General features: G+C 48.5%; 52 protein-coding genes and 1 pseudogene (2 of these 53 only partly in view). 18 read left to right on the top strand and 35 right to left on the bottom strand.

The features are described from left to right. The 17 genes from K300_RS0111065 to fliR form a co-directional block, all read right to left on the bottom strand. Positions 1 to 1,214: the 5' portion of a SpoIIE family protein phosphatase gene (locus K300_RS0111065; RefSeq protein WP_022851740.1), read on the bottom strand. It extends 361 nt beyond the left edge of the window; only the first 1,214 of its 1,575 coding nucleotides appear in the window; its start codon is at positions 1,212 to 1,214; the stop codon falls past the left edge of the window. Between the two features lie 186 nt (positions 1,215 to 1,400). Beyond that, positions 1,401 to 2,372 (bottom strand): hypothetical protein, encoded by a 972-nt coding sequence (locus K300_RS0111060; protein ID WP_022851739.1) that lies wholly within the window; start codon positions 2,370 to 2,372, stop codon positions 1,401 to 1,403. Further along, positions 2,359 to 3,072 carry an OmpA family protein gene (locus tag K300_RS0111055; RefSeq protein ID WP_022851738.1) on the bottom strand — a complete coding sequence of 238 codons (714 nt, stop codon included), beginning with the start codon at positions 3,070 to 3,072 and terminating at the stop codon, positions 2,359 to 2,361. The genes K300_RS0111060 and K300_RS0111055 overlap by 14 nt, the downstream gene beginning before the upstream one ends. Then, positions 3,023 to 3,349: a hypothetical protein gene (locus tag K300_RS0111050; protein ID WP_022851737.1), complete on the bottom strand. Its 327-nt coding sequence runs from the start codon at positions 3,347 to 3,349 to the stop codon at positions 3,023 to 3,025. Before K300_RS0111050 ends, K300_RS0111055 begins: the two co-directional genes overlap by 50 nt. Then, entirely contained in the window at positions 3,327 to 5,477 is a 2,151-nt protein-coding gene (locus K300_RS0111045) for a hybrid sensor histidine kinase/response regulator (RefSeq protein WP_026836428.1), read from the bottom strand. Before K300_RS0111045 ends, K300_RS0111050 begins: the two co-directional genes overlap by 23 nt. Positions 5,478 to 5,665: 188 nt before the next feature. Then, positions 5,666 to 6,298, bottom strand: coding sequence for a protein phosphatase CheZ (locus K300_RS0111040; RefSeq protein ID WP_026836427.1), 633 nt, complete (start codon positions 6,296 to 6,298; stop codon positions 5,666 to 5,668). Between the two features lie 2 nt (positions 6,299 to 6,300). Further along, entirely contained in the window at positions 6,301 to 6,678 is a 378-nt protein-coding gene (locus tag K300_RS0111035; protein ID WP_022851734.1) for a response regulator, read from the bottom strand. Positions 6,679 to 6,734: 56 nt separating this feature from the next. Further along, complete coding sequence (fliN, locus tag K300_RS16305; RefSeq protein ID WP_022851733.1) at positions 6,735 to 7,652, bottom strand: flagellar motor switch protein FliN; 918 nt, start codon at positions 7,650 to 7,652, stop codon at positions 6,735 to 6,737. Continuing rightward, positions 7,627 to 8,643 carry a flagellar motor switch protein FliM gene (gene fliM, locus K300_RS0111025; protein WP_022851732.1) on the bottom strand — a complete coding sequence of 339 codons (1,017 nt, stop codon included), beginning with the start codon at positions 8,641 to 8,643 and terminating at the stop codon, positions 7,627 to 7,629. Before fliM ends, fliN begins: the two co-directional genes overlap by 26 nt. 22 nt (positions 8,644 to 8,665) lie before the next feature. Continuing rightward, positions 8,666 to 9,754, bottom strand: a complete 1,089-nt coding sequence (locus tag K300_RS0111020) for a protein-glutamate methylesterase/protein-glutamine glutaminase (protein ID WP_022851731.1) — start codon at positions 9,752 to 9,754, stop codon at positions 8,666 to 8,668. Then, complete coding sequence (locus tag K300_RS0111015) at positions 9,747 to 10,481, bottom strand: sigma-70 family RNA polymerase sigma factor (protein ID WP_022851730.1); 735 nt, start codon at positions 10,479 to 10,481, stop codon at positions 9,747 to 9,749. The genes K300_RS0111020 and K300_RS0111015 overlap by 8 nt, the downstream gene beginning before the upstream one ends. Beyond that, a complete protein-coding gene (locus K300_RS0111010) occupies positions 10,481 to 10,684 on the bottom strand; it encodes a hypothetical protein (protein ID WP_022851729.1) in 204 nt (67 codons plus the stop codon). Before K300_RS0111010 ends, K300_RS0111015 begins: the two co-directional genes overlap by 1 nt. After that, complete coding sequence (locus K300_RS0111005; protein ID WP_022851728.1) at positions 10,681 to 11,523, bottom strand: MinD/ParA family protein; 843 nt, start codon at positions 11,521 to 11,523, stop codon at positions 10,681 to 10,683. Before K300_RS0111005 ends, K300_RS0111010 begins: the two co-directional genes overlap by 4 nt. After that, complete coding sequence (flhF, locus tag K300_RS0111000; RefSeq protein WP_022851727.1) at positions 11,520 to 12,863, bottom strand: flagellar biosynthesis GTPase FlhF; 1,344 nt, start codon at positions 12,861 to 12,863, stop codon at positions 11,520 to 11,522. The genes K300_RS0111005 and flhF overlap by 4 nt, the downstream gene beginning before the upstream one ends. After that, positions 12,860 to 14,947: a flagellar biosynthesis protein FlhA gene (flhA, locus tag K300_RS0110995; RefSeq protein WP_022851726.1), complete on the bottom strand. Its 2,088-nt coding sequence runs from the start codon at positions 14,945 to 14,947 to the stop codon at positions 12,860 to 12,862. Before flhA ends, flhF begins: the two co-directional genes overlap by 4 nt. A 20-nt stretch (positions 14,948 to 14,967) precedes the next feature. Continuing rightward, positions 14,968 to 16,026 (bottom strand): flagellar biosynthesis protein FlhB, encoded by a 1,059-nt coding sequence (flhB, locus tag K300_RS0110990; RefSeq protein ID WP_022851725.1) that lies wholly within the window; start codon positions 16,024 to 16,026, stop codon positions 14,968 to 14,970. Further along, complete coding sequence (gene fliR, locus K300_RS0110985; RefSeq protein WP_022851724.1) at positions 16,027 to 16,809, bottom strand: flagellar biosynthetic protein FliR; 783 nt, start codon at positions 16,807 to 16,809, stop codon at positions 16,027 to 16,029. 163 nt (positions 16,810 to 16,972) lie between these two features. Between fliR and mqnC the strand changes: the two genes are divergently transcribed. The 12 genes from mqnC to K300_RS0110930 all read left to right on the top strand — a co-directional run bounded on the left by mqnC (position 16,973) and on the right by K300_RS0110930 (position 33,084). Further along, positions 16,973 to 18,013 (top strand): cyclic dehypoxanthinyl futalosine synthase, encoded by a 1,041-nt coding sequence (gene mqnC, locus K300_RS0110980; RefSeq protein ID WP_040463118.1) that lies wholly within the window; start codon positions 16,973 to 16,975, stop codon positions 18,011 to 18,013. Between the two features lie 24 nt (positions 18,014 to 18,037). Beyond that, complete coding sequence (locus K300_RS0110975) at positions 18,038 to 19,177, top strand: GAF domain-containing sensor histidine kinase (protein WP_022851722.1); 1,140 nt, start codon at positions 18,038 to 18,040, stop codon at positions 19,175 to 19,177. Next, positions 19,152 to 20,693, top strand: coding sequence for a flagellar assembly protein A (locus K300_RS0110970; RefSeq protein ID WP_022851721.1), 1,542 nt, complete (start codon positions 19,152 to 19,154; stop codon positions 20,691 to 20,693). Before K300_RS0110975 ends, K300_RS0110970 begins: the two co-directional genes overlap by 26 nt. Continuing rightward, positions 20,686 to 23,490, top strand: a complete 2,805-nt coding sequence (gene uvrA / locus K300_RS0110965; protein WP_022851720.1) for an excinuclease ABC subunit UvrA — start codon at positions 20,686 to 20,688, stop codon at positions 23,488 to 23,490. The genes K300_RS0110970 and uvrA overlap by 8 nt, the downstream gene beginning before the upstream one ends. A 1-nt stretch (position 23,491) precedes the next feature. Beyond that, positions 23,492 to 25,273: an N-acetylmuramoyl-L-alanine amidase gene (locus K300_RS0110960; RefSeq protein ID WP_022851719.1), complete on the top strand. Its 1,782-nt coding sequence runs from the start codon at positions 23,492 to 23,494 to the stop codon at positions 25,271 to 25,273. Positions 25,274 to 25,515: 242 nt separating this feature from the next. Continuing rightward, positions 25,516 to 25,806, top strand: coding sequence for a co-chaperone GroES (gene groES, locus K300_RS0110955; protein ID WP_022851718.1), 291 nt, complete (start codon positions 25,516 to 25,518; stop codon positions 25,804 to 25,806). A 22-nt stretch (positions 25,807 to 25,828) separates the two neighbouring features. Next, positions 25,829 to 27,484 carry a chaperonin GroEL gene (gene groL / locus K300_RS0110950; RefSeq protein WP_022851717.1) on the top strand — a complete coding sequence of 552 codons (1,656 nt, stop codon included), beginning with the start codon at positions 25,829 to 25,831 and terminating at the stop codon, positions 27,482 to 27,484. A gap of 162 nt (positions 27,485 to 27,646) precedes the next feature. After that, on the top strand, positions 27,647 to 27,877 hold the full coding sequence (locus K300_RS17135) for an AlpA family phage regulatory protein (protein ID WP_081646966.1): 231 nt from the start codon (positions 27,647 to 27,649) through the stop codon (positions 27,875 to 27,877). Positions 27,878 to 27,954: 77 nt separating this feature from the next. Then, a complete protein-coding gene (locus K300_RS15445; RefSeq protein ID WP_022851716.1) occupies positions 27,955 to 29,805 on the top strand; it encodes an AAA family ATPase in 1,851 nt (616 codons plus the stop codon). 574 nt (positions 29,806 to 30,379) lie between these two features. Then, positions 30,380 to 31,147: an SAM-dependent methyltransferase gene (locus tag K300_RS0110940; RefSeq protein ID WP_022851715.1), complete on the top strand. Its 768-nt coding sequence runs from the start codon at positions 30,380 to 30,382 to the stop codon at positions 31,145 to 31,147. A 363-nt stretch (positions 31,148 to 31,510) separates the two neighbouring features. Continuing rightward, positions 31,511 to 32,701, top strand: coding sequence for an ATP-grasp domain-containing protein (locus K300_RS0110935; protein ID WP_022851714.1), 1,191 nt, complete (start codon positions 31,511 to 31,513; stop codon positions 32,699 to 32,701). After that, entirely contained in the window at positions 32,698 to 33,084 is a 387-nt protein-coding gene (locus K300_RS0110930; RefSeq protein ID WP_022851713.1) for a nuclear transport factor 2 family protein, read from the top strand. The genes K300_RS0110935 and K300_RS0110930 overlap by 4 nt, the downstream gene beginning before the upstream one ends. Positions 33,085 to 33,132: 48 nt before the next feature. On the opposite strand, the gene K300_RS0110925 is transcribed toward K300_RS0110930, so the two are convergent. Then, positions 33,133 to 33,984 (bottom strand): DUF7537 family lipoprotein, encoded by an 852-nt coding sequence (locus K300_RS0110925; protein ID WP_022851712.1) that lies wholly within the window; start codon positions 33,982 to 33,984, stop codon positions 33,133 to 33,135. 554 nt (positions 33,985 to 34,538) lie between these two features. Between K300_RS0110925 and K300_RS0110920 the strand changes: the two genes are divergently transcribed. The 3 genes from K300_RS0110920 to K300_RS0110910 are packed head-to-tail and all read left to right on the top strand — an operon-like array spanning position 34,539 to position 36,237. Then, positions 34,539 to 35,033, top strand: a complete 495-nt coding sequence (locus tag K300_RS0110920) for a hypothetical protein (RefSeq protein WP_022851711.1) — start codon at positions 34,539 to 34,541, stop codon at positions 35,031 to 35,033. Positions 35,034 to 35,072: 39 nt separating this feature from the next. Then, positions 35,073 to 35,720, top strand: a complete 648-nt coding sequence (locus K300_RS0110915; RefSeq protein WP_022851710.1) for a DNA-3-methyladenine glycosylase — start codon at positions 35,073 to 35,075, stop codon at positions 35,718 to 35,720. A 37-nt stretch (positions 35,721 to 35,757) separates the two neighbouring features. Continuing rightward, a complete protein-coding gene (locus K300_RS0110910) occupies positions 35,758 to 36,237 on the top strand; it encodes a DsrE family protein (RefSeq protein ID WP_022851709.1) in 480 nt (159 codons plus the stop codon). A 465-nt stretch (positions 36,238 to 36,702) separates the two neighbouring features. Here the strand turns inward: K300_RS0110910 and K300_RS0110905 are convergent, their stop codons facing one another. The 10 genes from K300_RS0110905 to rpe form a co-directional block, all read right to left on the bottom strand. Next, positions 36,703 to 37,215 carry a ferritin gene (locus K300_RS0110905; RefSeq protein ID WP_022851708.1) on the bottom strand — a complete coding sequence of 171 codons (513 nt, stop codon included), beginning with the start codon at positions 37,213 to 37,215 and terminating at the stop codon, positions 36,703 to 36,705. A 26-nt stretch (positions 37,216 to 37,241) separates the two neighbouring features. Continuing rightward, the gene (locus K300_RS0110900; RefSeq protein WP_022851707.1) at positions 37,242 to 38,819 is read right to left on the bottom strand and encodes a glycoside hydrolase family 57 protein; all 1,578 of its coding nucleotides are present in this window, start codon (positions 38,817 to 38,819) and stop codon (positions 37,242 to 37,244) included. Beyond that, complete coding sequence (locus K300_RS0110895; RefSeq protein ID WP_022851706.1) at positions 38,819 to 39,574, bottom strand: DUF4912 domain-containing protein; 756 nt, start codon at positions 39,572 to 39,574, stop codon at positions 38,819 to 38,821. The genes K300_RS0110900 and K300_RS0110895 overlap by 1 nt, the downstream gene beginning before the upstream one ends. Next, positions 39,571 to 40,992 carry a glycogen synthase gene (locus K300_RS0110890; protein WP_022851705.1) on the bottom strand — a complete coding sequence of 474 codons (1,422 nt, stop codon included), beginning with the start codon at positions 40,990 to 40,992 and terminating at the stop codon, positions 39,571 to 39,573. The genes K300_RS0110895 and K300_RS0110890 overlap by 4 nt, the downstream gene beginning before the upstream one ends. Then, the gene (locus K300_RS0110885) at positions 40,989 to 42,029 is read right to left on the bottom strand and encodes a galactose-1-phosphate uridylyltransferase (RefSeq protein WP_022851704.1); all 1,041 of its coding nucleotides are present in this window, start codon (positions 42,027 to 42,029) and stop codon (positions 40,989 to 40,991) included. Before K300_RS0110885 ends, K300_RS0110890 begins: the two co-directional genes overlap by 4 nt. Positions 42,030 to 42,043: 14 nt before the next feature. Next, positions 42,044 to 44,092, bottom strand: coding sequence for an alpha-amylase/4-alpha-glucanotransferase domain-containing protein (locus K300_RS0110880; RefSeq protein ID WP_022851703.1), 2,049 nt, complete (start codon positions 44,090 to 44,092; stop codon positions 42,044 to 42,046). 10 nt (positions 44,093 to 44,102) lie between these two features. Beyond that, positions 44,103 to 46,205, bottom strand: a complete 2,103-nt coding sequence (locus K300_RS0110875; RefSeq protein ID WP_022851702.1) for a glycoside hydrolase family 57 protein — start codon at positions 46,203 to 46,205, stop codon at positions 44,103 to 44,105. Positions 46,206 to 46,207: 2 nt separating this feature from the next. Next, positions 46,208 to 48,706 (bottom strand): sugar phosphate nucleotidyltransferase, encoded by a 2,499-nt coding sequence (locus tag K300_RS0110870; RefSeq protein ID WP_022851701.1) that lies wholly within the window; start codon positions 48,704 to 48,706, stop codon positions 46,208 to 46,210. Positions 48,707 to 48,731: 25 nt separating this feature from the next. After that, entirely contained in the window at positions 48,732 to 49,097 is a 366-nt protein-coding gene (locus K300_RS0110865) for a response regulator (protein WP_022851700.1), read from the bottom strand. Positions 49,098 to 49,374: 277 nt separating this feature from the next. Then, the gene (gene rpe / locus K300_RS0110860) at positions 49,375 to 50,016 is read right to left on the bottom strand and encodes a ribulose-phosphate 3-epimerase (protein WP_040463785.1); all 642 of its coding nucleotides are present in this window, start codon (positions 50,014 to 50,016) and stop codon (positions 49,375 to 49,377) included. Between the two features lie 121 nt (positions 50,017 to 50,137). Between rpe and mltB the strand changes: the two genes are divergently transcribed. Next, positions 50,138 to 51,118 carry a lytic murein transglycosylase B gene (gene mltB, locus K300_RS0110855; RefSeq protein WP_022851698.1) on the top strand — a complete coding sequence of 327 codons (981 nt, stop codon included), beginning with the start codon at positions 50,138 to 50,140 and terminating at the stop codon, positions 51,116 to 51,118. 177 nt (positions 51,119 to 51,295) lie between these two features. Here mltB and K300_RS0110850 read toward each other — a convergent pair whose 3' ends face one another. The 4 genes from K300_RS0110850 to K300_RS16900 all read right to left on the bottom strand — a co-directional run bounded on the left by K300_RS0110850 (position 51,296) and on the right by K300_RS16900 (position 54,054). Then, entirely contained in the window at positions 51,296 to 52,021 is a 726-nt protein-coding gene (locus tag K300_RS0110850) for an amino acid ABC transporter ATP-binding protein (protein ID WP_026836422.1), read from the bottom strand. 10 nt (positions 52,022 to 52,031) lie between these two features. After that, complete coding sequence (locus K300_RS0110845; protein ID WP_022851696.1) at positions 52,032 to 52,976, bottom strand: amino acid ABC transporter permease; 945 nt, start codon at positions 52,974 to 52,976, stop codon at positions 52,032 to 52,034. A gap of 90 nt (positions 52,977 to 53,066) precedes the next feature. Then, on the bottom strand, positions 53,067 to 53,876 hold the full coding sequence (locus K300_RS0110840; RefSeq protein WP_022851695.1) for a transporter substrate-binding domain-containing protein: 810 nt from the start codon (positions 53,874 to 53,876) through the stop codon (positions 53,067 to 53,069). A 13-nt stretch (positions 53,877 to 53,889) separates the two neighbouring features. Then, a complete protein-coding gene (locus K300_RS16900; protein ID WP_022851694.1) occupies positions 53,890 to 54,054 on the bottom strand; it encodes a hypothetical protein in 165 nt (54 codons plus the stop codon). A gap of 134 nt (positions 54,055 to 54,188) precedes the next feature. Between K300_RS16900 and K300_RS15440 the strand changes: the two genes are divergently transcribed. Then, a complete protein-coding gene (locus K300_RS15440; protein ID WP_022851693.1) occupies positions 54,189 to 54,863 on the top strand; it encodes a tetratricopeptide repeat protein in 675 nt (224 codons plus the stop codon). Here K300_RS15440 and K300_RS16605 read toward each other — a convergent pair. From K300_RS16605 to dnaA, 3 genes and pseudogenes are all read right to left on the bottom strand, one after another. Further along, positions 54,860 to 55,039 (bottom strand): annotated as a pseudogene (locus tag K300_RS16605) (Rdx family protein); the annotation flags it as partial. The gene K300_RS15440 and the pseudogene K300_RS16605 sit on opposite strands and share 4 nt — an antisense overlap. A gap of 53 nt (positions 55,040 to 55,092) precedes the next feature. Then, positions 55,093 to 55,443, bottom strand: coding sequence for an ArsR/SmtB family transcription factor (locus K300_RS0110820; protein WP_022851691.1), 351 nt, complete (start codon positions 55,441 to 55,443; stop codon positions 55,093 to 55,095). 55 nt (positions 55,444 to 55,498) lie between these two features. Continuing rightward, a complete protein-coding gene (dnaA, locus tag K300_RS0110815; protein WP_022851690.1) occupies positions 55,499 to 56,839 on the bottom strand; it encodes a chromosomal replication initiator protein DnaA in 1,341 nt (446 codons plus the stop codon). 228 nt (positions 56,840 to 57,067) lie between these two features. Between dnaA and K300_RS15435 the strand changes: the two genes are divergently transcribed. Continuing rightward, on the top strand, positions 57,068 to 57,671 hold the 5' portion of the coding sequence (locus K300_RS15435; protein WP_022851689.1) for a substrate-binding periplasmic protein. Its footprint extends 95 nt past the window's final position; only the first 604 of its 699 coding nucleotides appear in the window; the start codon lies at positions 57,068 to 57,070; its stop codon lies off the right edge, out of view.

Here is a 57,671-nt window from a genome sequence, read left to right as displayed (position 1 = left end):
TTGCCTGTGGCGGAATCGAGCACCAGATAGAACATGGTGACGAAGTCGTTCGTATGTATATTGTCACAGAGGATCTCGTTCACCATGGCAAGTGCCTCCGAGGAGGCTATGATGTCATAGGTGTATGAACGCATGATCGCCCTTGTTATTGCCATTATAACAGATGCAGGGATGCCGTGCCCCGAAACATCGGCAACGCCCAGTCCCCAGTAGCCGTTGCTCATCTCGATACAGTCGTAGTAATCCCCCCCTGCGTGCTCAGCGGGGATGTAGTATGAGCCAAAATCGTAACCCTCTATCTCTGGTAGCTTTTCCGGGAGAAGACTGGACTGGATCTGCCCCACCTGTGTAAGCTCTTCATCGATAATCCTATGGGCATCCTTAAGTTTTTCATTCATTCTGAGAAGATCCTTGTTAAGCAGAGACATCTGCCGCTGTTTCTCCTCAAGAACCTTTTGCTGACTCTTTATCTCTTCAATGAGCTTAAGCTCTTTCGTGGTGTCTCTTATACTTTCAACTATATACTGATCGAACCTGTTGAATCCCACAGTAAGCTTCTTTCCGTTCGACTCACGAAAGGACTTGGCGACCGTTCTGTCCTTGTAGGGGCATTCGGCACACTGCTCGGTGTAGCCGTATATCTCCCAGCATTTACCCTTCTTTACCTCACTGCTTCGAAGGCCGCACATCTCTAAAAGACCCGTATTAGCAATATTTACAGAGAAATCAGGATTAACAACCATAACTCCTTCTGAGAGTGAGTTGACGGTGTTCATGATAAATTTGTGTTCCTTCTCTGTCTCTTTGCGGCGGAGATTAAGGATAACATTGGAGGCCTTGAGTTCTTTTGTATGGTGGGTAAGTTTATCGATGAGCTTCTTGGTGCTGGTTCTGTCTTCAATAATCTCGGCGAACATGCCGTTTTCCAGCTGCTGAAACCGGGCTGAAAGAAGTTTTCTGAAGCCCCTGTGTGTTATAGTATCATGCTCAATATCAATGGGGATTCTGTTCTTCTTGATAGTCTCAAGCTGGCAGTTGTCGCAGGGCTCCATCCTGTTGAAGATGCTCAGGTGACATTTCTTCCCCACCAGCTTCTCAGGCTTTTTCCCTGTGAGAGTTTTTATTGCATTGCTGCAATACTGTATTCTGTAATTTTCATCGACTACAAAAACTACCTCGTTTATGTAGTTAAGAATCTCTTCGCTAAACTCCATATAGCACGGAACCTTCCGTCGTAACCTGAAAACTGATGCATAAAAAAATAAAGTCCTGTTTCATCACTATTTCAGGTGATTTTTTAGTAGTCTGAATCTAAACAAGCATAACATATTAATCAAGAAAAAATACATTTTATCCTTAACTTCTTAGAAGTTACGGACATTTTTATAAACAAAATATAATCAATTTCTTGTTAATGAAAAAAGGAGAACGCCCATGGCAATGCCGGATATTATCACTGAGATCCCAATCAAACGCCATGCAAGGGTCTGGGATTTGCTCATCTGTTCATGCTTGAACACATCTACATCATCCTTAAGTTCCTGTAGCCTCCGGAGATCCTCATCGACCTGATCCCGAAACCGCTTCATATCATCCTCGCTCTCAAACTCTATGACTGCGCCGATGTACATAACAAGATACTGCATAACAGAGAACAGACGCTCACGCACCTCTGAGAAATGATCGATAAACCTGTAGGATGAAACCTTTATGGATTCGGGGAGATAATCGTGCTGAACGTTCTTGAACCGCTCTTTGATGTCGGGTGTAATGTTGTCGATATCTTCTATTTTATCAATATCATCGAGTGTTTTTCGAACCATCCCCGTATATTTATCCACAAGGGCGGGTATCGTGCTTGTTTTAACAAAGACCGAAGCCTTGCGCTCCTCTTTCCCCTTCAGGTAGTTCTTGATCATCATATAGCCGCTGGGAACACTCTTTGACTTACGCTTCTTTTTAAAGCGGGAGGCCTTCTTCATATCAAGGGCGGAGACTGTCTCCATGATATCTGTGGGGGTGAATATGTAGTGGTCACGCCCGTCCAGAATATCCTTTTCATCAATGCTTAGACTCCCGTTGGTAAAGAAGAAGAGCTTGGTGACGTTCTCATCGTTCATGGTGCGAAGCACATCGGTTCCGATATACTTGTCGATTGCCTCGTCCTCTTTGACTATCTCTATCCATACGAGAGCATCATCGGTATCATCCCTTGATGCCCGCCATATCTCCAGCCTTCTCCTGTTCTCATCCTGGATGCCTCTGTGGAACGCAAAGTGGAAATCGTGCATGATCTCCGTTACGATCTCATAGAAGTTCTTTATGGAGATATTATAAAAGTCTTCGTATTTCAGGCTTCTATCTTCGTTCATAAAGCTCCGCTCTGCGGTTCAGCCTCTGCCCTTCAGGGGTGTTTTCTGCATCGGGGCGGAGGGTACCAAGGCCTATGGTTGAGATATTCATGGACGAGATCCCCCTCTGAACAAGGAGAGATTTAAGAAAGTCCGCACGGCGGCGGGATAGAGAGAAGTTTGTATCGTATCCGTTATTTCCTATAACAGCCAGGCTGTCTGTATGGCCGAGGATAACGTAGTCTTTCTCAGCATCGAGCTTATCAAGTTCGGCGGAGACTTCGGCGGGGATTTCGGCGGTGAATTCGCCTATATTGAAATAGAGGGTTGTAATCTCGGTAAGGTTATCCTCATCTATTGCAGGCATCTGAGATACCGTATCGCCGGTGCCGTTATCTGCCGGTGCCAAAGGCTCAAGCCCCTCCATATCATTGGAGGAGTCCTTACTCTCCTGCATCTGCTCTGGTTTGTTCAGTTTGAACCTGTCATCAAGGAAAGGACCTGGAGGGGGTTCAGCCTCTTCAACCTTGAGAATGACCCAACCGTTCAAAGAGGCCTGGTCGCGGGCGTCCTCTGTGCTGTACGCCCTGAATTTCAGTGCTGTTACAACCTTGCTCCCATCTTTGGTTACATGAACCTTATAGGTTTTACGCCCGTCATCCCGGGCAGCATCAGCGCCACCAGATGAAACGATCACTGCCAGGAGCAGCAGGAGGAGCATTACGGGGAGCCAGTTCCTTAAAATTGGAATCACCAAGCTTGAAATCCTCCATAGCCTTACTTAGATCATCCCCTTTATATGCGCTGACAACGGTTAGAGAGCGTATGATATCCCTTCCGCCGTGGTAGTATAAAAACGCCTTGGGGGCGAGGCGGGAGGCTGTCTGAAACCTGCGGTTCTCAGTTACCACCTCGTAGACATATACCCTGGCCGATACCTCACCAGCTACAAGAATGAGAAAAAGGAGAAGGAGACTAGCTGTCAGCCTTCTGGGCATAAAGTTCATCAATCTTGTCCAGCAGAGTCTGGAGGTTAACAGGCTTAAGTATGAATGCGTTTATTCCAGCGGCGCTCACCTTCTTCCTGTCGGTTATCTCGGATCTGCCGGATACTGCGATGATCGGGTTATCGAAGCCCTTCTCACGTATCATTCTAGCAAGCTCATAACCGTCTATCTCGGGCATCATGATGTCCGTAATGATAATATCGGGCTCGTTGGAATCAAGATACCTCAGCGCATCCTTACCGGAGGATACCTCGGTTACTCCCACCCAGCCGGTGGAATCGAGGAGTCTGTGCATAATCTTTCTGTCCGTGGCGGAATCATCCACAACGAGAACGTTTACACTCTTGTCCGACTTCTTCTCCGCCTTGGAGGCCTTCTTCTTTCTGGAGCGGCGGGGCATCTTGCCGGCTATCTCTATAACTCCGGCAACATCGATAATAAGCCTCACACGGCCATCGCCCATAATTGTGGCTCCGGCGATTCCGGCGTTTCCGCCGAGATATTCGCCGAGGGATTTGATAACGATCTCCTCCTGGCCAACCAGCTTGTCCACTATGAAGCCGAGTCTCTTCTCCGCAAGGCCCACCACGACAACATAGATATCATCGTTGTAGGTTCCCTCCAGCTCATATATCTCATCGAGCCTGAGCAGGCTGAGAACAGAATCACGAAGCTTGAGAACCTCCCTTCCTTCGAAGTTATGGATCTCCTTTTCGTTTATGCGCACCGTCTCCACAACGGAAACGAGGGGTATTGCAAATATCTCTCCGCTAACCTCAACAAGGAGCGCCTGTATGATGGCGAGAGTGAGAGGCAGCTTAAGACGGAAGCGGGAGCCCTGCCCGTATTCGGACTCTATATTAATAATACCGTTGAGTTTTTCTATATTTGTCTTAACAACGTCCATACCAACGCCACGGCCTGATATGTTCGTTATTTTCTCTGCAGTGGAGAAGCCGGGCTTGAAGATAAGATTGTAAGCACCCTCCTCGTCAAGATTCTTGGCCTCGTCGGGCGTTATAACTCCCTTCTCAATAGCCTTTCCCTTAAGAGCCTCTGCGTCCATACCCTTTCCATCGTCTTTGATCTCGATTACGATGTGGTTCCCCTCATGGTATGCAGAGAGGTGAACCTCACCCTTTGCGGGCTTTCCGGCACGTTTTCTGGTTTCAGGATCCTCAACGCCGTGGTCAACGGAGTTTCTGATCATGTGGATAAGTGGGTCACCGATCTCTTCAACTACGGATTTGTCAAGCTCCGTCTCTTCACCGGTGATTATAAGCTCAACCTCTTTACCCTTCTCACGGGAGAGGTCACGAACCATTCTGGGGAATTTATTAAATACCTTACCGATGGGTACCATTCTGGTCTTCATAACGGCAAGCTGAAGCTCTGTGGTAATAAGGCCTATCTGGGATGTGGTTTCCAGAAGCTGCTCGATGAGATACTCACCCTCGAACTTCTTCTCAAGGTCGGAGGAGATCTGGCCTATACGGTTTCTGCTGAGAACAAGCTCACCCACAAGGTTCATGAGTGAATCGAGCCTGGATACATCAACACGGATCGTCTGCTCAATGGAGAGTGCGGCCTTTTTAACCTGGGAAACGTCCCCACCACCTTCGGGTTTGCCACGTGCAGGTGCAGGTGCTCCACCGCTCTCTCCACCGCCGGAGGCGGGTTTTGAAGCAGGCTCTTCGGAGGATTCATTGGGCTTTCTTGCCCCTTCTATCTGATCGAACTTGCCGTCGTTAGCAAGCTTAAGCTTCTCCATTATGGAATCTACCTTCACAGTATCCGTGCCCTCTTTGATATCGGCAAGGATCTGCTTAGTTACGTCAACGAATTCAAGGAGGATATCCATGATCGTGGCGTTCATCTGCATTTCATTCTTTCTCAGCTTGTTGAGAATCTCTTCTGCGTGGTGGGTTACACCGCTCATCTTATCGAAGCCGAGGAAGGAGGACGCCCCCTTCATGGTATGAGCTGCACGGAAGATCTTGTTCAGAAGATCCAGGTCGCTCTTCTTACCTTCTAGCTCCACCAAGTCCTGATCAAGGCTCTCTATAATTTCATCTGTTTCCAGAATAAAATCCTGTACAAGATCCTGCATATCGTTCATGCCGTCCATTAGGGACCTCCTCTCATAAAAAGGCAGCTGCTTATCGCGGCTTTACCGAGAAATATCGGTTTATATACTTTAAAAAACAATCTTGGCCTGGCGAGAGAGCCGAGCCCGCAAAAACCAGAGCCTGGAAACGCCTAATCTGCCCAACCGGGGGGAAATGACGAAAGCCCGCCTATGCGGGGTTAAACTCCAAACTCGTTGAGAAGCTCGTCCACAAGGTTCTGGTTTTCCACAACCCCGTCCTTCTCTTTAAGCTTCTCCAGTGTTTCAACATCTATCTTCTTCTCTTTTATACCAAGCATCAGCACAAGGTGTGTCAATCTTTCTTGAAGGTCGTATATTATCTTAATAAGCTTATCAATCTTTTGCTTTGTAATATCCTGAAACTCAAGGGAGGCTATGATGTCGAAGCTGACATCCTGTCCGGCAACCCCTTTATCACGGAGCCTGTCGATAACTCCACTCATCTTATTGAAATCGCCCGCTTCGGCGTACTTTCTTAATAAAGTAATGTTTTCTTTTATATCATCAATATTGAAATTAATCTTATCAACGCACTCCAGAACACTTTCGGATGCTTCCTTTGATTCATCAATAACGCTGTTTAGTATTCCACTGAAGCCGGGGAGGTCCTCATAGGCATCTTCGATAGCACTTGATACGGTTCTGAGTTTTTTGACAGCCTGGCTGAAATAATCCGCAATATGGTACAGTTCGCTCTCGGGTGTTACATCAACATCAACGACATCGTAGTTACCTTCATTGATACTTCTTGCAATATCAAGAAGCTCGTTAACATCCCTGAACTCTGCCATAATCAAAGTCCCAGAAGTTTGTATATCTTCTCTTTGAGAGTATCCGGGGTGAAAGGTTTAACTACATAGTTGTTAACACCGCTCTTAAGGGCAGTAAGAATATCTTCCTTTGCGGCCTCTGTGGTAACCATAAGGATAGGGAGTTCCTTGTATTCTTCCTTGGATCTGAGTGTTTTCACAAAAGTAAGGCCGTCCATCTCGGGCATGTTCCAGTCGGTAACAACAACATCAACATCATTCTTAGCCATGACGTCAAGAGCTTCTACACCGTTAGCCGCTTCGAGTATGTTAGAAAAACCTATCTTCTGGAGTGTATTTTTAATGATCCGCCTCATCGTGGAAGAGTCGTCCACAGTAATTACCACGTGATCAAACGCCATGAAATCCTCCGCTTGAGATGTCTTATATTAATATTATTTCTAATCTTATCTCAATGTCAATCTTTTAATTTTTTGAGTCTTTCAGCCCTGCTTACAATTTCCTTGATCCTGAAACCAAAGTAACCGTCGACAATAACTACTTCGCCTCTTGCTATGACTTTATTGTTTACCACAAGCTCAACCGCCTCATCGGCGGATTCGTCCAGTTCGATAACATTACCAGACCCTAATGTTAGTATATCCTTAAGAAACATCTTGGTCGACCCCATTTTAACACTAACGGGAACATCGATGTCCAAAAGCATATCCATATTCTGTCCGCCCGGCATGGAGTCGCCGCCACCCCCGCCGAAGTCGGGCATTCCGCCGTCATCATCGTCATCGGGGAAGGTGAACTGTTCACCAAAATCGGGCTCGTCCGCAGCACCAGCATCTCCGCCGGAATCGAACATATCAAGCAGGGCCTCGTCCATGAAGAAACGCATGGTTGATTCACGCTCACCCACGGTAAGGCTCATATCCGCACAGAAATAGCTCTCCGACTGAAAAAGTGCGGAGTTCTCGTTCTTCATAACATCGTCAACTTTGAAGGCAACCTTAGTGCCGAGCTTCTCATCCAGCGGAACGGTAACCGAGGCAAGCATCTGTGAACAAAGCTCCTTCACAGCATCCTTGTCGTCATCCTCAAGCTCTTCGCTCCCCTCGGACTCCATCATGAGCATAAGGGAGGCCATCATGGTTATATCCTTTGTCTTAAAGAATATTCCTGCATCAAATCCGGATTTTTCCTCGGTTGCAAGAACAACAACCTGCTCCTCATATCCGGACATGATCTCATCCGCATCCCCGGCAAAAGCCTCACTCAGCGAAACGGCGGCATCAGCCTCAAACATGCTGTCCAAAGTGGTACCGAACATCTCGGTGATTACACCGGTGAATGCTGTGTACTTACTCGCTTCCAGATTCTTCTTCATCAACACTTTCCACTATTATATCAGTAATTTTAACGGCCTTTTTAACACCCAGGGTGCCCATCTGGCCGTTGAATTTTTTATCGTTATTAACGAACACGTCCACAGGGAGGTTGCTCTTCATATCAAGCATAACAAGTTCCCCCTGCTTAAGGTTCAGTATATCTTCAATTGTGAGCCTTGTCCCGCCGAGGTTTGTTCTCATCTCAATAGGGATCGCCTCAAGCATCTCAAGTATATGCTCCTCGTTGTCGCCGAATTTACCTTTCTTTGCTCCGATAAGCCAGTCCTGGGAGCTTATCTTACCGAGGACAGGTTCAAGGACGATGGCGGGTATGCACAGGTTCATCATACCAGTGGCTTCTCCGAATTTCACCTCGAATACCACAAGAACCACAACCTCGTTCTGGGCAACGATCTGGATAATATGGGGGCTGTTCTCGCTGAGCTCCTTCTTGAGACGGACGTTGGGAACGATCTGCCTCCAAACCTCTTCAAGATCCTTGAGGATAAGGGAGAGGATCCCTTCAATAATGTGCTGTTCAAGGTTGGTAAGCTCTCTGGACTGGAAGAGGGGCTGTCCCTGCCCGCCGAGGAGCTTGTCGACTATGGGAAAGATGAGCGAGGGGTTTATCTCAAGGACACTGTTCCCCTCCATCGGTATCATACTGAGAATATTAAAGCTTGTGGGATCGGGGAGAGACATGAGGAACTCGCCGTATGTCATCTGGTCAACACTCACAAGAGTAATGTCGGTAATGGTTCTCAGAAAGTTGGAAAGTGAGGAGGAGAAGTTTCTGGCGAATTTATCATGGAGGTTGCGGATTGAGCGCAGCTGTTCCTTCGAGACCCTGTCTGGTCTCCGGAAGTCGTAAACCGAGATCTTCTTCGGTACGAAATCAAGCTGTTGGAGCGAATCGTCTGAGAGGTCCTCTTCCGTCGACACCGTCGACAGCAAAGCATCAATTTCCTCCTGACTAAGGATATCCGCCATCTGCTACACCCCGAATAGTTGTTTATTTACAGTGGAATATGATCCTGTTGAATATATCGTCAAGGGGAACAATCTCATCGGATATACCCGCCTCAATAACGGCTCTGGGCATACCGTAGACGATACAGCTCTCTTCGTCCTGAGCTATAACATTCCCCCCTCTCTGCTTAAGCATCTGAAGTCCTTTGCGTCCGTCACTCCCCATACCTGTCATGATAACGCCCAGGGTATCGGTTCCTGCAACGTTTGCAATGGATTCCACGGTTACATCCACACTGGGCACATGGAGGCTTCCCTCGGGTTCCGAAGATATACCCGTAAGCAGGCCGGAGCCGGCCCTCTTAAGCTTAAGGTGGTTACCACCCTTTGCTATGTAAACAGTACCAGGCTCCAGCTTCTCATTCCCCTGAGCTTCGATGACCTTCAGCTTGCTGAGGGAATCGAGCCTTGTGGCGAGTGATTTTGTGAAGTTCGGCGGCATATGCTGAACTATGACGATAGGACAGGGAAAGTTTGCAGGGATACGGGGTATAACCTTCTGGAGCGACTGCGGTCCCCCCGTAGAGGTGCCGATAACCACCAGCTTCTTGCCGAAACCACGGCTGACGGTCTTTGTCGCCTCGGGCTTTGAGGGAGCCTGGGGCTGTCTCTGGGCCGCCGGAGCGGAGGGGCGCATCGGTTTTCGAACGGGCATCCTGCGTATAATACCCTTTCTGCGGGCGAAGCTTTTTATCTTGTTGCGAAGCTCATCCTCTATCTTCATTACGCCGAAGCTGGCAAAGGACTTATCCTTGGATATGAAGTCCACTGCACCGTATTCCAGCGCCTTTATAGTTGCATCGGCACCTTCCGTTGTAAGGGAACTAACCATGATAACGGGGAGAGGATTCTCCTCCATTATCTTCTGCAACGCTGTAAGCCCGTCCATACGGGGCATCTCTATATCAAGGGTCATAACATCGGGTCTTAGCTTTTTAGCCATATCAACGGCCTCAAAGCCGTTTCTCGCCTGCCCGACGATCTCAATATCAGGGTCCTTGGCGATCATAGATTCGATCGCCTTTCTCATGAAAGCGGAATCATCAACAACTACCACTCTAACCTTACTCATAGAAATCCTTAAGCCTCCTTTTCAGCTTTGAAACGGCGGCGGAATGAATCTGGGAAACCCTTGATTCCGTAATCCTCAGAACCTCGGCGATCTCCTTCATAGTAAGCTCCTCGTGGTAATAGAGGGTAATAACATATTTCTCTTTCTCGGAAAGAGAGTCTATCTCACCACCCAGCCGCTCAATAAGTTTTGACTTTATCGTCTCATCCTCCGGGGTAAGCCCTTTGGCTTTGATAAAGTCAATGAGGTTTGTATCCCCTTCTGTACCCACAGTTTCGTCAAGGCTCAAAAGCTTGTCGTTGTCCTGTAGATCCAGGAGGCGGTACACCTCTGCATGGGTAAAATCCGTCTGCTCAACTATCTGATCCACCGAGGGCTTGCTCCCAAGCTCACGATAGGTTTTCTCCACAAAGGCCTCCAGCTGCTTGAGCCTTGTCCTTACATTTCTGGGAAGAAAATCCAGGCTTCGCAGTGTATCAAGGATAGAGCCCTTGATCCTTCTTTCTGCATACGTATAGAAGTTTACGTTCCTGTCCTTATCGAATCGATCCATACTTTCTATGAGCCCGAGGCATGCCGAGGAATATAGGTCATCGACCTCTACGGTATCGGGAAGGGTGCTGCACATACGGATAACCCAGGACTTTATTCTGGGCATAAACTCCTTAAGGATCGCTTCCCGTTCCTCATCTGTAAACCTGTTGACAGCCCCTGTGTCATAGTGCATCAAAGTATCTTCCTGTAATTAATAATTATTTTGTCGATAAGGAGGAATAATTTTTCGGCAACAAAATATATAACGAAAAACATTATAAAGTCCCTGGCGACATAAGTCAATTTTACCTCAAGCAGAAACACCTTGTAAACAAAGGAAGCCATAAACGCACCGGAGGCGAGAAAGAGAGCAAATTCCTTATGCAGAAAATTCATTTAAAGACCCCCTTAAGTATACCGTAGAGCCCCGGCTTCTCCTTTTCTTTGGGGAGGCCGACGATCTTTCGGGCGATATTGTAGATATCCCGGGAGTAACTACCGTTGGGGCTTACTTCTGAAACAGGTTTCTGCTGACGCACAGCGCTTATCAACTGCTTATCCTCACGCAGGTGACCCAGAAGCTCAAGGTCTATGTTGAGAAACTTCATCGCAACGTTCTTCATGCTCATGTAAATACTCTTAACACCGGGAACATCCTCCACCCGGTTCAGAACAAACTGAACCTTATCAACCCCGTGCTCAAAGTGCACAACCTTCATGAATGCATAGGCATCGGTTATAGCTGTAGGTTCGGGCTGGGTCATAACGATTACGTTATCCGCAATGGCGGCGAAACGGGTCACGGTATCGGAGATGCCTGCACCGGTATCGAAGAGGATATAGTCGTACATTGTGTCCATGCTTACAAAGATCTCCACCAGCTTCTCAAACTCTTCATCATCCAGTTTTGTAAGCTCGGCGAAACCGCTGGCCGCCGGAACGACATCGAAGCCGTAAACATCCTTCTTAAGCAGGTCTTCCATCTCAGCCTCACCACGAAGATATTTCCGTATGGAGGACTTAACGGTGAGGTTCAGCAGGATATCAATGTTCGCCAAACCCAGATCTGCATCAAATACAAGCACTTTTTTTCCCATCTTCGCCAGCCAGTAGGCAAGGTTTACCACGAAGTTGGTTTTACCCACTCCACCCTTGCCGCTGGAAACGGAGATATAAGACGCCCGCCTCTTTTTCTCCCAAGCTTTTTTCCTTAAATTGTAGGCCTGATCGGTCATTTCTCACTCCAGAAGCCCGGAATTTCTCTGAGGATAGCATTAGCAATCCTTCTGCCATCCGGCACTTCCATGTCATCCGGAACGTTCTGTCCGGTGGAGAGCAGCAGAACGGGGGTCTTCTTCCTTATGGGAAGATTTATAAGCGGGCCGAAGTATTTAGTCTCGTCAAGCTTGGTAAAGACGAGGTACTCCGGCTTCAGCTTTGAGTAGTTCTCAAAGGTATCCGCCATCTCCTGATGGTTGCTACTCATTGAGAGAACAAGGGCGACGCTGATATCCTTACCGCTCTGTATAAAACTTAAGATATCCCCTATCTGCTCCGTGTCAAACTGACTTCTTCCCATGGAGTCCACAAATACGTAATCGTAGTTTTCCGAGTTGCGGAGTATCTCATCCAACTCTTCGGGGCTGGAGGCCACCTGAAGGGGGATATCCACAATCTCCGCATAGGTTTTAAGCTGCTCCACTGCACCGATACGGAAGTTATCTATCGTTATAAGGCTCACCCTCTTCTTGAGCTTGAGGGAGAGCTCTGCGGCGATCTTTGCCACTGTGGTGGTTTTGCCGACTCCGGTCGGGCCCACAAAGGCGACCACCTTACTGTTCAGAGTGGAGAAGTAATTCTTCTCCAGAGGAATCAGGTCCGCAAGAAGCTGTACGATGAGGTTGCGTACCTGATTGCGGGTGAGTCCCGCTGTGGCACGCTTCTCTATTCTCTTCAGAAACTTGTATGCGATAACGTCATCAACCCCGTTCTTCACCATAAGGGCGTAAAACTCTTTGAGCACAGGGGGGAGATCCACAACAATGTTCTCGCTGAGGGCGGACTTCATCTCAAGCATCTGTTTCTTTATATCCGCCACATCCTCCATAAGCCCTTCGAAGCGGTTGAGACCGAGGGTGTTTATCAGCTCGGTGAGCTTGCCCAGATCCCCTCCGGCTTCCTTCTTCTGGGAGGCTTTTCTAGCCGATTCCTCCTCCTGCTTACGGAGTATGTCCGGATTAAGCTCCACAAACTCACGTTCTTCGTTCTCGGAGGATTCGGCATGCCTGCCGTAGCTGTTATAGGTTCCCCCTGCTGTAACGGAGGGATAGCTCTCGGGGGTGTAACCCTCATTGCTGCGCTTCGGCTTAACCCGCTGAACCTTCTTCTCCTCCTGGATACGTTCATCCATATCCACGGCGGCGGTAACCTCTATGACGGGTTTGGAAAAGAGTCCGAAACCGCTGTTTTTGACCACTTTTCTCGTGTTGAGGATTATAGCTTCCGAGCCCAGCTCCGCCTTTATCATCCTCATGGCTTCGGCCATGTCGTAAGCTTCGTACTTCTTTATCCTCATAGCTTAATCTCCAGCATTCCCAGACTCTCGATCCGGACGTTATCGCTTATCTCATTATGTGATATTACGTTAATATTATTAATAAATTTCTCAACAAACTTTCTCATGGAATACCTGAGCGGCGGAGAAACAACAAGTACGGGGCTGTAACCCTTTTCCGCCACCTCATCACTCTTTTTCATTATCTCAGAGAGTATCTTCTGGGCCACGGAGGGGTCAATGAGTATCTCCTTGCCGTCATCCCCCTGCTGGAGGTTCTGCGCAATGAACTGCTCCACATTGGAGGGGAGTGTGAAGACGTAAAGGGTTCCATCCGGTGCAAGGAGTGATTCGGTTATCTGCCTGCGCAGGGCGTAGCGCACCTTCTCGACGAGGGAGGGGACATCCTTGTTCTGTACCCCGTAGGAGGCGAGCACCTCAAGGATACTCTGCAGGTTCCTTATGGAGACACGCTCACGCAGAAGATTCTGAAGAACCCTGTTAACAGTTCCTAAATCGAGAATATTCGGGACAAGATCCTCCACAAGCTTCGGATACTTCTCCCTGAGCCTGTCCAGAAGTTCCTGTGTCTCCTGTCTGCCGAGGAGCTCGTAGGAGTTGCTCTTAATAACCTCAGTGAGGTGTGTGGCAACAACGGTTGCGGGATCCACTATGGTGTAGCCCTGCAGCTCCGCCTTCTCCTTCTGCGCCTCATCCACCCACTTCGCCTCAAGGCCAAAGGCGGGTTCCTTGGTGGGTATTCCATCAATATCGCTCAGCTCCCCTTCGGGGTTCATCACCATAAACCTGTCCGGCATGATGGTTCCCGAGGCGACCTTAACACCTTTGAGCAGAACAACATATCCCGTTCCATCCAGCTGGAGGTTGTCACGTATCCTCACCGGAGGAACGATAATACCCATCTCAAGGGCGATCTGCTTTCTGATCGCCTTGATCCTAGTGAGCAGGGTTCCCCCCTGGGAGGAGTCAACAAGGGGGATAAGGCTAAATCCGATCTCTAGCTCCATGGTATCCATATCAAGCAGTTCACGCACCTCTTCCTTCTCATCCCGCTCTTCGTCCGGTTCCTCTTCATCATCCTCAGCCTTCTCATCAATGGGTGCAACCGCCTTCCTTGTTGCATAAACAATACCGAAGAGCATCGCCGCAATTACCATGAAGGAGAGCTTGGGAAGACCGGGAATCAGGGAGAAGAAGAGGAGGATCCCACCGGTCATGGAGAGTACCTTGGTGCTTGTGAAAAGCTGATTAACAAGCTGGCCGGAGAGGTCGCTCTCACCACCCGCACGGGAAACGATAATACCCGCCGCCGTGGAAACTATGAGCGATGGTATCTGTGTAACGAGGCCGTCACCGATGGTAAGGATTGTGAAAATCCCAGCCGATTCCTGTAGGGGCAAGCCCTGCTGCAGGCTTCCTATGAGCAGGCCGCCGATGATATTTATCGCAGTAACGATAAGACCCGCAACGGCATCCCCTCGAACAAACTTACTCGCACCATCCATTGCTCCGTAGTAGTCCGCTTCCTTCTGTATGGTCTCACGCTTCTTCTTCGCCGTGATCTCATCAATGATGCCTGCGTTGAGATCCGCATCGATACTCATCTGCTTACCCGGCATCGCATCAAGGGTGAACCTTGCGGCAACCTCGGCGATACGGGTTGAACCCTTCGTGATAACCATGAAGTTGATCAAGACAAGGATGAGGAAGATAATTATACCAACGATATAATTACCCCCCACAACGAACTGCCCGAAGGCCTGGATAACGTTACCCGCAGCCCCCTCTCCGCTCGCTCCGTAAAGCAGAATCCGCCTGGTAGTTGCGACGTTTAGCGCAAGCCGGAACAGGGTAATAACCAGCAGAACCGATGGAAAGGTGGAGAACTGCAAAGGCTCATCGGCGTATATGGCAACCATAAGGATGATAACGGAAAAAGTAATGCTGACTGTAAGAAGCAGGTCCAACAAAAAAGCGGGGAGCGGGAGGATCATTACGATAATGATACTTATAAAGAAAGACGCAAACATGATGTCGTTCTGCTTGAATATACGAGTAAGTACACCCTGGATAGTGGCGGCCATTTATGCTTCTCCGAAAGACATCAGTTTGCGGTTCTGTATTTATCTACAAGTGAAAGGATTTCCGCTACAGCTTTATAAAGATTTTCAGGTATTTCATCACCTATGTCAACCGTTTTGAAAAGCGTTCTTGCGAGGGGAGGATCCTCATGAACAAGCACTCCGTTCTCCCTCGCCATTTCACGTATACGAAGGGCTATAAGCCTTTGTCCCTTTGCAAGAACCACAGGCGCCCTGTCCTCCCCCGGCGTATAACGCAGGGCTACGGCGTAATGGGTGGGATTTGTAACAACAACATCGGATTTAGGCACATCCTCCATCATCCGTTTCCTCGCCATCTCCTTCTGGAGTGAGCGTATTTTCTGTTTAACCAGCGGGTCCCCCTCCATCTGCTTATGCTCCTCCTTAACCTCGGTTTTGGTCATCTTAAGGTCCTCTTTGTTCTGCCATTTCTGGTAGAAAAGATCCGCAATGGCCATAAGGAGAACAAGGATACCCACTTTAAGAAAGAGCTCAAATATGAGCAGGAGGAAAAAGATAACCGTATCCATCGGGTCCGAATCGGAGAGACGCAGAATCGTCGGGATCTTTCCGTTAACGATAGTATAGGCGACAAAACCGATGACGAATATCTTAAAGAGCGACTTAAAGAGCTCCACAAGGCTCTTCTTGGAAAAAAGCTTCCCGAGCCCCTTTACAGGGTCAAGCCTCTCCCATTTTATAGCCAGCGCCTTGGGGGTAAACAGGAAGCCGAACTGGAGGTTGTTTGAAACAATTGAAATAACGAGCAGGAGAAACATTATCGGCGCAAGGAGTTTACCCATAAAGAAGAGGGAGAATATGAGGAGCTCAACGGTACTCTGGATGTCTAAACCGTAATCAAGTGAGCGCATAGCCTCGCGCATGTAGCGCATAAGCTCAACACCCATTTTGGGCAGGTAGGAATACATAAACATCGCCATGGCGAGGAACATAATTGCCGAGCTCAGCTCCCTTGTCTTGGGAACGTTCCCCTCCTCCCTTGCCTGCCTTATTCGCCGGCTCGTCGGGTCTTCGGTCTTTTCGCTGTCGTTATCCGCCATTTATCCACCTAAGATGCTGAAAAGTGTTGCTATCTCTTTAAAATAATTGTGCAGAAGTTTTTCAAACACAATATAGAAGTAGTTAAGACTGAGGGAAAGCAGGGTGAGCCCCGTGGCGATCTGCAGGGGGAAGCCCACAATCATCAGGTTCAGCTGGGGAACCAGTCTCCCCATTATACCCATAACCGTGTGCAGGGTCAGCAGTGTTACAAAGATAGGCGCAACAATCTGAATCGCCGTAGAGAAAGCAAGGCTCATAAGCTGAACCACAAAGAGGAACCCCTCGCTCTGGAAAACAAAGGTCCCCACCGGAACCACATCGAAGGATTCGCTGATCGCACCGATAACCATATGATGACCATCCAGCGCAACGAAGAAAAGGAGCATCGCAATATTCTTGAACTGGGCGATGATGGAGAGCTGGGTGTTTGTCATCGGGTCGAATACGTTTACCACACCGAAGCCCATCTGGAAACCGATTATCTGCCCCCCTATCTGAACCCCCACAAGCAGAAGATAACCGAGCAGACCTATGGCTATCCCAAGCAGAAGCTCCTTTGCAATAACAAGAACGAGAAGAACAAAGTCTATATTTTCCAGTTGGATAGGTTCTATCAGGGGCGCTATGAGAACAGTGAGCAAAAGGGCAAGGGCAACCTTGATGTTAATGGGTATCATCCGGCTTCCGTACATTGGTGCGCTGAAAAGTATGCCTGCGATCCTGAACCCCGCCAGTATAAATGTCATCAGGGTATCGGTCTGATAGAGATATTCAAATGACATTGATGAATTTTAATCCTTTTGCACAGGGAAAGCAAGGGGAGGCTTTGGGGTGCTGTGAAACCTGCGAATCCAGTATTTTAAGTGAATTTTACTGTTCCAATTCAGTCCGCTTTGTGCGATATTACCGGATACAAAACCAATAAACGGATGGTCATAAATAGCTATGTTGTCAAACAGGATCACCCGGGTGAGCGACGGCGAGGCTGTCGATCTTCTCAAAAACTCAGACCTGCTGGAACTCGGCAGAAAAGCCGATGAGATGAGGCAGGCTCTGCACCCCGACGGCGCAGTCACCTTCGTCATAGACCGAAACATAAACTACACCAATGTCTGCACATGCAGATGCTCCTTCTGCGGGTTCTACCGCAGCGTGGGTGATAAAGACGCATACGTCCTCGACAAGGAAACCCTCGCCTCCAAGATCAACGAAACCAAAGAGCTGGACGGAACACAGATACTTCTCCAGGGGGGGCTTCATCCGGATCTAAAGATAGACTTCTACGAGGATCTCCTCCGCTACATGAAGAGCTTCAATATATGGGTCCACGGCTTTTCCCCTCCAGAGATTCACCACATAGCCTCCCTCAGCGGGCTGAGCATCACTGAAACACTAAAGAAACTCATGGATGCGGGGCTCGATTCCATGCCCGGTGGCGGGGCTGAGCTCCTTGTGGACTCGGAACGGATGCGCATTAGCCCGAATAAGATAAACTCTGCAAAATGGCTCGGCGTAATGGAGGAGGCCCACAAGCTGGGCATGAAAACCACCGCAACCATGATGTTCAAGCAGGAGGATGAACCGGAAAAGATAGTGGAGCACCTCGCAAAGGTTCGCAAGCTGCAGGACAGAACAGGCGGGTTCACAGCCTTCATACCGTGGCCCTTCCAGCCGGACAACACAGAGCTCGGCGGTGCGAAAACAAGCCCTGTGCAGTATCTCAGGGTGCTTGCCCTGTGCAGACTGTACCTCGACAACATGCCCAATATTCAGGTGAGCTGGGTTACACAGGGGCCCGAGATAGGGCAAACCGCCCTCCGTTTCGGCGGTAACGATTTCGGCAGCTTGATGATCGAGGAGAACGTTGTTGCCTCCTGCGGTGCAACTTACAGTATAAGTGTGCGGGAAATAGTGCATAATATAAACAGAGCCGGCTTTAAAGCTTGCCAGAGAGACATGCAGTACAACAGGATAAGGAGCCTTTAACTGAAAGCGGATCTTCTGGAGATTATGCTTGAGATCTCCGAAAAGATGAATACTGTCTTTGAGATAAACACCCTGCTCCCCTCCATCATAGGCATCGCAAAGGAGTACCTCGGCGTAAAGAGGGTCTCTCTGATGCTCAAGGAGGAGGAAACACTGAAGATCTGCGCCCATACCGGCTTCGACATCGATCCGGATAACACAACGGTCAAGCTGGGGCAGGGAATTGCAGGAAAGGTTGCCGAGTCCGGCGAGGAAACCGTTGTTAACCTTGCGGAAGATACGAGAGAGGAGATGGGCTACAGGGCGTCCTCCTTCATGTCCGTCCCGCTCACAGCAAACGACCGTGTCATAGGCGTCTTAAACCTTACGGACAAAGAACAGGACTACTTCACAGAGGATGATGTGAAGATAGCACGCTACATCGCCTCCCAATGCGCCCTTGGCGTTGAGCGTTTTAATATGGTGAAGGATATGCGCAAGAGTGAAAACCTGCGCATAATCGGCATGCTTAACAGCTCCATAGCCCACGATATCAAGAATCTTCTTAACATAGTCCAGTCGTATCTGGATCTCATAAACCTCTCTGAACTTGACGATGAAATGACAGATTACATCGACAGTATCTACACCGAAGTAAAAAGAATCCACGGCCTCACGCTTGATCTGCTGGACTTTTCAAGACAAAAGGTTACAATAAACGTATCAAAATTTTATGTTTCGGAAATCTTTGAAGATTTGAAGAAACATGTTTACATTTTGACAAGAGACACCGATATTGTTGTTGAAATTGAAAATATAGACAACCCGGAGCTCAAGCTTGACCGGGAGAAGATGTTCAGGGTTCTCTTCAACCTTATGGGCAACTCCATAGATGCCCTCGGGGAAAGCGGACTTATAAAGCTGAGCGCCGAAGTATGCGACGATGAATGCATTTTTAAGATACACGACAACGGCAAAGGAATAGCCGAAGAAAGCCGGCAAAGGATATTCGACCCCTTCTTCACATCGGGGAAGGTTAAAGGGACTGGTCTCGGGCTTGCCATTGTCAGAATGATAATAGAAGCACACAATGGATCTATAAGTGTTACCTCCGAAGAGGGGGTTTTCACTGAATTTACTGTAAAGGTGCCGTTAAGACATGAACCTTCTCAGGAATCACTCTAACCGTACAGAGAATGAATTTAAAAAACTGCTCGTTGAAAGGTACGGCTTAAGCCAGTCCGATTTTGTTCTCAAGAGAGAAGAGGGGACCATCCTCGCAAAGATCGTAACCGAAGAGGTGGTGGATTCCTCCCTTGAGATCGATGTATCCCCGGACGGGCTGAAGGCGCATCTGTCACTATACCCCCCTATCAACGGCGGAGAGATGTTCGATTACGACCAACTCCTTCGTATTATTGAGGAAAACGGTGTAACGGTTAACCTTAAAACAGAAAAGATCAAGAATGCCTACGAACTCTATTCGGACTTCGGCATTGTAGAAAAGATCCTTTTTGCAGAAGGTATCGAGCCCATATCAGGGGCTGACGCTAACCTTGAGCTTAAGTTTGATCCCGCCCAAAGCCGCCCCAAGGTTCGTGAGGACGGCAGTGTGGACTATAAGAATATTGACAACATCCGCCTTGTGAGAAAGGGTGATCTTCTTCTCACTAAAAAGCCCGCCACCGCTGGTGTAAAAGGGCTCACTGTACAGAACGAGGAGATCTCCCCCGAGGAAGGAAAGGATCTCACCATACACATAGAAGACGGGGTAAGCACCGATGAGGAGGAGAAGGAGTACTACGCAACCTGTGACGGGTGCGTAACCTTCCACAGAAACCGCCTTGCTGTCAGCCCCATATATACAGTTCCAGGAAACCTTGACTATTCCATCGGCAACATTATATTCAACGGGGTTGTGCATGTTAAGTCCGATGTCCTCAGTGGGTTTGCCATAAAGGCAGAAAAGGATATTATCGTTGAGGGTATCGTTCAGGATGCAAACCTTATAGCCGGAGGAAATATAACCATCAAAACCGGCATTAAGGGTGACTTTAAAAACAGGATAGCAGCCGGGGGAGACGTTATAATCGGCTATGCCGAGAAGGCCAACGTTGAGGCAAAAGGTAACGTGGAGCTGCTGAAATACTCATATAACAGCAACATAAAATCCGGCGGACTTGTTACAGCCGTCGGCGAACCGGGGATCATCGCCGGAGGGCGCGTTATGGCCTTCTCCGAGATCGTCATCAATCAGGCCGGAACAACGGGGAATACAAACTTCGCCATGGCCGTGGGCACGAAATATTTCTTCGAAGAAGAACTGAACAAGCTTAAAGATACAAAGGATAAATACGAAAAAAACCTTGAAAAGGTAGAGGAATTCCTTGGCAAGCTGGACACCACAAACAAGGAGATCCTCAAAAACCCCAAGGTTAAGCAGCTGCTTATTCTGCGCAAGCAGATTCTGGAAAACATCAAGAAGACCGATGAACAGATCCAGAAGCTGATACGCAGTGCACACCACTCAAGACCGAGGATCAAGGTTATGAAAACCATGTACGAAGGCCTTGAGGTTCAGTTCTTCAGAGAAAAGCTCACCATGAGGGAGAAGGATTCCAAGGTCCTCTTCTTCTACGACGATAAATACGAAAGGATCGCCTGGGTCAGCATGGAGGACAAAGAATCCCAGTATGACTGATAAGATTATCGTTAAAGGTGCACGTCAGCATAATCTGAAAGATATTCATCTCGAAATCCCGAAAAACAAGCTGGTGGTAATCACCGGAGTAAGCGGTTCAGGTAAATCCACCCTCGCCTTCGACACCCTCTACGCAGAAGGGCAGAGGCGTTATGTGGAATCACTCTCCGCATATGCGAGGCAGTTCCTGGAGCTCATGGAGAAACCGGACGTAGATTCCATCGAGTACCTCGCACCCGCAATCAGCATCGAACAGAAATCCATAAGCCGAAACCCCCGCTCCACAGTTGGAACCATAACCGAGATATACGACTACATGCGCCTGCTCTTCGCCCGTGTGGGGGATGTACACTGCCCCTCATGCGGCAAAGTAGTTGAGAGCTATTCGGTTCAGCAGATCGTGGATCATATCCTTGAGAACCCCGATGGAAGCAGGGTTGAGATCCTCTCACCCATAGTCAGGGGGAAGAAGGGGGAGTTCAGAAAGCTCTTCGAAGGCCTGCTTAAGGACGGCTACGTACGTGTATGGGTGGATGGCGAGCAGAGAAGGCTTGAAGAGGAGATCATCCTCGAAAAGAATGTAAAACACAATATAAGCGTAAGTATAGACAGGGTTAAACTCAAAGAGGGGATAGACCGCAGGCTTGCCGATTCGGTAGAGACCGCTCTACGCCTCTCCGAAGGGTTGGCGGAGATCTCCGTGGATGGTGATAGCCGCCTCTTCTCCGAAAAGTTCTCCTGTGCAGAATGCAATATAAGCATCCCCGAGATCGAACCGAGGAGCTTCTCATTCAACAACCCCTTCGGCGCATGCCCCGAATGCGAAGGGCTCGGTGAGAAGCAGATCTTCGATGAAAAGGCGATCGTCCCCAACGATAACCTCAGCGTGCGTGAGGGAGCCATAAAGCCGTGGGAGCATTTCGACAACTTCCATCACTACAACACACTCGTGGCCATAAGCGAGCAGCAGGGGATCGATATGAACATCCCCTACAAGAAGTTAAGCGAAGAGGCGAAGGATTATCTGCTCAACGGAAGCGACGAACCCCTCAAGCTCTTCACCTTTAAAGGGGAGAAGAAGGTTTTCTACGAAAAGAAATTCACCGGCGTCCTGGGTTGGCTCAGGGAAAAGCTATATACAGGAACGCCCAACGAACGTGACAACGCCAAAAGATACATGTCATCCATGGACTGCCCCGAATGCGAGGGGGCAAGGCTTCAGAAGACCAGCCTTTCCGTATTTGTGGGGGATAAGAACATACACGAAGTCTCCGCCATGGATATCCAGATCGCTCTGGATTTCTTCGAGAACCTTAACTTCACAGGCTTCCGCAGGGAGGTTGCAGACAGGATCGTGGCAGAGATCGTCCGCAGGCTCGCCTTCCTCCGTGATGTGGGGCTGGATTACATAACCCTTGAACGAAAGGCCTCCACACTCTCTGGAGGAGAGGCACAGAGGATACGCCTTGCCACCCAGATAGGCTCCGGGCTCACCGGCGTGCTTTACGTGCTGGACGAACCCTCCATAGGCCTCCATCAGCGTGATAACGATATGCTCATCGCCACGCTCAAGAACCTGCGTGATATAGGAAACACAGTTATCGTTGTTGAGCATGATGAGGATACGATCCTCGATGCGGACCACGTAATCGATATGGGCCCCTACGCAGGGCGCAAGGGTGGAGAGATCGTCTACGAAGGCGTACCCGAAGGGCTGAGCGATTGCGAAAACTGCCTTACAGGCGCATACCTCAGCGGAAGGATGGAGATCGAGATCCCGAAAGAGCGCAACCAGCCCTGTGAAAGATGGCTTAAGCTGACAGGCGCTTCGGAGCACAACCTCAAGAACGTTAAGCTTGAACTCCCCCTCGGGATGATGGTCTGCGTTACAGGAGTGAGCGGTTCGGGTAAATCCACCCTTATCATGGATACGATGTACCCCGCCCTTGTCCGCAAGCTGCAGGGAACGGCCATAAAAGCCGGCGAATATAAAAGTATTGAAGGTTTTGAGCATATCGACAAGGTTATCGATATCGACCAGAGCCCCATAGGCAGAACACCCCGCTCGAATCCTTCGACATATACGGGTGTTCTCACCGATGTAAGGGAGCTTTTCGCCATGACCCCCGAGGCTAAGAAACGTGGGTACAAGGCGGGCAGGTTCAGCTTCAACGTCCGCTACGGCAGATGCGAAACGTGCCAGGGTGAAGGGTACATTAAGATCGAGATGCATTTCCTCCCCGATATGTATGTAAGATGCGATGCCTGCGGAGGGAAAAGGTACAACAGGGATACCCTTGATATACGCTACAGCGGGAAGAATATAGCCGATGTACTGGACATGACGGTAAATCAGGCATTTGAGTTTTTCGAAAATATACCGAAATTAAAGAATAAGCTGAAGGTTCTCGTTGATGTGGGCCTTGGCTACATAAAGCTCGGCCAGCCCGCAACCACCCTCTCCGGCGGCGAGGCGCAGAGGGTTAAGCTGGCAAAGGAGCTGATGAAGCGTCCCACGGGTAAAACTCTTTATATATTTGACGAACCCACAACGGGGCTTCATTTTGATGATATCAACAAACTGGTTAAGATTTTCCGCGCTTTGACCGAATCAGGGAACACGGTTGTGATCATCGAGCACAATCTGGATGTTATTAAATGCTCCGATTACATCATCGACCTCGGCCCTGAGGGTGGCGGAGGCGGAGGGGAGATAATCTTCTCCGGAACACCTGAGAAATGTGCTAAAAGCAGGAAATCATACACAGGAAAATACCTTAAACGAAAGCTGGGGTAACATGAAAAAGAAAGCACTTCTGATCCTTCTGGTAATTGCAACGGCTGTCTACGCCTTTGCAGGAGACTACGATAAGTACCAGACCGCAAAAAAGGATCTGGCCTTTATCGAGAAATCCTCCAAGGTGAGCAGGAAGTCATACGAGAATGTGGCCTCCCAGTTTTACAGCATATACAGCTCCGCACCCCAGTCGTCCCTGGCTGATGATGCCCTGCACTACACAGCCCAGACCTATTACCGAAGCTACAAGCGGTTCAACAACCGTGACGATCTTCTTAAAACACTAAAATATCTTAAACTTCTAGCTGTAAACTACGAGACAAGGCTCGCCTCCCTTGCCTATCTGCAGTCTGCGGATATATATACGATGCGCAAGGATTTTGCCTCGGCGAAGTTCATGCTGAACCGTCTCCTCTTCAAGTTCCCGAATTCCGAGGATGCTCCGGCGGCAAGAAAGAAGCTGGAAGCCATTGATGCCAAGTTCGCAAAGAAGAACAGCGCACCGGATGTTGAGGATATAATAAAGGATACCGCTGAGGAACCTCCTGTTGAGCAGACAGCGGAAGAGCCCGCCCCCGAGGTTCAGAAGGTGAGTACCGACAGCCTCTTTACCGACAAAACCACCAGTGCGGCACAGGAGAGCGGCGGGGAGAAGCAGTACGGCGGCAAAATGGACGCCCCAAGCGGCAAAACCATGATAAGCGGTATCCGCCATTTCGCCGCATCGGACTACACACGTGTTGTTCTCGACATGAGCGGCCCCGTTAACTACAAGAAACACTGGCTAAAGGCCAATCCTAAATACAACAAGCCTCCGAGGCTTTTTCTGGACATTGAAACCGACGTCATCGACAAGACAATCCCCAAGGAGATCGACATAAAAGACGGCCTCCTGCGTTCCGTACGCTGGGGAGTGAACAGACCCGGTGTTATCCGTGTGGTTCTCGATTCGGACAACGTTAAGGACTTCAACGTATTCCCCATGGGCAACCCGGATAGGATCGTAATCGATGTAAGCGGCGAGCCTATCAAGGACCGCAGGGATGAATCCCCCAATATGGCTAATCAGGATGCGGATCTGGACAAGGCGACCCTTGCAAGCGTCTTCGGACTTAAGATACGCCGTATAGTCATAGATGCCGGCCACGGAGGCAAGGATCCGGGAGCAACATACAACGGCCTCAAGGAGAAGGATGTTGTCCTCGATATCGCCCTTGAGCTCGAGAGGCTGTTCAAAGAGAACACCCAGCTTGAGGTGTTCATGACAAGAAGGCGGGATGTTTTCATTCCCCTTGAGGAGAGAACAGCATTCGCAAACCGGAAGAAGGCGGATATATTCATATCCGTTCACATAAATGCGAGCAGGAACCGGAACGCAAACGGGATAGAGACCTATGTACTTAACGTAACCGATGACAAGGCCGCCCTTGCCCTCGCCGCAAAGGAGAACATGGCAACGACCAAATCCATGTCCGACCTGCAGGGCATCCTCAAGGATATAATGCTCAACTCCAAGCTGGAGGAATCCCTTCTTCTGGCGGGTAAGGCGCAGGAATGGCTCGTAAAGTACGTTTACGGCTCCTCAAGCCACAGCGGCAACAGAGGGGTTAAGCAGGCTCCCTTCTATGTTCTGGTGGGTGCGCAGATGCCCTCTATCCTCGTTGAGGCTGGCTTCATATCAAACCGTACCGAAGCTAAGAAATACAGAAGTACAAACTACCGCAAGAAGATCGCCTACGGCATTTATAAAGGTCTGGCGGAATACATAGAGATGCATCAGTAAACGATTAATAATACAAAGGGGGTCAGAGCAGGACCCCCTTTTTTTATATATCACGCCGAAACAAAGAGTTACATCCCCTAAAATATCTTTATAAAACCCGGCTCAGGTCTAATTTTTCCCTTGAAATCTTCTTCGCATTTCTATATAAATATCCGTGTTGGCACTCACAAGGCGAGAGTGCTAATAACAGAAAACAGAACAAATAAGTCATTTATAACTAAACTATATAAAGGAGGCAGAAGATGGCATCTATCAAGCCGCTTCAGGACAGAGTTCTTGTAAAGCGTTTCGAGAGTGAAGAGAAGACCGCAGCCGGCATCATCATTCCCGACAGCGCAAAGGAAAAGCCCATGGAGGGCGAAGTTATCGCAACCGGACCCGGTAAATACCTTGAGAATGGAAACAGGGTAGAGCTTACCGTAAAGGAAGGGGACAAGGTTCTCTTCAGCAAGTACGCAGGTACAGAGGTTAAGTTCGGTGATGATGAGTATCTCATCATGAGAGAGGACGACATCCTCGGAATTCTCGGATAACTAATCAGGAGGGATAATTATTATGGCTAAAAATATTACATTCAGTGAAGACGCTAGACACGCCATCGGAAGAGGCGTTGATAAACTTGCAGACGCAGTAAAAGTTACACTCGGACCCAAAGGTAGAAACGTAGTAATCGAGAAGAAGTTCGGTTCCCCCCTTGTTACCAAGGACGGCGTTACCGTTGCTAAAGAGATCGAGCTTTCCGATCCCCTCGAGAACATGGGCGCACAGATGGTTAAGGAAGTTGCTTCCAAGACCAGCGACGTTGCCGGTGACGGTACAACCACTGCGACAGTTCTTGCCCAGGCACTTTTCAAGGAAGGCATCAAGAACGTTGTAGCAGGCGCAAACCCCATGGAGCTTAAGAGAGGAATCGACAAGGCTGTTAATGCAGTTATCGCAGAGCTTAAGAACATCTCCAAGCCCATCGCAGACAAAAAGGAGATCGCCCAGGTTGGTACTATCTCCGCAAACAACGACAAAGAGATCGGCGATTTCATCGCAGAGGCTATGGAGAAGGTAGGTAAGGACGGCGTTATCACCATCGAAGAGAACAAGTCCACCGAGACAGTTCTTGACGTTGTTGAGGGTATGCAGTTCGACAGAGGCTACCTCTCACCCTACTTCGTAACAAACCCCGAGAACATGGAAGCATCCCTTGAGGATCCTTACATAATCATCTACGACAAGAAGCTCTCCAACATGAAAGAGATCCTTCCCGTACTTGAGCAGCTCGCCAAGAACAACTCCCCCTTCGTAATCATCGCAGAGGATGTTGAGGGTGAGGCTCTTGCTACTCTCGTTGTGAACAAGCTTCGTGGAACGCTTAACTGCTGCGCTGTTAAGGCTCCCGGCTTCGGCGACAGAAGGAAAGAGATGCTCAAGGATATCGCTGTTCTCACAGGCGGACAGGTTATCAGCGAAGAGCTCGGCATCAAGATAGACAGCGTAACCCTCGACGACCTCGGCAGAGCGAAGAAGGTTACCGTTGATAAAGAGAACACCACCATCGTAGAGGGTGGCGGTTCCACAGACGACATTCAGGCTCGTGTAAACCAGATCAAGAAGCAGGTTGAGGACACCACAAGCGACTACGACAGAGAGAAGCTTCAGGAAAGACTTGCTAAGCTTGTTGGCGGCGTTGCCGTTATCAAGGTTGGTGCTGCTACCGAGACAGAGATGAAAGAGAAGAAGGCCCGTGTTGAAGATGCACTCAACGCTACTAAGGCTGCTGTTGAAGAAGGAATCGTAGCCGGCGGCGGCGTTGCTCTTATCAAGGCTCTTCAGGCAGTTGAAAACCTTGAGCTTGAAGGCGACCAGCAGGTTGGCGTGGAGCTCCTCAGAAAGACCCTTGAGTTCCCCCTTCGTCAGATAGTTACGAACGCAGGTTTTGAGGCCTCAATCATCGTAAACAACATCAAGGAAAGCAAGGAAAGCACATACGGCTTCAATGCTTACACCGAGAAATATACCGACATGTTCGAAGACGGCGTTATCGACCCCACAAAGGTTACCAGAAGCGCCCTTCAGAACGCAGCTTCCGTTGCAAGCCTTATGCTCACCACCGAAGCTCTTATCACCGACATTCCCGAGAAGAATGAAGGCGGAGCCGGCGGCGGCATGCCCGATATGGGCGGCATGGGCGGAATGGGAGGAATGGGCGGCATGATGTAAGCCCCCGTTTCTTCAATCGCTAATAATATCAACGGCCGCACTCCTTTACGGGGTGCGGCTTTTTTTGTCTGCTACCTTCTCATTTCGTTGCAATTTGTTCCGCTATGTTGCATGATATGTACATGTTACTAAATATGATCTTTTGTTTTTAGTTTCCAGTTATTGGAGTATTTGCTGGATAAGGTTGTAGAAAGAACAGCTCCACAATTGAGCCCTGATGATTTGGCAGAACGAATTATACGGGCACAAGAGCTTCAGGAATTAACAGGCCTTTCTCGGACAACTATTTGGCGGCTGGAACGCAAAGGTGAATCCCCTGCAAGGGTGCCACTGTCTGGCAGTAGTGTTGGCTGGAGACATTCTGAGGTATTGGAATGGATGAAGCTGAGGTGACTAAATTTAATTATACGAATATGCATAATATATTAATAAGTCATATAGAGATTGCCTAAATAGAAGAAGGATATAGGATGAAACTGGATATTGTAAAAATAAAAAATTTTCGCTGTTATAAGAACGAAATATCGATACATTTCTCTGATTTGACGACACTGGTTGCCAAGAATGACATAGGTAAATCTTCTGTTCTTGAAGCACTGGATACTTTCTTTAATGCTGACAAGCTAGAGTCTGGTGATCGGTCAGCTGGGTTGAGTAGCTCAGATGATATTGAGATAACGTGTATTTTTACAGATATACCAAGACACTTAATAATAGACACAGATCATCGTATATCACCTGCAAATGAATATCTTCTAAACACTGAAGGCAAGCTTGAAATAAAGAAAGTGTTCTCTAGCGCCTCACCGAAGTGCGAAAAAGTATTTATTCGAGCATCCCATCCAACGGTTGAAAATTTCAATGATTTATTTTCTTTAAACATAACGCAACTAAAAGCAAGGGCAAAAGAACTTAGCATTAATTTAGAGGGAGTAAACGAAACTGTTAAGTCAGCTCTGAGACATGCTATCTGGTCAAGTGTATCTGATGAGCAGCTAGTTAAACAATTAGTCGAGTTAGAGGTAAAGTCCAAGATATGGAAGCCACTTCAGAATACTCTTCCTCTATTCCAACTTTTTAAATCTGACCGTCCAAGTTCCGATCAGGACGCTGAAGCACAAGATCCCATTAAATTTGCTATCAAGGAAGCTATAACTCAAAAGGCAAATGAGCTTGTTGCTATTGAAAACTATGTAAAACGTCAAGTTGAAGAGGTTACAAATTTAACTATCGAAAAAATCAGAGAAATGGACCCTGAGTTGGCAAACCAGTTGAATCCAAATTTCTCAAAATTCAACTGGGGGAAGGTTTTCTCCGTGTCACTCACAAATGAAAATCAAATACCCTTGAATAAGCGTGGTAGTGGGGTTCGACGACTTTTCTTAATTAACTTTTTCCGAGCCAAAGCTGAACAGTTAGCAAGTGAAAGAGATGTTCAAGATGTTATTTTTGCAATTGAGGAGCCTGAAACATCACAGCACCCAAACAATCAAATGCTGCTCTTAGATGCACTGAAGGAGTTGGCGCTTGAGGAGACTCATCAAGTGATATTTTCAACTCACAACCCTGTTCTTGCCGGGCGAGTTGATCGTGATTCAATAAGGTTTATTGAAAAAGACGGAAAAGGCTCTCGAATATTGGCTGAAAACGATGATGATACATTGCTGAGAATTAAATCAACTCTTGGCATGTTTGCAAATCATAACATCAAGGTATTTGTTGGAGTCGAGGGGCCAAATGACATTGAATTCATCAACACAATATCTTCTTATTTATCACAGGAAGACACAAACATTGCCGATTTAAGAAACGCTGAACAAAGTGGAGAATTGGTTTATATACCTATGGGGGGTTCGACTCTTGAGTTATGGACAAACAGGCTTGAAGGGCTCTGTGTCCCTGAAGTGCATGTGTTGGATAGAGATGTCCCTCCACCGGAGCCAGCCAAGTATCAGGATGCTGCAGATAGGGTAAATGCACGAGGCAATAATTGTAGTTCTTTTATAACTAGTAAAAGGGAAATTGAGAATTATATAGATTTTGAAGCTATAAATGAAGAGTTTGAAACACAGTTCACTGGAAACTTTCAGTCATTCGATGACGTTCCAGCGTTGGTCGCAAAGGCAGTCCATGGTGCATCAGAGTCTACTGTAGACTGGGAAGATTTGGACGAGGAGAAGCAAAGAAAGAAAGAGAGTAAGGCTAAAAAACGCCTGAACCGAGGTGCTGTTTCAAACATGACTTTGGCACGCCTTAATAATGTAGATCCTAACGGAGAAGTCTTAACCTGGCTAAACGAAATAAGCAAACATCTTTTGTGACAGTGTTAGCAAGTGAATTAAGTGTGCAATTTTATGAGACTATTTCATGAATGTTAAAGGTCAGTTTTTTACATTGAGGTATAATTCGAGGTATTTGCAATAACTAACTTTTTTAAACTATCTATATATAAATAATTTACCTCAATATGGGCGGCATGATGTAACCTGCGCACACGTTCCCACTTACCACTCAAGCAATGCAGAAACGGCCTGTATTGATGGATGCAGGCAGTATTTTGTACCATCGCCCCATAGGCAAGGGATGGGGGTGCCCCTTTCTGGTGTCGGACGGGATAAAGAAATATATTCGCAAAGCCGACAAAAGCTGTACATATAGAGTATGGATGCGATTTCATATTGACTGTCAGAAGCATGACAAATACAATACCAAAAAAATCAGGAGATTTTTTGAACAAAATACTCTCTCTCGCATTTCTTAAAAAGACAATTGTGCCTTCCCTGTAACTCAATTTCTTTGAGTTATGGGGCATACCTACCAAAATGAAATAATTTCCTTGTTTGGTGACAATAAAGTTGTGACCAAACACTATTAAACTATTTTAAGGGGCATAATATGTCAAATTTCAAATACGCTAAGTCACAAAAATACACCAATTTACATAAGATTTATGAACAGTGCAGCGGTCCGGGCGGGCTAAAACTGGCAGAGTTTATGGCAGAAAAGATGCAGATACATCCTGATAAACTTCTGCTTGATCTTGGCTGCAACAGAGGATACCAAACATGCTTTATCGCAAAAGAGTATGCTGTGCGCACCGTAGCCGTTGACCCTTGGGATGACAGAATGGATGGGAGGCCGATGGTCGAACATCTGATTGAAAATGCATCTGAATGGGGCGTTTTAGACAGGGTCATAGGGATGAAAATAGGCGTTCCTGATCTGTTTTTCGCATCAAAAACCTTTGACTACATCTACTCAACAACAGCACTGGAGATGGTTCGAGTGTCTTTAGGGGCAGAAGGCTACAGGAATGCTTTGCTTGAGATCAGAAGGGTTATGAAAGATGATGGAATCCTCGGTATTGCCGAACCGATGCACTATGATGTAGAGATCCCTGAAGACCTGCTCCCTTACGTTTCATCAGGCGAGTACCCATGGAAGGATTGTTTCAGATCTCTTGAAGAAACAAAGGCAGAGATTGAAGATGCAGGTTTTGAGGTGCTCGAGAGTGGTTACCCTGCTGACGCTACTGAGTGGTGGCAGGAATTTGTTCGGTATGACCCGTTTGAAAAAAACAACCCTGAGGGTGATGCCAAAACTCTGGAAGTAGATAATGGCAGATGGACGAGTTTCGGTTACCTGATCTGCAAAAAGCGATAAACTAATAAGGGGGAACCATCTGGTTCTCCCTTAAACCCTTCATCGAGACATGGTCTATCGTTGGTTTGGTAATGTGTCCTTGGCCTTTCCCACGTAAACTAGCCCAGTATTAAGAGAGTTTTCCGCAAAATATTAAAAGAGAACTCAAATGAAGAAACAATTATACGAAGAACAAATATTATCAATTTTAAAGAGGCCGAGAAGGATCTTCCAGTTCCAGACCTATACAGAGAATGCGGCACGAACAGCCCGGCTTTTTTTGTTCCCAGACAGGTACAGTTTTTCCAGAAAACTGCATCTTTTACAAAAGAACTCTTCATGTTATAGAAACCCCCATATTTATCTTTGAAGGAGAACACCATAATGATTATTCCAGACAGGCCCTTTGTTTCAGATATAATGCTCAATTCCGCCGCCAAATTCGACATACCCCTTGTGTACACCTCAACAGCCAGAGAGATGGGCATAGACCGTACGGCAAATGTTATCGATGAGGCGGAGGCAATCAAGCTTCTCAATGCGCAGGAGTACCCGAAGGTGTACACAAACTCGGAAAACTCCATCGGATGGGTGGCGAAAAATCTCAAGGACACCAAACTCCCCGAGCTTATAGATAACTTCAAAAATAAGGTGCGCTTCCGTGAACTGCTCAAGCCGATGTTCCCCCATTTCTATTTCCTTGAGATACCCTTTGAGGAACTCAATAACACCGACCCCGCAACCCTCAAATATCCCTTCATCATCAAACCCGCAACGGGGTTCTTCAGTATGGGAGTACACAGGGTTGAGGACCCCTCCCAGTGGAACAACACCGTGGCAAAGATTGAGGCTGAACTCAAAGAGGTTGCAGGGCTGTACCCCGATGAGGTCATGAACAGCGAGGCGTTCATCATCGAAGAGTGCATTGACGGAGAGGAATACGCCGTTGATGTTTACTATGATGAATCGGGGGAGCCGGTTGTGCTCAACATACATAAGCACATATTCTCCTCCGCAGATGACGTAAGCGACAGGGTATACATATCCTCAAAGGACGTGATCCTCGATAACCTCGAACCCTTCACGCACTTCATGGCCGAAATCGGCAAACTCTCCGGAGCGAGAAACATTACTGTGCATGCGGAGCTGAGACGAGACGGTGAGATAATCGCACCCATAGAGATAAACCCGATGCGCTTCGGCGGGTGGTGTACCACAGCGGATGCAACCATACTCTCCTATGGGTTCAGCCCCTATGAATACTTCCACAAAGGACTCAAACCGGACTGGGAGCAGGTATTCAACGGCAAAGAGGACAAGCTCTACGGCATGATCGTTCTGGACAATTCCACCGGAATGCGGGGTGCGGACATAGAATCGTTCAACTATGAGAGCCTGCTCTCAAAATTTAAAAACCCCCTTGAAATGAGGATGATAGACCATAAACGCTTCCCCCTCTTCGGCTTCCTCTTCACAGAGACCGACAAAGATGATATTGCTGAACTCCACGGAATCCTCCATTCGGATCTTCGTGAATTCATAATACCAGCAAAGGAAAAACAGGGAGCTTTATGACAGAACAGAATATGCGCCGGATTATCGAAAACTATATAGATGCCTACAACAACTTTGACATAGATGGAATGCTTGCGGACATGGACACCGAGGTCGATTTCAAAAACTACGCCAACGACCGTGTGAACATGCAGGTAAAAGGTATAGACGAACTGAGAGAGGCGGCAGAGATGGCCGCAGAGCTTTTCTCCACAAGAAGCCAGACTATCAAAAGCTTCTCATTCGAACCGGACAAAGCCGAGATCGAGATAGACTACTACGGCGTACTGGCCGTTGATGTGCCCAACGGACCAAAAGCGGGCACCGAGATGCACATGGAAGGAAGGAGCATCTTCCGCTTTCAGGACGGCTTCATAGTCTCGCTGGAGGATTTCGGGCAATAAAAAAACCCGCCACGGGGACGGGTCTTTATATCTGAAATCTAATGATTGTTAGAACGCCTCAAGCTCGCTCTCTGTATAGGGGCCGTATGTTGTGCCGTCGATTGATACATAGTATACAACGTCAACATCGCCGGTCTCTATGTTTACAGAACCGTTGCCGGAAAAGCCTACCGTATATGTCTCGCCATCCTCAGTAATAACCGCCGTCAGGTCAACTGTGGCCTGAGCTGTTCCGTCCATTCCTTCCCCGTCCTCAGCCTGGGGATCGATAGTTCCTGCAAAGGTCATATCTGTGCTTCCGTTAAGGACAATACTACCGGAGGAAAGCCCATCGGTGTAGTCCACGGAAAAATCAGAGTAGCTGGCGCTGAGATCGATAGTAAGGTCGTAGAGATCACCATTACCTTCCGCCATAACAACATCGAGTGTGTTTGCGTAGGAGCTTCCGTTATATATGGTGTACGTGCTGTCACCTTCGCTGTATGAAAAGTCGCTGATGAATGTAGCATCACCGGTAAGGTCGAAGGTGAATGTTGTAGGGTTAAGCTCGGTCTGGGAGGTTCCTGTATATGTAATGGTTACATCGTTCACACCGTTCTGGTCTAGGTCGATGGAGATGCTTTCATTGATCTCCGCTCTGGGCATAACACCGAGCGCCGCACCGCCGGCACCGCCGGGGATATACATGCTCTCTCCTGCAAGGGTTGCAGCTTCACTCACCGCATTAAAACTCTCGCCTACAACCTCTTCCTGCTCCTCGGAAAGCTCTGTAGTGGTATCACCACCGCCGCCTCCGCCGCCATCATCTCCGGTTGTGTCTCCATCTCCGCTGCCTCCACCGCATCCGGCAAGGACAAGCATCATAGCCACTAAAACTGCAAAAATGAGTTTTCTAAGCATTTTTTCCTCCTATATTGTATTTCCTGACCATCGTTCAAGATATCTAAATTATAGCATCCTAATTGGCACATATCTGTGATTTTTACCCCCAAACCCGCCAAGGACGGTTAACGTTTTCTTAAACCCCTAAAACCCCTGAAATATTTTTTCCTAAAATCATTGTTTATTTTATGGGCACGTTCCTAAAACCCAACCAGCATAAGTGAATAAAATTCTTTATCCCCCTGCGGTTTTATTAATCCCTCCTAATGAAACATATGCACATTTTACAACCGCATTGATTATGGAATAGACAAGGCTTCCAGATACGCCATAATAAGCATTTTAACAAACATATCAGCTATTTACAAATTACTAAAATAGGATATCTTATCATTAATCAAACAATAAAATGGTTTTTAAAGCGGTCTGAATTCATTTTCCTACCTGTTTCATAAGTTTACAGGAAAGCGAAAATAATGAACTAAAGTTCCCCACCAAACGGGCGTTATTATATTAAGGACCATTATAGTCCGATTTTGTATGTCTTAATCAAAACGCCTGAGAGGTGACTTATGCTTATAGATATCCAGCTTCTGAACACAGTAATGGCGCTCATTTGCACATGCGGACTCTATACCCTTGTCAGCATGGCCCGCTCATTGAGGGAGACGGAGAGGATCAACCGCCACAGCATCGAGGCCCTTGAGCATCTGCAGTGGTACAAGGCGCACCTTAAGCTCGTGGACGACAACACCCCCGTGAATGAGCTCAGCCCGGAGCACCTTGAGCATTTTGGCCCCATCGCCGTATACTATCAGGAACTTATACGTGACGACTTCGAAATGCGCTCGTCCCTCCTCCGCCTGCTCAGCAAGCAGACCGGCAGGAATTACAGCGTTATCGAGATGCAGAGATGCTTTAATGACGGAGTTCTCAACCGCTTCTTCATAGACCTCGCCTACCGGGGCGATTACCTGTACTCGAACATAGTCGGCCTTCAGCTCCTTAAGAAACACGGCTACAACGATAAGTATAGGCACATCATGGAGGAATCCGGCTTGGTATAGATGCTTGTACTGCTGTGCTTTTTTCTGTAGGGTTAAACTATGGAAAGACTTACATCAAAGTTCTTCGACAGGGATGCGGCTCTTGTTGCGGAGGAACTTTTAGGGAAGGTCATCTACCGTGAAGTGGAGGGTGTGCCCCTTCGTGTGATGGTCATCGAGACCGAGTGCTACTACCTCGCGGACAAAGGCAGCCATGCATCTCTGGGCTATACCGAAAAGCGTTCCCCGCTCTTCATGGTCGGCGGTACGGTGTATATGTACTATGCAAGGGGCGGGGATTCCCTGAATATCAGTTCCCGCGGCGAAGGAAACGCCGTACTCATCAAGTCGGGTATTCCCTGGGGGAACAGCGAAGAAGGGATAGAACTCATGCAGAGGCTTAACCCCGTAAACGGCAGGTTAAGAGAACCTGAGCGTCTATGCTCCGGACAGACGCTCCTTTGTAAAAGCCTCAATCTCAAGGTCCCCGAGCACAGCGGTGTAGGCATTGATGAAGCGGATTTCTGCTTCCTGAACGATGGGGATAACCCCGAAGAAATCATCCAGACTACGAGGCTCGGCATACCCGAAGGTCGAGATGAATATCTCCCCTACCGGTTCATCCATAAGAGCTATGCAGGATACTGCACAAAGAACCCTCTCACCATGAAAAATCCTCCTCCATACTCCCTTTCCCTTCAAAAATAGTACTCAGGTATTATTGTATAAATACTAGGAGGTCACTATGAATAAGCTCATTATTCTCATAACCATACTCAGTCTCAGTGTATTTGCCTACGCATCCGAAAACTTTTCCGATGCGCTCAAAGGGGTTGATAAAACAAAGGTAATAGTAGATTTGAACCAGGGTAAACCCGCCCTCTTGAACCTGCGGCTTAAGCTTATTAAGCAGACCTTTGAGGATATCAAAGCGGGTGGCTCAACCCCCGATGTTATAGTTGCTGTCCGTGGGGGCGCATCCAGATTTATGACCAAGAGTGACAGCCACATAAACAACCTAGACTCAAAGCTTAAAACCGAGATGCAGAAACGTATCCGTGCAATGGTGAAGGAAGGTGTTCGCTTTCAGCAGTGCGGCGTTGCCATCAACCTGCAGGGGATTGGGGAGGATGAGATCATAGAGGAGATAGAGGTCGTTAAGAACGGCTATGTATCCTTGGTCGGATATCAAAATAAAGGCTACGCCCTGCTCCCCATGGAATAAAAAAAAGGGGGCAAGAGCCCCCATTAATATTATCTGTAAGTTGCGATTTCAGTTAGAAAAGACAACCCGTTATTTTGATTAACCATACAGGCAGGCCACGGTCCAGCACCCAAAGATAGCCGAGGCTACCCGACCAGACTAGCCCACATGGCCGGTTATTAACCCAAATACCCTGGTCGTTACCCGAACCAGCCCACCCCGCTAAGTTATGCAAGGTCGTAATTAAGCCAGAAATGATAGCCGAGGTACCCAATCAGACTAGCCCACCTGGCTGGTTATTAACTCAGATACCCAGGTCGTTACCCGAACCAGCCCACCAGACCAGCCCACCTGGCTGGTTATTAACCCAGATACCCAGGTCGTTACCCGAACCAGCCCACCAGACTAGCCCACTTGACCAACTATTAACCCAAATACCCTGGTCGTTACCCGAACTAGCCCACCAGACTAGCCCACCTGGCTGGTTTATTCGGCGGCAGCGTCTGCGGGGAGTGTTCTCTGACCAAGCTCCTTATCGAGCATGAAGATTCCGTTACCACTGCTCTCCACAAGCTTAAGCTGGTCGAGGATCTCGTTCACAGAGGCCTCTTCCTCCACCTGCTCGGTTACGAACCACTGAAGGAACGCATTCGTACCGTGGTCCCTCTCGTCAAGGGCGAGATCCACAAGGTTGTATATCCTTTTGGTAACCTCTTTCTCGTGGGAGAGAGTTTCATTATACATTTCAAGGAGATCCTTAAAGCTCTTCTTGGGCTTATCCATCTTATCAAGCTCAACATCAATACCCTGATCGAGTATGTAGTTGTAGAACTTCATGGCGTGGGCCGTCTCTTCCTGATACTGAACGTAGAACCAGTTTGCGAAGCCTTTGAGTCCTTTAGACTCGCAGTCTGCGCTCATGGCGAGGTATACATATGCTGAATAGAACTCGTAGTTCATCTGATCGTTAAGTGCTTTTCCCATTTTTTTACTAACCATTTAAACTCCTCCAAAATAATATTTATCTATGCATACACACGAAAATCTATCTCGGGGAATATGCTGTTTTTGTTTTCAAGCTTCGTGAGATAATCATCATCGTGCTTGCCGTCGTCCAGCATCTCCCTGAGACGCATAAAGTTATGTATATGCTCCTTTGTTCTTCTTACTGAATACTCTAAGGCGGTCTCCGTTGTCATCAGAAATGCCCAGTCACTGCTCTGGGCGAGGAACAGCTCCCTTGCCATCTGGTTAAGGGCCCGCTTGATGAAGCCCTCTCTCACAGAGCTGTGCTTTCTCGCCATACTCACCATGGAATCCGCCATGAAATGCAGATGACGGTATATCCATTCGTTCCCGCCATTCAGCCAGACATCGTAGAAACCTTTATCCCCCCATGAGGAGGGGTTAACCTCTACAACCTGATTGGTGGGGAACTCATCGAGATATTCGAGGGGTGTTATGGGTTGAACACGGCTCTCCCCATTCATCGCCCTGAATACCTGATAAAGGAACTCCGGTCCTTCGAACCACCAGTGCCCGAAGAGCTCTGCATCGTAGGGTGACACAACGAGGGGTTTGCGGTCTATTAGCTCATCAAGCTCTTCCAGCTGGGCGACACGTTCGGCAACGAAGTGTTTACCGTGGGCCTCAGTCTTCTCCAGAGCAATCTGTGGGTCATAAAACTCTTTGTTTTCACTCTCGCCCGTAATGCGGTGATATTTAAGCCCTGTGAAAACCCTTGTTCCATCGGGGCTTATATACGGGGATATGTAGTCGAAATCGAGATCGTAACCGATATCCCTGTAGAAATCCCTGTAATATGGGTCACCGGGATAGCCTTCCTTGCTGCTCCAAACCTGCTTTGAGGAGTAGAAGTCACGACCGAAGGCGGCCACTCCGTCCTTTGTAAAAACAGGGGCATAAACGCCATAACGTGGCCTTGGCTTGGAGAAGAGGATGCCGTGGGTATCCACAAAGAAGTACCTTATACCGTAATCTGAGAGGATCTTTTCAAGTCCTGAGTAGTAGGCACATTCGGGGAGCCAGATGCCTTTGGGTTTGCGTCCAAACTTCTTTTCATGGCTTCGAACGGCCATCTCGATCTGAGCTCTTACGGCGTTATCCTCGTTTGAAAGCAGAGGAAGGAAGCCGTGGGTGAACCCGCAGGTAATGATCTCAAGGCTCCCTGTCGCCTGAAAGTAACGGTATCCGTTGAGGATATTACGCTGTAGAAAGCCGTAGTAGAACTCTCTTATACGCTCGAAACGGTCGAGATACATCCATGCGAGCCGGTTCTGCTTCGCATCCCCCACCGTTCTGTCCTTCTCCTTCTCGGCAAGCTCAATAAGCTTCTCAAGATGCTTTTCGTAGCGCTGCATGAGCATGCCGTCTGCGAGCATATCCGCAAGGGGAGGTGTTACAGATGTGGTTATACGGAAGTGTATCCCCTGCTCCTCCATCTGCTTCATTTTCATGAGGAGTGGTATATATGTTTCTGTTATGGCTTCATAAAGCCAGTGTTCTTCTAAAAAGTAGTCGTACTCAGGATGCTTCACAAATGGTAGATGAGAGTGGAGCACCAGCATCCAGTATCCTGACATTATTTATCTCCTTTATTGCTGTCGGAGGGGTTTCTGTTGATCATTTCGCCTGAGGAAACCGATTTCTCTATGTACTTCATGATCTCCTGGAATATACGCACACTCCCTGGAACAGCCTGATCCATCTCGTCCACACCGGAGAGACGGTAGATCTCCTCGATCTTCTCGCCGACGGTCATCCACGTTTCCTCGTCCACATGCTCGCTAACCTTGTCGCTGGGCATATGTACCTTGCGGGAGGTAACAACTGCACGGTAGTTGCCTCTGCTGTCCATGATACCGATCTCCGCCCATATGAAGCAGTCTGGGACGTATAGGTCGAAGTACCATGTACCGTAGCGACCGACACGGACACTCGCCTTCTCCTCAACAGCATCATCGCAGGAGGTGAAGACCTTGAGGATGTAGGTAAGCTCCGGTGAATCGAGCTCCCGGCTGAGCTTATCGAGTGTTTTGTCGCAAAGCTCCCAGTAAACATACTCACGCTTGGGGTTTATGGGGAGCAGAACCACCGTATCCACTTGGTAACGCTCGGGGATAGGATAGTTTGGCTGGGGTTCTCCCTTTTTCTTCTCCCCCTGTTTATCCTCTGCATACCCCGGCTGACTCGTTACGCTGTTTTCGGGGAGAGGATTCTTCATAACTTCTTCAAGCGAAGCTATAAGCTCTTTCTTGTTCATCTTGGAGCGGTTTTTCACATTATGCTCCGTAGCGAGCTTATACAGCTCTTTCTTAGTCATTTTGGCGAAATTCATTCCTTTCCTCCGCAGAGCGAATCGTATAGTTTCATATATTCTCCAGCGGTTCTTCTCCATGAGTAATCCAAACCCATGAAATGTACCGCCTGTGATTGCAATATATCACTGTCTGCAAAAAGTTCCATAGCTGTGGCGATGATCCTCATAAACTCTTCACGGCTGTACTGCTTCATGACCAGTCCGTGGCCGCCGTCTGTTATATCCTTAACTGTATCCTTCAGCCCTCCCGCTGTACTCACAAGGGGTACAGCGCCGTATCTCATACCTATGAGATGGGATGTTCCGAAGGGTTCATACACCGAGGGAACCATAACAAAGTCCGCCGCCGCATAGAGCTTATGGGCCAATGCCTGATAATACCCCTGATAGAGGTGAATGTTGTCATATTTTTCAGAAGCGCTTTTCAGCGCCCTGGAATAATGTATGTCCCCATGCCCCAGAACGATGAAATCAGCATCCAGTTCAGAGAGTTCCTCTGCTGAATCGATGAAGAGATCCAACCCTTTTTTATGGCTGAACCTGCTTACCATAACAAATAGGGGCCGTTTCGATTCAATACAGAATTCCTTTGCCAGCTCCTGCTTGTTTAGCTGCTTCCATTTCCTATCGTTATGTTCACAGCGGCAGACGATGTGAGGGTCATCATCGGGGTTCCACTGGGCATAGTCTATACCGTTAAGTATCCCCTGGAGCTTTGAGGAGTATTCACGCATAACCCCGGCCATGCCCTCTGCTATGTCCTCGGTTTGAATCTCCTCCGCATAGGCGGGGCTGACTGTTGTGACACGATCGCTGAAGACCACCCCACCTTTGAGGAAGCTTACGTGATCGTAGAACTCTATGCCGTCGATACAGTAGACATCCCAAGGAAGGCCGAGGCTGTCCATGCTCCCCCTGCTGAAGCTCCCCTGAAAGGCTATATCGTGTATGGTATAGACCGTGCGGGAGAGGATGCGGGGGTAGTTGTAGTGCAGATACACGGGAACAAGCCCCGTCTGCCAGTCGTGGCAGTGTATAATATCCGGCTTTTTCTCCATCTTATCAATATAGTTCAGGCAGGCACGGGAGAAGGTGCCAAAGCGGATATCATTGTCGGAGTAATCGAAATCCCTGTTACCATAGATGCCGTGTCTATCGAATAGCTCGGCATTATGGAAGAAAAGATACTCCACACCACCCTGATTCTTCCGGTAGATAGTGTATTCAAAATCATTGAATCCTGACCGCACAGAGGTTCTGAAGCCTGTCTCCTCAAGGGCATGCTCATCCCTGTCTATCTGTAGATAAAGGGGGAGCATTACGCAAACATCCGTCTCGGCGGAGTGGAGTGCGGCGGGGAGCTTCTCCAGAACGTTTCCGAGACCGCCCGATTTAACGAACGGTCCCGCTTCACTGGCGATATGAACTACTCTCATCTCTCGGCGGCCTCCCTCAGGTAGCCTGCGCAGTCCTCGGGGCGTACGGGATTAATATGAAAACCCGTACCCCATTCAAAGCCTGCTATACTTGTGAGCCTCGGTGCTATCTCTATGTGCCAGTGGAAATCCTGCTTTATACTGTGCCAGTAGTCAGGCTTTCCGGGTCTGTTTGTGAGCGGCGGGGCGGTATGTATAACAAAGTTGAGCTGCGGATCCTGCAGAACCCTGTCCAGACGTCCGAAAAGCTCGCTCATTATATCCGCAAGTCCGTGGAGCTCACTCTCATTGGTCCCTGCGAAGTTGTGCCTGTGCCTCTTCGGGTAGACATGCAACTCGAAGGGGAAGGATGAAGCATATGGGCAGAAGGCCAGAAAATCCTGATTCTCATACACCAGACGCTTTGCCTCACGCTGCTCCTCCTCAATTATATCACAGAAGAGACACCGCTCCTTATTCCTGTAGTGCATCCTTGCGCTGTTCAATTTTGTTTTAAGTATGTGAGGGAGCACAGGAAGGGCTATCACCTGGGAATGGGGGTGGCCTATGGCGGAGCCGAAGCCTATACGGTGGTTCTTAAAGGGCATAATACAGCGAAAGCGAGTGTCGTTGGTGAGATCACGTATCCGCTCACGGAAGGTAAGAAAGAGGTTGTACATCGTTTTGCGGTCGTAGCCGGAGAGGGATAGGCTGTGCTCCGGAGTATCGATGATAACCTCATGGGCACCAACACCCGAGACCTCGTCATAGAGCCCCTTACCCGATCTCTCAAGCTCGCCCTCAATGCGGAAGGCGGGGTACTTGTTCGGTATAACCCTTGTGTACCAGTCCGGTTTATTCCTTTCATTCCCCTTTCGAAGAGCGAAGACCTCGTTGGGGGTTTTATCCTCATTACCATAGCAGAAGGGGCAGTTCGAGCTCTCCCTCTGCGGCTCCACTTCGCATTTCTCAAGGGTGAAGTCGTGGGGTCTTCGGCTCCTTTCTGTAGCAATAACGCTCCATTTTTTCTTAACCGGGTCGTGTCTCAGCTCTGACATATCCTCTCCGTCAACTAACTAATATCTATAACAAGGCTCCCCTTCATCTTGAAGGAGCCTGTGAAACGCATTGGAACAGCGATGGCGATCCCCTGTGATGTCAGGTCCGCCCCCTTCTCCGACTGGGATACGGTTTTCACCGTGAAGGCATACCCCTTATCACTCCCGGGAACAGAAAGCCTCAGCGATACAGGTGTGGCTGCGTCCTTTATGACAGAATCGCTGAAATCCGCCTCGAGCCCCTCACCGCAGTTTTCACCGTTAATAAGGGTATTGTTCAGATCCATGAAGTGGAAGTTGAACTCGGCGAAGTATGTGATCTCTTCTGGGGAGTCGGATGTGAAATCGATCTCAAAATCTATCCTGTTCTCTTTGAAGGTGAATCTCTTCTTTATCTTTGCACTGTAAGACTTATCACCCAGATAAAGCCCCCCTTTGCGCTCAAAGGATACACCCTTGGCGGATGTTTTCACATCTGCGGGCTGGTTTGCAAAATCACCAACCTCATTAAAGGAGCAGCACTTAAAATCCCCGAGGGAGAGTGAGGGTGTGAAGTGATCTATGAAGGAGTTCCTGTTGTACCAGTCGTAGCTTAGATGCGCCTGCATCTCCTCGCTGACCTCGATATCAAGGTCGTGGATGGTGCTTATGCCGTCACCATCGCTCTCCTTCTTATCCCCCTCATCCTTCTCGGGAACGAAACGTTCGTGGTACGCCTCCTTCCTTCTGGTGAGGGTATTCAGCAGGTTGATGCCGTGTTTCTTGATTTCAAGGGCACAGAGCTGCCCACAGTCCCTTGAGGTGAACATGGCGTTGAAATCCCTGTTACGGATATACAGATCGTCGTAACCGTTATACTCCATATCCTCCTGCTCGATGGCGGGGAATGATGTTCCGGCGAGTTCCTCCAGCCTCCTCTCACCCTCTATGATAAAACGCCATGAGTTGTTGCGCAGGTTGGGGAGATACAACCCGCCGAATATGCCGTGCCACAGAACATCGTTGCACTGGGCACGATACAGGGAATCGGTGAGTTCGTCGTCATTATAGTCCGCCGCGTATCTGCTGAGCCTGAGAGCCCTTTTATGGATACGGTTGCTCTCGGGGTATTTCGCAAGGAAGTTCTTCCAGATACCCCCCTTTATGAAAACATCGGCGTAGTCCTTATGCTCCGTATCCTTCACATCCGCCGCAAGCTCCTCCATCTGTATGGTACGCTCGGCAAAGAGGGACCATTCACCCATCTCGTAGTAGGAGGTTACGGGTAGATACGCCAGACCGGCCGGCTTTTCCTTTTCAACGGTTTCATCGTATCTGGCAAAGGCAACCTTGTCGCTTTTGTTCACAGCCTTTATGAATTTCTCAAGCCACTTCTTCTCATACACCCATTCATAGGTATCGGGCCAGACGCCGAACTTTTCGCCGTCATCGAATATTACGGAACACTTACCCCCAGAGCCTTGGACATCCTCTAAATAGTCCACCACCTTCGTCTCATCGTAGAAGGGGATGTAGTATCGCAGGTTTTTGTCTATGGGAAAAAGGTTTACCCTGTAGCCATCCTGTTCGGTCACGTAGTAGCCGTTAAGCATCTCTTTGTAGTAGCCGGCGGAGAGGAAGTGGTAATCATCTACGATAACATTCTCAATGCCGAGTTCTGCTGCATCGGGTATTATAGATGAATCCCACACACGCTCGGTGAGCCAGAGTCCGGTCGGTTTCTGATTAAAATACTTCTCAATATATTCGCTCAACATCTCTATCTGCCCCCGCCTGTCACGGGAGGGTATGGAAGCGAGGACTGGCTCATAGTATCCACCTGTGAAAAACTCCGCCTGCCCCCTTCCGGCGAGTTCCTGCATTATCTCAAAGGTCTTGCCGTGGCGCTCCCTTATGAACTCAAGGAGCCAGCCGGAGTAATGCACAGAGAACTTGAATCGCTTGTACTTAAGCGCAGTTTCCATAAAAGGTGCGTAGCAGTTTTCCACCGCTTCATCAACCACATGGGTAAAGTTACCTACGGGCTGGTGGCAGTGTATTCCCATCAAAAGGGGCAGTTTCATCTCTCCTCCATCAGACTATCCAGTCATCCTCAAAATCTTCGGTCACGTCTATCTCGACCATGTTGTAAAGGGGTGCACGCTCGACGATATCTTCGCCATCCTTTACCCTGAGAACAAGATATAGCCTCTTCCAGCTATCCTTAAAGATGCTTGTGAAGGGGACTCCAACCTCTGCTATCCTGCCGAAATGGTAGAACACACCCTCCTCGGTCTGTCCGCTACCTCCTGCCAGGGGGATTCGGAATATCTTAACATCATCAATAGTTATCTCGATCTCAAGCTCACGCCCCCGCTCCATGATTGAGGCAAGTTCACCCTCAACCCTGAGATAGAGGCAGTTCTCATCCCAGCCGTAATACAGCTTTTTGAGGCTGCTGGAGGAGGCGTGCATTGCGCCTGCGTCAAATTTAAGGTCAAACTCTCCCGCACTGAGCCACTCGAAGAAACTGGTCACTTGACCATCCACCACCGGGGAGAGGAAGTAGTTCGGCTTGCGGACTATACCACTCTTGTGGCTCTTCTTTATGGGGATAAATAGATCCGCAGGGGGCTTTACACCCACTGCATCGTATACGTTCTTCAGATGGTTTCTGAAGAGCTTGTCAAAAAGGTCGGACTGTAGGCTGAAGTGGTCATCCCCGAACCACCAGAACCAGTCGCTACCTTCGGCTATATGTATCTCACGCATCGCTTTCTCGATACGCTCCTTGTCATCTGTATAGTTAACCGCCTTCCTCGCTTCGCTTAGAAGACGCCACGCCTCGTTCTTCTCCGAGTGACCGAGCCATGTGGTAAAATCACCGTATATCCATGAGCCGGCTCTGATCTTATCCAACCGGTTCTCCGGCACATCGCTGAGGCGCACTCCTTCGGACATGGTAACAGTATCGAGCCACTCCGTCTCCTCAAGCCTCTTATAAAGGGCACGGAAGAAGGGTTCTCCGTTCTCCTTGTAGTACTCCCATGCGTTTTCCCCGTCGAGGATAACGGGCACGAGAGGTGAATCATCCATAGAATCGTATATCACCCTGAGCTTTTGAATAAAATCATCCGCCGCACGCTCCGGTTCCCATCCGCTGTAGGTAAAACCGATGAGATCGCTGAGGATCTTGTCACGGAAGTAGATATTGATCCGCCTGCCGTTCCTTTCGTAGTAATGCCTTCTGTATAAAAGCTTACGGTTTTCCGAAAGGGTGAGGTTGGTCTCCATGGAACCTGCCAAAACATCCTCGTCGCTGGCGATCCATTCGACTCCGTTAGCGGCAAAGGTTTCCGCTGCCGCTTCGCTTATGCTCCCCTCCGCAGGCCACATACCCTCTGCCCTTCGGCCGAAGATGTTCTCATAATACTTAAGAGCTTCGACCACGTGCCATTTGTAGTCATCCTCAAAGGCGTTGGATGCGGCGGGCATGCTTATCTCTGGCAGTGCCTCTTTGGCGGATTCCAGATCTATAAGCAGGGGCAGGATCGGATGGTAGTACGGAGTCACCGACACCTCAATGACCCCCTTTTCCATGAGCTCCTTGTACAGGGGAACGATACGCCCCACACTGTCGCACAACGCTTCGATAAGCTTTGTTTTGTCATCCTGGGAGTAGCCCCTCCCCTTCTCGATTAACTCTGCCACCACGGGGTATTCCCTGCGGAAGAAGTTCCCCGTCCAGCTGAGAAGGTAAAGTACCTCAAGATCCAGTATCTCCTCTGCATTAAAAAGCTTGTCCGGTGAATCGAACATGCTCCCTCTGCTTTTGCGGCTGTACAGCTCTGCAAATCGACGAAAAGGGGCTATCATATTGCTGTAGTTCGCCATGAACAGCTGGGGGATCAGCGTGGATTTCTCCTCGGAAGACAACTCGGAGGGTTCCCTGCTGAGGAGTTTTATAAATGTGTCCTCCACCGAAGGGTCACGGTAGTCATCCAGCTGTTCCAGAAGGGATGGAACAACATTAAAGGTCTGCTTAATCCCCTTATACTCTTTAAGATACGCAGGGATCTCGTAGTAGTCCTTCACGGCATGGAGGAACACCCACGGCATATGGAAAACACCGTCGGCATCATCCCTGTAATAGGGCTGGTGCATATGCCACAGAAAGACAAGATGGAGTTTCTTCATAACTATTCCTGGTTCTCCAGCCAGCTGTGAATCTTCTCCTTGTACTCCTCCTGGAGCGCCTTTCCTGTCTCTTCATCCATAGCTTCAACGTAAACATGAACGTTGGGGGAGTATTGATCGGGAACCATATGGACCCAACCCCTGTCCTCAAAAATAATCTTTATGCCGTCCAGAAAGCTTGCATCCCTGTCCATCGCCTCTTCGCTCATCTTGCGCATGAGAAAGCCCTTGAGCTCAAGGGGGCAGTTGATCACGTTGTGGACAAAGTAGTAATCGGGAACAAGCTTAAGCACCTCGCTTATACCGAGATTAAGCCTGGCCAGCATCTCAAGGAGTTTAACGGAACAGTACATCGCATCGGCATGTATGCCGTTATCAAGGAAGATATAGTTGTGCTGGAGGTTGCCGAAGAAGTAGAAGTTCCTCATGTAGCCGACCTTAAGGCCGGTCACTTTGCCGCGCACTATCTCAACGTTCTTAAGCTCGCTGTCGAGCACGGTGGGAGAATATGCGGGGAGGTAAACCTTCACCTTCTCCTTTATGGTTAAATCTATCAGTTTTATAAACATCATCAGAGCAAAATCACCCCGCAGGGCCCTGCCCTTGTCCGTAATTATGCTTATTTTCTCGCCGTGGGGGTATATTATAAGGCCGAGATCAGCCTCCTTAACCTTTACAATGTCCGAAACCTCCTTAAGGGAGCTTTCGTGCTGATGGATGGTTTTGGAGAGCTTCATCTCATCCTGATAGGAGTTCAGGATAACCGACTCCGCACCCATCCGGTTGAGGAGATCGGGGTATATGTTCTCCGTTGTACCGTTCATGAGGTCCACAACGAGCTGGAAACGCCTTGCACGGATATGATTAACATCAAGGGTTTTAAGGAAGCTTTCACGGTAGAAGTCCTTAACCATGTGCTGTTCGTATATCTCACCTATCTCCTCATGGGCCGCCCTGCGGAAGTTCTCCCGGAAGAAGATACGCTCAACACTCTTCTCCATACCGGAGTCGATGGGTGTTCCATGCTCATCGAAGAAGAGTACCTCCGTATGGGTGGAATCACTCTGTGACTGGCGGAAATAGACACCCGCAACCTCGCCGAACATGCTCAGCTTGTGGCACATTACCGGAAGGGGGCTCATACGGATATCCGTAACATTAACCCCCGTGGAGAGAAGGCCTCCGAGAAAGCACCGCTTAAGCATTCGGGAGCCTCTGTGGTAGTCACGGCTCAAGAGAACACGGGAACCTGCGGGGAGCTGGCTTCCAAGGGCTGAACCGAGCTTTGCGGCAAGCTCCGGCGACATCTCCACATTCGTTCTGGCGCTTACCTTCCCACCTTCGAAGATGGACTTCTTCCATTTATCGCCCCAGATAAGGTTGCTGCTCACGATGGAGCTCTCCTCTATCTGTTTGTTGGGCCAAACCATTACATCCTTTTCGAATATTACGTAGTTCCCCACCTCGGTGTCCTGGGCGATAATACAGCCACTCTCGCCCATAACCTTCTTGCCGAGAAGGACATGGTTGCACAGGACCACATTCTTGAGGGAGCATTTCTCCCCCGTCTTCACCTCATCCCAGAGGATGGAATCCTCAATAGAGGTTTCTGCACCGATAACACAGTTTTTACCTGCCACCATATTGGAAAGCTTTGCATCCTTGCCCACTCGACAGCCGTCACCAAGGATAACAAGCCCTTCGAAGCTTGCCGTATCGTCTATCTGGACGTCTTTACCAAGGAACACCCTTGCCCCATCCTTTTCGGCGAGCTCACCGTCATAATTGAGCTCCACCTCTCCGTTAATGATCTCATGGAGCGCAGCACGGTATGAATCGGGGTTGCCCACATCCCGCCAGTATCCTTTGGCGTTGTAGCCGTATATGTTGATACCCGCAGACATGAGCTTGGGAAAAAGATCCTTGGAAAAGTCGAAATTAGCGTTGTCTGGTATATACTTAAGCACTTCAGGCTCGAAAACGTATATACCTGTATTGATGGTATCGCTGAAAACCTCACCCCAGCCCGGTTTCTCAAGGAAGCGGACGATCTGTCCATCCTTGTCTGTGATAACCACTCCGAACTGGAGGGGATCCGGTACGGAGGTAAGCGTAATTGTCGCTTTGGAGTTCTTTACATCGTGATAGCCGATTATCTCCTGTATGCTGAAATCAGTAATAAGATCGCCGCTGACGATGATGAACTTCTCGTCCAGGAACTCCTCCGCCTGCTTTACAGCACCTGCAGTTCCGTAGTCGTCATCGGGGAGAACATAGGTTATATTAACCCCTCTGTCGCTCCCGTCGCCGAAGTATTCCTTAATAATCTCAGGCTTGAAATAAAGGAGTATAACGATGTCCACAATTCCTGCCTCTTTGAGGGACTCGATAATATACTCCATCATAGGTTTGTTCATAACCGGTATCATCGGTTTCGGTACGCTGGAAGTAAGGGGCTGAATCCGTGTACCGAATCCGCCGGCCATAACCACTGCCTTCATAATAAAATATCCTCTCTAAATCGTCTTATTTGCTCTTCTGGAGAACCTTGTTTATCTCACCCACAAGGCTGTCCAGATCCGATGGGGATTTAACCCAGTATCCATCGGCAAGCCATGTGGAGAAATCATCCTGATACGCACTGTAAGCTGTCGCAAGGATCGTCTTAAGACCCTTGTGCTTCTTTGTTATCTCCTGGAGTATATCGATTCCGCTCTCACCCTTAAGCTTGATATCAAGCAGGATTACATCAATATTCTCTTTTTCGAGTATAGGGAAGCACTCCTCACTCCCCGCGGCCTCGAAAACCTTAAAACCCTGATCCTCAAGCTCTGTTTTGTAAAGAAGTCGGATGTCAGATTCATCATCCACTACAAGAATCGAATGAGCCATATTACGCCTCCATAAATCATTGGTAGAACACTTTCAGGGGGCTTTCTTTTCCGGGAATATCCGAAGGAGCCCAAGCCCGGCGCACTACATTAAAAGCTTTACAGCACCGCCGTAAAGCAGACAAAGCACAGATTAACCGCCCCTCCCAGGACCGGAAGACTGTGCACACATGCTCACAAACGCCCTAACCACAATAAATATTCATCCAGCATTTGCCAGAGTAAATTATTATAACATAGTGGAAGAAGAGCTATCAAGAATACCGGAAAAAGAGCATTCAAACCTTGAGGGAGGCTACAGCATCGCTGTAGGAGGGGGAGTTGAAGACATAGCTTCCAGCCACAACCGCATTACATCCTGCATCAGCAAGCATTTGCACATTTGAGTCGGTCACGCCGCCGTCCACTTCTATGATAAGATCCGGGCGAAGTGTTTTAGCCATATCACAAATCTTTGACACTTTTTTTAAGCTGCTCTCAATAAATTTCTGGCCGCCGAAGCCCGGGTTAACGGACATAACGAGGACAAGGTCCACAAAGGGGAGAATCTCCTCAAGGACCGAGGCAGGGGTATGGGGGTTAAGGGAGACACCCGCCTTCTTGCCGAGGTCATGGATGAGGGAAACCGTCCTGTGCAGATGGGTTGCGGCTTCGTAATGGACTGTGATCCAGTCTGAGCCGGCATCGGCGAAATCCTGAATATACCTGTCCGGATCGGTAATCATAAGATGCACATCAAAGGGCTTCTCTGTGCACTTGCGTAGTTTCTTGATCACAGGGGGGCCGAAGGTTATATTCGGAACGAACTGACCGTCCATCACATCGAGATGGATCCAGTCCGCACCAGCTTCGTCGATGGCCCGTATCTCTTCGCCAAGTATTGAAAAATCCGCACTTAATACGGAAGGAGCAACTATCATGGAGCGTATAATAATGAAGCGGGAGGAAAAGTGCAAGCTATCTTTGCCCCCTGCAACATAAGGAACAATCTTCACATTTTTTTTGCTTGATTCGCATCTCTTTAAGACCGATAGTTCATCTATGAGACAAACACTTATAAGGCTTATCACAGCCTCAGCCCTTGCAATAACACTGACATCCACCGCATATGCAGTTGCCATAAATGATGAAATGCGCACATTTGCTTCCGATATGGAGCAGAAGCACGGCTTTAAGAGCGCATACATCATAGAAAAGCTGAAGGAGGCGGAGCTTAAGGAACGAACCATCGAACTGATGGATCGCCAGCTTAAGAAGACGCCGTGGCATGTATATAAAAAGCGAATGATAACCGACAAACGAAAAGAGCGGGGAGTTAAGTTTTACAGGGAATACCCGAACACCCTGCGCAGGGCGGAGGTAAAATACGGGGTAACATCAGAGGTTATTGCCGCCATCCTCGGTATCGAAACGAACTACGGCGACTACGTTCTCAAGCACAGCGCTCTGGATGCCCTTGCCACCCTCTCCTTCCATTACCCCAGAAGAGCGGCATACTTCAAAGGTGAACTGGAGCATCTGTTTGTATTCTCGAGGAAAAACGGCATCGACCCAGCAGATGTATTGAGCTCTTACGCCGGCGCAGTGGGCATACCCCAGTTTATGCCCAGCAACGTCTCAAAGTATGGCGTGGATTTCGGCGGAAACGGTAATATGGACCTAATCGGAAGTAAGCCCGATGCCATCGGAAGCATCGCAAAATACCTCAAGAACCATGGATGGGAGCGGAATAAGCCTATCGCTGTAAAGGCATACGTCAGAGGTAACGGCTACAAGAAATTCCTCGGAAAAGGCATAAAACCGAAATACAGCGTCCGTGATATGGAACGAAACGGAATCCGCCCATCCCTCTGGGTAGACCCCAGTCTCAAGGGTGCTTTGATAACACTTGAGAAGAAACGGGGGAGTGAATACTGGATTGTATTCCAGAACTTCTATGCCATAACCCGCTACAACCACAGCATTAACTACGCCATGGCCGTAACCATACTAAGCAAGCACATCGAATACGGCAGGAGATAAAAAAGGGCACAGCCGTTAAGCTGTGCCCTATGGTTGGTTATATATTAATTCTGTTAGCTCGGTTACAATGTTTAACCATTCAGGGTTATACACAAACCGAAGTTTTCATCATGACTACAGTTACTCGGGCATCGGGCACATCTTGCTCCCATCTGAACCGTCCCAGTCAGTCCCCTTTTAGAGGATCTGGCTGAGGAACTTCTGCAGGCGCTCGTTCTGGGGATTGTTGTATATCTCCGAGGGTGTATTCTCCTCGAGCTTAAGCCCTTCATCCATAAAAACGATCCTGTCCGCAACCTCACGGGCGAACCCCATTTCGTGGGTAACAACAACCATGGTCATCCCCTCCTTTGCGAGGGTTTTCATAACATCAAGCACCTCGCCGATCATCTCGGGGTCGAGGGCGCTGGTGGGCTCGTCAAAAAGCATAACATGGGGGCGCATGGCCAGTGCTCTGGCGATGGCAACCCTCTGCTGCTGTCCGCCGGATAGCTGGGAGGGGTAGCTGTCACGCTTATCCGAAAGCCCCACCTTCTCGAGGAGCTGTTCCGCTATCTCCACAGCCTCGTTTTTGGCAACCTTCTTCACCTTCATGGGGGACATGGTTATATTGCCGAGAACCGTTTTATGGGGGAACAGGTTGAACTGCTGGAACACCATCCCCACGTTCTCACGCATCTTGTTTATATTGGTTTTAGGATGGGTAAGGTCCATCCCGTCCACCTTAACCTCGCCGGAGGTAACCTCTTCCAGCAGGTTCAGCGTTCTAAGCATCGTGGACTTCCCCGAACCGGAGGGTCCGATGATAACCACCACCTCTCCCCTGCCTACGTCCAGATCCACGCCCTTAAGCGCCTGCACACCATTGGGGAAGGTTTTTACAACGTCTCTTGCTTCTATCATCAAATCCATATCAGTCGCTCCGTGCCATATTTCTTTCAAGTTTCTGCACAAGCACCGAAAGACCCGATGTGAGCACCAGATACATCAGCGCTACTGTGAACCATATCTCGAATGGACTGAATGTCGAGGCGACGGCCTCCCTTCCAGATTTCGTAAGGTCTGTAATAGAGATAACAGACACAAGGGATGAGTCCTTAATCAGGGAGATAAACTGACCCGCCATGGGTGGCAGCGTACGTTTAATCGCCTGGGGAAGAACAACATACATCATCGCCTTCGGATAGCTCATGCCGAGACTTCTCGCCGCCTCCATCTGCCCCTTGGGGATAGACTGGATACCCGCCCGGACGATCTCCGCAATATAAGCACCGGCAAACACCGCCAGTGCCGCAATACCCGCAGTCATACGTTCAAGCTGGAGTACGGTTCCGATAAAGAAATAGAATATGAAAATCTGTACAAGGAGAGGTGTACCCCTGATGAGCTCCACGTACAGAATCGACAGCTTTTTAAATGCAGGGTTTCTGGATACCCTGGCAAGACCGGTGAACACACCTATTATAATCGCAAAGAATATCGAGACGATCGATATCCACAGGGTTACAAGAAGCCCCGTAAGCAAAGGCCCCATCTTGAGACTCTTTGTGGAGGAGACAACATCCCCCTCGAAAACGAGATCACCGTCGCTCAGGTTTGTTTTACCCGGCTCCTCAACAACAAAAGGGTCCCCCCCCATGTCGGGTTCAACGATGATCCTCCCCTTCTCTATTACGGCTGTTCCGTCGAAGGGGGCCCGGACCTCTTCATTGGCCATGTAGAGGATATACTTGGGAACTCTGTGCCAGCGCCATATGTAGTCGATATTCTTGGAGGCTGTGTAAACGCTTACACAAAGCCCAAGAAGAAAGGCCGCAAGTACCAGGTTCCAGATTAGATTTTTCTGTTTGGCAGACAAATTATCAGCTCCTTTGTCTATGGAATTCAGCCCTGCAACAAGGGCTCTAAATTACTGAGGGGGCCCTTTCGAGCCCCCTTTATTAATCTTTTACTGGATGTCCTTCAGCCAGCTGTTGCTGAGGAACCATTTCTTGTAGACTTTATCGTAGAAGCCGTCACCCTTGATCTGTGCAAGGAAGTTGTTCAGCCAGTTCATAAAGTCCGGATCACCTTTTCTAATTGCCCATGCGAGGGGCTCGTAGGTGAAGGGCTCATCGAGGAAAACAAGGTTCTTGGGATTCTCGGAGTAGTAGGAGGCTGAATAGGGAAGGTCGTATACGAAGGCATCCGCCTTGCCGTTAACAACTTCCATAACTGCTTCCTGCTCTGTCTCAAAGAGTCTGAGCTTAGCCTTGGATATGTATCTCTTAGTGGCCTTCTCCGCTGTAACACCAAGCTTTGTCGATACGGTGTACTTGGGGTCGTTTAGGTCTCTGTAGCTCTTAATCTCGTCCTTAAGATCCTCACGGATAAGGATTGTCTGACCAACTACGATATAGGGATCGCAGAAGTTAACCTGAAGGTTACGCTGGGGGGTAATAGTCATACCAGACATAATAATGTCGAACTTCTTTGTGAGAAGTGAGGGTATGATACCGTCCCATGCGGTGTTCACAAGGTTGAGCTTAACACCCATATCCTTTGCCATGCGCTTGGCGATATCTACGTCGAAACCGACGATCTCGCCTTTTTTGTTCTTAAGCTCGAAGGGCATATAGCCAGCCTCGAGACCTACCCTGAGCTCACCCCTTTTCATGATCTGGTTGAGGGTTGACTCCTCCCAAAGATCGTTGCTGTTGGCGAACGCAGCGGAAACACAGAAAGCCATTACCGCTATGATTGTAAGCAGCTTTTTCATAGTCTATTTCCTCCTAGTAAGATTTCCCTTCTTCAAGAATTTCTGAAATGATCATTCCTCCGCCGCATTCCGGGCATCTTCCGGGCTGTTCCTTCGGGAGGTAGATAATTTGAGTGTAGTCACAATTAACACATTTGATCTCTACGGCCTGAATCTTCTGATCGTCCTTCTCTGACATATCAACTCTCCTAGCCAATTAAAAAACTGTGCACCCGAGGCACAGAGAAAGGTATGATAGTATATCAAATGTCATAAAAAATAAAGATTTTTTGTACCGTAACACACTGCGGTGTTATATAACACCAGAGGATTATGAACATAAAGAAAAAGCTCAGCCGGCTCTTCGGCAAAGGACCAAATCTAGAGAAAGGGGCAGATGCCCTGGCTGCGGAGAATTTCAGTCTCGCTTACCGTATATTTGTGGAGCTGGCCGAAAGGGGTTCCGCAGAGGCACTCATGGCCATAGGCATGATGCACGAAAACGGTATGGGTTTGCCTAAATCCCCGGTCAAGGCACTTAAGATGTACCTTATGGCCTCAAAACTTAACCTGCCCGAGGCGCAGTACAGGGCGGGGGAGATACTCATGCGTGGAAGAGGGGTGGACAAACGCCCCATGCACGGGCTTAAGTGGCTCTTATCTGCGGCGGAGAAGGGGCATACCGAGTCCATGTACAGGGTAGGCATGCTCTACCTTCATGGAAAATACGTCGAAAGAGATGACGAAAGAGCTTTTGAGCTAATTCTTAAATCGGCGGAGAAGGGTTACGCTCCCGCACAGAACAGAATGGGGCTTATGTATGCCTCCGGCAGAGGAATACTTAAGGACTACAACGAGGCGGTTAAATGGTACAGGGCAGCAGCTTCCCAGGCCTACCCAGAGGCGTTCTACAACCTTGGCTGTATGTATGAGGGTGGACTTGGCGTGGAGCAGAATAACAAAGAGGCTGTGCGGTGGTTTCAGCTTGCAAAGAAGGCTTACGGCTAAGGGAGGGATTTAATTCTGCGTATTATTTCAATATCTTCGGGAAATCGCCCCGTTTTGCTTTTGGCGTATATCTCTTCACCGTCAGCTGTGATGTCGAAAACACCGTTCTTCCCCATCACAAGCTCCGGCTTAGTGCCCGTCTCTTCCTCTATCCTCTCCGCCAGACCGGCGGCTCTAGCATAGTAGTTTCAGACAGCGCAGTAGGTTATCTTAACAGTCATAGCTCCCCCTAACCGCTTATCTCTTCGATCCCTGCCTTTATAACGGAATCGAGATCGTTGCCGCCGAGGCTGTAGTAAACATTCTTACCGGCCTTTCTGTACTTAACCAGCCTTGATGCACGCAGAAGCCTGAGCTGATGAGAAACCGCGGACTGCGTCATATCAAGAAGCTCGGAGATATCGCTAACACAAAGCTCAGAAAGGGTAAGCGCATAGAGGATCTTCATCCTCGTGGGGTCGCCCATGAGCTTATATATCTCAGATAGCCTCTCAAGATCGTCATTCTCCGCCATCTTCTCTTTAAGATAGCTAAGGTCGCTGCTGTCCGGTTCGTTAAGTTGAACAAACTCCTCTGCCATATCGAACCTCCGTCTCTGAACTAATGTGTCAAAATAATCCAACGCAAATTTGTTTCTATGAATAAAGCGTCTTCTCTATAGATTCTACTATAGACTGTATCTCTTTGTCATCCCGAACCTTCTTTTCGATGGTCTGAACGGCGTGGAGCACGGTGGAGTGGTCGCGGCCGCCGAAGAGATCTCCCACCTCCTGCAATGACATAGAGAGTTTATCCCTTAGCAGATACATCGATAATTGCCTTGGTACAGAAACACTTCTCGTTCTCTTTTTAGACTTGAGATCGGCGAGCTTAACATTGAAATATTCGGTGACAGCCTTGATGATATCGTCCTGGGTTACCATCCTGTCTTTCTTTACCAGAAAGCGATCCAGCGATTTTCTAGCAAGGTCGATACTGAGGGGTTCGTTGTGGAATGAGGCGTATGCGCTCAAGCGGACGAGAGCTCCGATTAATTCTCGAATATTTTCGGTTTTTATATTTTCTGCGATGAAAAGTGCCACCTCTTCGGGTAGTCTAAGGTTCATCATATCCGCTCTTTTCATCATAATCGCTGTTTTTTCCTCGGCGGTGGGTGTTTGAATATCAGCGATGAGTCCCCACGCAAACCGGCTTATAAGCCTCTCCTCCATCTCGGGGATCTCTCCAGGTGTCTTGTCACTGGTGAGGATAATCTGCTTGTGCATGTCGTAGAGGGTGTTAAAGGTATGGAAAAACTCTTCGGTACTGCGCTGTTTCCCCGCCAGAAACTGGACATCATCGAAGAGCAGCATGTCGATATTCCTGTATTTATTACGGAATTCGTCCATTTTTTTGGAGCGCAGTGAGTTGATCATCTCGTTTGTAAAGGTTTCGCTGGTGATGTAGAGAACCTTCATCTTAGGAAAACGTTCAAGGATACGGTTTCCGGCGGCCTGCATCAGGTGAGTTTTGCCAAGCCCTACTCCTCCATAGATAAAGAGCGGGTTATACATCTGGAAATGCCCCTCGGATACTGCAAGGCAGGCGGCGTGGCTAAACTGGTTTGAGCTTCCGGCTACGAAGTTTTCGAAGGTATTCTCACGGTTAAGCCCGGTATTATTGGAATAATAGGGCTGCTCTGTGACTCCGTTCGGCTGAACTTCCTCCACGGCTGCGGGGGTCCTTTTCTTCCCCTCCGCCACAACGATGCGCACGTCGGCATCGATGGAAAGGCCTTCATTGAAAATCTTGCGCATGGTGTCCATATACTTCTCTTCAACCCACCCCTTATAGAAACGGTTAGGGGCTTGAAGAGTGATAAGATCACCACGAACCTCCACGATCTTCAGCGGCTTTATCCAGGTGGAAACCACCTCATCTGAACAGTGTTTTTTTGCTTCCTTGAGAACTTCTTCCCAAATCTTGGCGTCTTCCATTTTATCCACAACCTTTTGAATGAAGGATCAGAATACTATCAAAATAGCCTGTTGTTGTATACAGCTTTTTCCTGAGGGGTAAAAAGTAGATCAAATGTTGATTTATTGTACCTTTTTTTACATTCATGGATAAAATATCCGGTTTTTTTAATCATATCTTTTTGTTAGGTAATTATTGGGGTATACTACATAAATAGAGTGATATTTCCACTAATTAAGGAGTATCCCATGCGTATTCTGATCACAGCTATGATCATGTTATTCGGCACTTTTGCCGCCCATGCTGAAACCTACGTCCTTAACAGTGCGGACAGCCCCCCATACTCCAACGAAGAGGGAACGGGATACTACGATGTTCTTCTCAAGAACGCCTTCGGCAAGCTTGGACACAGTATTAAGATCCAAAAACTCCCCTCCGCACGCTCCTTAGAGAACGCCAACAACGGGATAGACGATGGTGAGTATGCGAGGATAAAGGATCTGAGCTCAAAGTATGATAACCTGATAATCGTTGACCACCCTCTGGCGCATTTCAACTTTGTCGCTTTCAGCAACAAGTATATCGATATCAAAGACTGGAACAGCCTTAAGGATTACCATGTGGCCTATATCAACGGCTGGAAAATCTACGATGCGCACGTTAAAGCAAAGTCAGTAACAAAGGTTCGTGATCATGCGGCACTCTTCAATATACTTAACAAAAGGCGAGCCGAGGTTGTCCTATATGAGGAACACAGGGGGAATCTTTACCTTAAAGAGAACAGCTTCGGTGGAATCTCCCAGGTCGGCGAGCCCCTTGATACAAGGGAGATGTTTCTTTATCTGAATAAGA

Source organism: Limisalsivibrio acetivorans, from assembly GCF_000421105.1.
Lineage (GTDB): Bacteria > Chrysiogenota > Deferribacteres > Deferribacterales > Geovibrionaceae > Limisalsivibrio > Limisalsivibrio acetivorans.
This window is presented reverse-complemented; position numbering and strand designations above follow the sequence as displayed.

Coding starts and splice junctions, on each gene's coding strand:
- K300_RS0111060 (WP_022851739.1), bottom strand. CDS start 2,372: ATGAACGAAGATAGAAGCCTGAAATACGAAGACTTTTATAATATCTCC.
- K300_RS0111055 (WP_022851738.1), bottom strand. CDS start 3,072: ATGCTCCTCCTGCTGCTCCTGGCAGTGATCGTTTCATCTGGTGGCGCT.
- K300_RS0111050 (WP_022851737.1), bottom strand. CDS start 3,349: ATGCCCAGAAGGCTGACAGCTAGTCTCCTTCTCCTTTTTCTCATTCTT.
- K300_RS0111045 (WP_026836428.1), bottom strand. CDS start 5,477: ATGAACGATATGCAGGATCTTGTACAGGATTTTATTCTGGAAACAGAT.
- K300_RS0111040 (WP_026836427.1), bottom strand. CDS start 6,298: ATGGCAGAGTTCAGGGATGTTAACGAGCTTCTTGATATTGCAAGAAGT.
- K300_RS0111035 (WP_022851734.1), bottom strand. CDS start 6,678: ATGGCGTTTGATCACGTGGTAATTACTGTGGACGACTCTTCCACGATG.
- fliN (WP_022851733.1), bottom strand. CDS start 7,652: ATGAAGAAGAATCTGGAAGCGAGTAAGTACACAGCATTCACCGGTGTA.
- fliM (WP_022851732.1), bottom strand. CDS start 8,643: ATGGCGGATATCCTTAGTCAGGAGGAAATTGATGCTTTGCTGTCGACG.
- K300_RS0111020 (WP_022851731.1), bottom strand. CDS start 9,754: ATGAGTAAGGTTAGAGTGGTAGTTGTTGATGATTCCGCTTTCATGAGA.
- K300_RS0111015 (WP_022851730.1), bottom strand. CDS start 10,481: ATGCACTATGACACAGGGGCTGTCAACAGGTTTACAGATGAGGAACGG.
- K300_RS0111010 (WP_022851729.1), bottom strand. CDS start 10,684: ATGAATTTTCTGCATAAGGAATTTGCTCTCTTTCTCGCCTCCGGTGCG.
- K300_RS0111005 (WP_022851728.1), bottom strand. CDS start 11,523: ATGACCGATCAGGCCTACAATTTAAGGAAAAAAGCTTGGGAGAAAAAG.
- flhF (WP_022851727.1), bottom strand. CDS start 12,863: ATGAGGATAAAGAAGTACGAAGCTTACGACATGGCCGAAGCCATGAGG.
- flhA (WP_022851726.1), bottom strand. CDS start 14,947: ATGGCCGCCACTATCCAGGGTGTACTTACTCGTATATTCAAGCAGAAC.
- flhB (WP_022851725.1), bottom strand. CDS start 16,026: ATGGCGGATAACGACAGCGAAAAGACCGAAGACCCGACGAGCCGGCGA.
- fliR (WP_022851724.1), bottom strand. CDS start 16,809: ATGTCATTTGAATATCTCTATCAGACCGATACCCTGATGACATTTATA.
- mqnC (WP_040463118.1), top strand. CDS start 16,973: ATGTTGTCAAACAGGATCACCCGGGTGAGCGACGGCGAGGCTGTCGAT.
- K300_RS0110975 (WP_022851722.1), top strand. CDS start 18,038: ATGCTTGAGATCTCCGAAAAGATGAATACTGTCTTTGAGATAAACACC.
- K300_RS0110970 (WP_022851721.1), top strand. CDS start 19,152: ATGAACCTTCTCAGGAATCACTCTAACCGTACAGAGAATGAATTTAAA.
- uvrA (WP_022851720.1), top strand. CDS start 20,686: ATGACTGATAAGATTATCGTTAAAGGTGCACGTCAGCATAATCTGAAA.
- K300_RS0110960 (WP_022851719.1), top strand. CDS start 23,492: ATGAAAAAGAAAGCACTTCTGATCCTTCTGGTAATTGCAACGGCTGTC.
- groES (WP_022851718.1), top strand. CDS start 25,516: ATGGCATCTATCAAGCCGCTTCAGGACAGAGTTCTTGTAAAGCGTTTC.
- groL (WP_022851717.1), top strand. CDS start 25,829: ATGGCTAAAAATATTACATTCAGTGAAGACGCTAGACACGCCATCGGA.
- K300_RS15445 (WP_022851716.1), top strand. CDS start 27,955: ATGAAACTGGATATTGTAAAAATAAAAAATTTTCGCTGTTATAAGAAC.
- K300_RS0110940 (WP_022851715.1), top strand. CDS start 30,380: ATGTCAAATTTCAAATACGCTAAGTCACAAAAATACACCAATTTACAT.
- K300_RS0110935 (WP_022851714.1), top strand. CDS start 31,511: ATGATTATTCCAGACAGGCCCTTTGTTTCAGATATAATGCTCAATTCC.
- K300_RS0110930 (WP_022851713.1), top strand. CDS start 32,698: ATGACAGAACAGAATATGCGCCGGATTATCGAAAACTATATAGATGCC.
- K300_RS0110925 (WP_022851712.1), bottom strand. CDS start 33,984: ATGCTTAGAAAACTCATTTTTGCAGTTTTAGTGGCTATGATGCTTGTC.
- K300_RS0110920 (WP_022851711.1), top strand. CDS start 34,539: ATGCTTATAGATATCCAGCTTCTGAACACAGTAATGGCGCTCATTTGC.
- K300_RS0110915 (WP_022851710.1), top strand. CDS start 35,073: ATGGAAAGACTTACATCAAAGTTCTTCGACAGGGATGCGGCTCTTGTT.
- K300_RS0110910 (WP_022851709.1), top strand. CDS start 35,758: ATGAATAAGCTCATTATTCTCATAACCATACTCAGTCTCAGTGTATTT.
- K300_RS0110905 (WP_022851708.1), bottom strand. CDS start 37,215: ATGGTTAGTAAAAAAATGGGAAAAGCACTTAACGATCAGATGAACTAC.
- K300_RS0110900 (WP_022851707.1), bottom strand. CDS start 38,819: ATGTCAGGATACTGGATGCTGGTGCTCCACTCTCATCTACCATTTGTG.
- K300_RS0110895 (WP_022851706.1), bottom strand. CDS start 39,574: ATGAATTTCGCCAAAATGACTAAGAAAGAGCTGTATAAGCTCGCTACG.
- K300_RS0110890 (WP_022851705.1), bottom strand. CDS start 40,992: ATGAGAGTAGTTCATATCGCCAGTGAAGCGGGACCGTTCGTTAAATCG.
- K300_RS0110885 (WP_022851704.1), bottom strand. CDS start 42,029: ATGTCAGAGCTGAGACACGACCCGGTTAAGAAAAAATGGAGCGTTATT.
- K300_RS0110880 (WP_022851703.1), bottom strand. CDS start 44,092: ATGAAACTGCCCCTTTTGATGGGAATACACTGCCACCAGCCCGTAGGT.
- K300_RS0110875 (WP_022851702.1), bottom strand. CDS start 46,205: ATGAAGAAACTCCATCTTGTCTTTCTGTGGCATATGCACCAGCCCTAT.
- K300_RS0110870 (WP_022851701.1), bottom strand. CDS start 48,706: ATGAAGGCAGTGGTTATGGCCGGCGGATTCGGTACACGGATTCAGCCC.
- K300_RS0110865 (WP_022851700.1), bottom strand. CDS start 49,097: ATGGCTCATTCGATTCTTGTAGTGGATGATGAATCTGACATCCGACTT.
- rpe (WP_040463785.1), bottom strand. CDS start 50,016: ATGATAGTTGCTCCTTCCGTATTAAGTGCGGATTTTTCAATACTTGGC.
- mltB (WP_022851698.1), top strand. CDS start 50,138: ATGAGACAAACACTTATAAGGCTTATCACAGCCTCAGCCCTTGCAATA.
- K300_RS0110850 (WP_026836422.1), bottom strand. CDS start 52,021: ATGATAGAAGCAAGAGACGTTGTAAAAACCTTCCCCAATGGTGTGCAG.
- K300_RS0110840 (WP_022851695.1), bottom strand. CDS start 53,876: ATGAAAAAGCTGCTTACAATCATAGCGGTAATGGCTTTCTGTGTTTCC.
- K300_RS16900 (WP_022851694.1), bottom strand. CDS start 54,054: ATGTCAGAGAAGGACGATCAGAAGATTCAGGCCGTAGAGATCAAATGT.
- K300_RS15440 (WP_022851693.1), top strand. CDS start 54,189: ATGAACATAAAGAAAAAGCTCAGCCGGCTCTTCGGCAAAGGACCAAAT.
- K300_RS0110820 (WP_022851691.1), bottom strand. CDS start 55,443: ATGGCAGAGGAGTTTGTTCAACTTAACGAACCGGACAGCAGCGACCTT.
- dnaA (WP_022851690.1), bottom strand. CDS start 56,839: ATGGAAGACGCCAAGATTTGGGAAGAAGTTCTCAAGGAAGCAAAAAAA.